At 69.0% G+C, this 57,671-nt stretch carries 53 protein-coding genes (1 of these 53 running past the window's edge); 30 read left to right on the forward strand and 23 right to left on the reverse strand.

From position 1 onward, the window contains the following. Positions 1–438 precede the first annotated feature (438 nt). Complete coding sequence (locus tag ACWEVN_RS00675; RefSeq protein WP_452049728.1) at positions 439–879, forward strand: hypothetical protein; 441 nt, start codon at positions 439–441, stop codon at positions 877–879. A 105-nt stretch (positions 880–984) separates the two neighbouring features. Here ACWEVN_RS00675 and ACWEVN_RS00680 read toward each other — a convergent pair whose 3' ends face one another. Beyond that, entirely contained in the window at positions 985–1,188 is a 204-nt protein-coding gene (locus ACWEVN_RS00680) for a cold-shock protein (RefSeq protein ID WP_003097368.1), read from the reverse strand. 457 nt (positions 1,189–1,645) lie between these two features. On the opposite strand from ACWEVN_RS00680, the gene ACWEVN_RS00685 reads away from it, so the two are divergent. The 5 genes from ACWEVN_RS00685 to ACWEVN_RS00705 all read left to right on the forward strand — a co-directional run bounded on the left by ACWEVN_RS00685 (position 1,646) and on the right by ACWEVN_RS00705 (position 4,631). After that, positions 1,646–2,857: a L,D-transpeptidase gene (locus tag ACWEVN_RS00685; RefSeq protein ID WP_449684828.1), complete on the forward strand. Its 1,212-nt coding sequence runs from the start codon at positions 1,646–1,648 to the stop codon at positions 2,855–2,857. A gap of 167 nt (positions 2,858–3,024) precedes the next feature. After that, on the forward strand, positions 3,025–3,336 hold the full coding sequence (locus ACWEVN_RS00690) for a hypothetical protein (RefSeq protein WP_449684829.1): 312 nt from the start codon (positions 3,025–3,027) through the stop codon (positions 3,334–3,336). A gap of 4 nt (positions 3,337–3,340) precedes the next feature. Further along, positions 3,341–3,895: a SigE family RNA polymerase sigma factor gene (locus ACWEVN_RS00695; protein WP_452049729.1), complete on the forward strand. Its 555-nt coding sequence runs from the start codon at positions 3,341–3,343 to the stop codon at positions 3,893–3,895. A 5-nt stretch (positions 3,896–3,900) separates the two neighbouring features. After that, positions 3,901–4,374, forward strand: a complete 474-nt coding sequence (locus ACWEVN_RS00700) for a hypothetical protein (protein WP_449684830.1) — start codon at positions 3,901–3,903, stop codon at positions 4,372–4,374. A 2-nt stretch (positions 4,375–4,376) separates the two neighbouring features. Then, positions 4,377–4,631 carry a hypothetical protein gene (locus ACWEVN_RS00705; RefSeq protein WP_449684831.1) on the forward strand — a complete coding sequence of 85 codons (255 nt, stop codon included), beginning with the start codon at positions 4,377–4,379 and terminating at the stop codon, positions 4,629–4,631. 64 nt (positions 4,632–4,695) lie between these two features. Here the strand turns inward: ACWEVN_RS00705 and ACWEVN_RS00710 are convergent, their stop codons facing one another. Beyond that, a complete protein-coding gene (locus ACWEVN_RS00710) occupies positions 4,696–6,030 on the reverse strand; it encodes an MFS transporter (protein ID WP_452049811.1) in 1,335 nt (444 codons plus the stop codon). A gap of 225 nt (positions 6,031–6,255) precedes the next feature. Between ACWEVN_RS00710 and ACWEVN_RS00715 the strand changes: the two genes are divergently transcribed. Further along, a complete protein-coding gene (locus ACWEVN_RS00715) occupies positions 6,256–6,849 on the forward strand; it encodes a PaaI family thioesterase (RefSeq protein WP_452049730.1) in 594 nt (197 codons plus the stop codon). 66 nt (positions 6,850–6,915) lie between these two features. Here ACWEVN_RS00715 and ACWEVN_RS00720 read toward each other — a convergent pair whose 3' ends face one another. The 11 genes from ACWEVN_RS00720 to ACWEVN_RS00770 form a co-directional block, all read right to left on the reverse strand. Next, positions 6,916–9,750 (reverse strand): tetratricopeptide repeat protein, encoded by a 2,835-nt coding sequence (locus tag ACWEVN_RS00720; protein ID WP_452049731.1) that lies wholly within the window; start codon positions 9,748–9,750, stop codon positions 6,916–6,918. 60 nt (positions 9,751–9,810) lie between these two features. Further along, on the reverse strand, positions 9,811–10,752 hold the full coding sequence (locus ACWEVN_RS00725) for a glutamate ABC transporter substrate-binding protein (RefSeq protein ID WP_449684857.1): 942 nt from the start codon (positions 10,750–10,752) through the stop codon (positions 9,811–9,813). A 29-nt stretch (positions 10,753–10,781) separates the two neighbouring features. Next, positions 10,782–12,191 (reverse strand): hypothetical protein, encoded by a 1,410-nt coding sequence (locus tag ACWEVN_RS00730; RefSeq protein WP_452049732.1) that lies wholly within the window; start codon positions 12,189–12,191, stop codon positions 10,782–10,784. A gap of 191 nt (positions 12,192–12,382) precedes the next feature. Next, positions 12,383–13,504 carry a sensor histidine kinase gene (locus ACWEVN_RS00735; protein WP_452049733.1) on the reverse strand — a complete coding sequence of 374 codons (1,122 nt, stop codon included), beginning with the start codon at positions 13,502–13,504 and terminating at the stop codon, positions 12,383–12,385. 29 nt (positions 13,505–13,533) lie between these two features. Continuing rightward, positions 13,534–14,796 (reverse strand): GAF domain-containing protein, encoded by a 1,263-nt coding sequence (locus tag ACWEVN_RS00740; RefSeq protein ID WP_452049734.1) that lies wholly within the window; start codon positions 14,794–14,796, stop codon positions 13,534–13,536. Between the two features lie 97 nt (positions 14,797–14,893). Beyond that, complete coding sequence (locus ACWEVN_RS00745; protein ID WP_452049735.1) at positions 14,894–15,634, reverse strand: thiamine pyrophosphate-dependent enzyme; 741 nt, start codon at positions 15,632–15,634, stop codon at positions 14,894–14,896. After that, positions 15,631–16,665 (reverse strand): ATP-NAD kinase family protein, encoded by a 1,035-nt coding sequence (locus ACWEVN_RS00750; protein ID WP_449684837.1) that lies wholly within the window; start codon positions 16,663–16,665, stop codon positions 15,631–15,633. The genes ACWEVN_RS00745 and ACWEVN_RS00750 overlap by 4 nt, the downstream gene beginning before the upstream one ends. Positions 16,666–16,886: 221 nt before the next feature. Then, positions 16,887–17,111 carry a heavy-metal-associated domain-containing protein gene (locus ACWEVN_RS00755; RefSeq protein ID WP_310968023.1) on the reverse strand — a complete coding sequence of 75 codons (225 nt, stop codon included), beginning with the start codon at positions 17,109–17,111 and terminating at the stop codon, positions 16,887–16,889. Positions 17,112–17,175: 64 nt separating this feature from the next. Continuing rightward, positions 17,176–17,379, reverse strand: a complete 204-nt coding sequence (locus ACWEVN_RS00760) for a cold-shock protein (protein WP_004563013.1) — start codon at positions 17,377–17,379, stop codon at positions 17,176–17,178. 206 nt (positions 17,380–17,585) lie between these two features. Next, positions 17,586–17,756 (reverse strand): hypothetical protein, encoded by a 171-nt coding sequence (locus tag ACWEVN_RS00765; protein ID WP_310968024.1) that lies wholly within the window; start codon positions 17,754–17,756, stop codon positions 17,586–17,588. 213 nt (positions 17,757–17,969) lie between these two features. Further along, positions 17,970–19,628 (reverse strand): thiamine pyrophosphate-binding protein, encoded by a 1,659-nt coding sequence (locus tag ACWEVN_RS00770; RefSeq protein WP_310968495.1) that lies wholly within the window; start codon positions 19,626–19,628, stop codon positions 17,970–17,972. A gap of 84 nt (positions 19,629–19,712) precedes the next feature. Here ACWEVN_RS00770 and ACWEVN_RS00775 point away from each other — a divergent pair, with 84 nt between their 5' ends. Beyond that, complete coding sequence (locus ACWEVN_RS00775; RefSeq protein WP_449676647.1) at positions 19,713–21,044, forward strand: hydroxyacid-oxoacid transhydrogenase; 1,332 nt, start codon at positions 19,713–19,715, stop codon at positions 21,042–21,044. After that, positions 21,038–21,451 (forward strand): acyl-CoA thioesterase, encoded by a 414-nt coding sequence (locus tag ACWEVN_RS00780; protein WP_452049736.1) that lies wholly within the window; start codon positions 21,038–21,040, stop codon positions 21,449–21,451. Before ACWEVN_RS00775 ends, ACWEVN_RS00780 begins: the two co-directional genes overlap by 7 nt. A gap of 698 nt (positions 21,452–22,149) precedes the next feature. Here ACWEVN_RS00780 and lanKC read toward each other — a convergent pair. Further along, entirely contained in the window at positions 22,150–24,714 is a 2,565-nt protein-coding gene (lanKC, locus tag ACWEVN_RS00785) for a class III lanthionine synthetase LanKC (RefSeq protein ID WP_452049737.1), read from the reverse strand. A 446-nt stretch (positions 24,715–25,160) separates the two neighbouring features. Here lanKC and ACWEVN_RS00790 point away from each other — a divergent pair, with 446 nt between their 5' ends. The 3 genes from ACWEVN_RS00790 (at position 25,161) to ACWEVN_RS00800 (ending at position 26,841) form a co-directional block, all read left to right on the forward strand. Continuing rightward, the gene (locus tag ACWEVN_RS00790) at positions 25,161–25,526 is read left to right on the forward strand and encodes a hypothetical protein (protein WP_449684842.1); all 366 of its coding nucleotides are present in this window, start codon (positions 25,161–25,163) and stop codon (positions 25,524–25,526) included. Positions 25,527–25,548: 22 nt separating this feature from the next. Beyond that, positions 25,549–25,920, forward strand: coding sequence for a hypothetical protein (locus ACWEVN_RS00795; protein WP_449684858.1), 372 nt, complete (start codon positions 25,549–25,551; stop codon positions 25,918–25,920). Positions 25,921–26,124: 204 nt separating this feature from the next. Beyond that, positions 26,125–26,841 (forward strand): S1 family peptidase, encoded by a 717-nt coding sequence (locus tag ACWEVN_RS00800; RefSeq protein WP_310968028.1) that lies wholly within the window; start codon positions 26,125–26,127, stop codon positions 26,839–26,841. Positions 26,842–26,904: 63 nt separating this feature from the next. Here ACWEVN_RS00800 and ACWEVN_RS00805 read toward each other — a convergent pair whose 3' ends face one another. From ACWEVN_RS00805 to ACWEVN_RS00815, 3 genes are all read right to left on the reverse strand, one after another. Then, complete coding sequence (locus ACWEVN_RS00805) at positions 26,905–28,206, reverse strand: alginate lyase family protein (protein WP_452049738.1); 1,302 nt, start codon at positions 28,204–28,206, stop codon at positions 26,905–26,907. Between the two features lie 94 nt (positions 28,207–28,300). After that, a complete protein-coding gene (locus tag ACWEVN_RS00810) occupies positions 28,301–28,810 on the reverse strand; it encodes a SixA phosphatase family protein (protein WP_452049739.1) in 510 nt (169 codons plus the stop codon). 71 nt (positions 28,811–28,881) lie between these two features. Continuing rightward, on the reverse strand, positions 28,882–31,287 hold the full coding sequence (locus ACWEVN_RS00815; protein ID WP_452049740.1) for a hypothetical protein: 2,406 nt from the start codon (positions 31,285–31,287) through the stop codon (positions 28,882–28,884). Here ACWEVN_RS00815 and ACWEVN_RS00820 point away from each other — a divergent pair. Then, positions 31,264–31,809 (forward strand): hypothetical protein, encoded by a 546-nt coding sequence (locus ACWEVN_RS00820; protein ID WP_452049741.1) that lies wholly within the window; start codon positions 31,264–31,266, stop codon positions 31,807–31,809. The genes ACWEVN_RS00815 and ACWEVN_RS00820 overlap by 24 nt on opposite strands. A 605-nt stretch (positions 31,810–32,414) precedes the next feature. Here ACWEVN_RS00820 and ACWEVN_RS00825 read toward each other — a convergent pair. Next, complete coding sequence (locus tag ACWEVN_RS00825) at positions 32,415–32,573, reverse strand: LPXTG cell wall anchor domain-containing protein (protein WP_452049742.1); 159 nt, start codon at positions 32,571–32,573, stop codon at positions 32,415–32,417. Positions 32,574–32,703: 130 nt separating this feature from the next. Between ACWEVN_RS00825 and ACWEVN_RS00830 the strand changes: the two genes are divergently transcribed. The 3 genes from ACWEVN_RS00830 to ACWEVN_RS00840 all read left to right on the forward strand — a co-directional run bounded on the left by ACWEVN_RS00830 (position 32,704) and on the right by ACWEVN_RS00840 (position 37,703). Next, complete coding sequence (locus ACWEVN_RS00830; RefSeq protein WP_452049743.1) at positions 32,704–34,062, forward strand: glycosyltransferase family 2 protein; 1,359 nt, start codon at positions 32,704–32,706, stop codon at positions 34,060–34,062. Positions 34,063–34,222: 160 nt separating this feature from the next. Continuing rightward, complete coding sequence (locus ACWEVN_RS00835) at positions 34,223–35,077, forward strand: hypothetical protein (protein ID WP_452049744.1); 855 nt, start codon at positions 34,223–34,225, stop codon at positions 35,075–35,077. Between the two features lie 1,447 nt (positions 35,078–36,524). After that, positions 36,525–37,703: a tyrosine-type recombinase/integrase gene (locus ACWEVN_RS00840; protein WP_452049745.1), complete on the forward strand. Its 1,179-nt coding sequence runs from the start codon at positions 36,525–36,527 to the stop codon at positions 37,701–37,703. 125 nt (positions 37,704–37,828) lie between these two features. On the opposite strand, the gene ACWEVN_RS00845 is transcribed toward ACWEVN_RS00840, so the two are convergent. Then, positions 37,829–38,047, reverse strand: coding sequence for a hypothetical protein (locus tag ACWEVN_RS00845; protein WP_452049746.1), 219 nt, complete (start codon positions 38,045–38,047; stop codon positions 37,829–37,831). A 211-nt stretch (positions 38,048–38,258) separates the two neighbouring features. Between ACWEVN_RS00845 and ACWEVN_RS00850 the strand changes: the two genes are divergently transcribed. From ACWEVN_RS00850 to ACWEVN_RS00860, 3 genes are read left to right on the forward strand one after another with little or no spacing between them, the layout of a single operon-like run. After that, on the forward strand, positions 38,259–39,143 hold the full coding sequence (locus ACWEVN_RS00850; protein WP_452049747.1) for a hypothetical protein: 885 nt from the start codon (positions 38,259–38,261) through the stop codon (positions 39,141–39,143). Further along, a complete protein-coding gene (locus tag ACWEVN_RS00855; protein ID WP_452049812.1) occupies positions 39,083–39,211 on the forward strand; it encodes a sigma factor-like helix-turn-helix DNA-binding protein in 129 nt (42 codons plus the stop codon). The genes ACWEVN_RS00850 and ACWEVN_RS00855 overlap by 61 nt, the downstream gene beginning before the upstream one ends. Continuing rightward, a complete protein-coding gene (locus tag ACWEVN_RS00860; protein WP_452049748.1) occupies positions 39,205–40,407 on the forward strand; it encodes a helix-turn-helix domain-containing protein in 1,203 nt (400 codons plus the stop codon). Before ACWEVN_RS00855 ends, ACWEVN_RS00860 begins: the two co-directional genes overlap by 7 nt. A gap of 317 nt (positions 40,408–40,724) precedes the next feature. Here the strand turns inward: ACWEVN_RS00860 and ACWEVN_RS00865 are convergent, their stop codons facing one another. Continuing rightward, on the reverse strand, positions 40,725–40,892 hold the full coding sequence (locus tag ACWEVN_RS00865) for a hypothetical protein (protein ID WP_452049749.1): 168 nt from the start codon (positions 40,890–40,892) through the stop codon (positions 40,725–40,727). Positions 40,893–40,988: 96 nt separating this feature from the next. Continuing rightward, a complete protein-coding gene (locus tag ACWEVN_RS00870) occupies positions 40,989–43,682 on the reverse strand; it encodes a tetratricopeptide repeat protein (protein WP_452049750.1) in 2,694 nt (897 codons plus the stop codon). Between the two features lie 107 nt (positions 43,683–43,789). Here ACWEVN_RS00870 and ACWEVN_RS00875 point away from each other — a divergent pair, with 107 nt between their 5' ends. The 8 genes from ACWEVN_RS00875 (at position 43,790) to ACWEVN_RS00910 (ending at position 53,144) form a co-directional block, all read left to right on the forward strand. Next, positions 43,790–44,398 (forward strand): hypothetical protein, encoded by a 609-nt coding sequence (locus tag ACWEVN_RS00875; RefSeq protein ID WP_452049751.1) that lies wholly within the window; start codon positions 43,790–43,792, stop codon positions 44,396–44,398. Positions 44,399–44,569: 171 nt separating this feature from the next. Continuing rightward, a complete protein-coding gene (locus ACWEVN_RS00880) occupies positions 44,570–45,016 on the forward strand; it encodes an SAV_915 family protein (protein ID WP_452049752.1) in 447 nt (148 codons plus the stop codon). Next, a complete protein-coding gene (locus tag ACWEVN_RS00885) occupies positions 45,009–45,356 on the forward strand; it encodes a hypothetical protein (protein WP_452049753.1) in 348 nt (115 codons plus the stop codon). The genes ACWEVN_RS00880 and ACWEVN_RS00885 overlap by 8 nt, the downstream gene beginning before the upstream one ends. Continuing rightward, on the forward strand, positions 45,353–46,483 hold the full coding sequence (locus tag ACWEVN_RS00890) for a WXG100 family type VII secretion target (protein WP_452049754.1): 1,131 nt from the start codon (positions 45,353–45,355) through the stop codon (positions 46,481–46,483). The genes ACWEVN_RS00885 and ACWEVN_RS00890 overlap by 4 nt, the downstream gene beginning before the upstream one ends. A 590-nt stretch (positions 46,484–47,073) precedes the next feature. Continuing rightward, a complete protein-coding gene (locus ACWEVN_RS00895; RefSeq protein WP_452049755.1) occupies positions 47,074–48,411 on the forward strand; it encodes a hypothetical protein in 1,338 nt (445 codons plus the stop codon). Continuing rightward, positions 48,305–49,081 carry a hypothetical protein gene (locus ACWEVN_RS00900; RefSeq protein ID WP_452049756.1) on the forward strand — a complete coding sequence of 259 codons (777 nt, stop codon included), beginning with the start codon at positions 48,305–48,307 and terminating at the stop codon, positions 49,079–49,081. Before ACWEVN_RS00895 ends, ACWEVN_RS00900 begins: the two co-directional genes overlap by 107 nt. 55 nt (positions 49,082–49,136) lie before the next feature. Beyond that, positions 49,137–51,161: a hypothetical protein gene (locus ACWEVN_RS00905; protein ID WP_452049757.1), complete on the forward strand. Its 2,025-nt coding sequence runs from the start codon at positions 49,137–49,139 to the stop codon at positions 51,159–51,161. 591 nt (positions 51,162–51,752) lie between these two features. Beyond that, positions 51,753–53,144 (forward strand): hypothetical protein, encoded by a 1,392-nt coding sequence (locus tag ACWEVN_RS00910; protein ID WP_452049758.1) that lies wholly within the window; start codon positions 51,753–51,755, stop codon positions 53,142–53,144. Between the two features lie 20 nt (positions 53,145–53,164). On the opposite strand, the gene ACWEVN_RS00915 is transcribed toward ACWEVN_RS00910, so the two are convergent. Continuing rightward, positions 53,165–53,419 (reverse strand): hypothetical protein, encoded by a 255-nt coding sequence (locus ACWEVN_RS00915; RefSeq protein WP_452049759.1) that lies wholly within the window; start codon positions 53,417–53,419, stop codon positions 53,165–53,167. Positions 53,420–53,469: 50 nt separating this feature from the next. Continuing rightward, the gene (locus ACWEVN_RS00920) at positions 53,470–53,772 is read right to left on the reverse strand and encodes an AbrB/MazE/SpoVT family DNA-binding domain-containing protein (RefSeq protein ID WP_452049760.1); all 303 of its coding nucleotides are present in this window, start codon (positions 53,770–53,772) and stop codon (positions 53,470–53,472) included. Between the two features lie 181 nt (positions 53,773–53,953). Here ACWEVN_RS00920 and ACWEVN_RS00925 point away from each other — a divergent pair, with 181 nt between their 5' ends. From ACWEVN_RS00925 to ACWEVN_RS00935, 3 genes are all read left to right on the forward strand, one after another. Beyond that, a complete protein-coding gene (locus ACWEVN_RS00925) occupies positions 53,954–55,189 on the forward strand; it encodes a hypothetical protein (RefSeq protein ID WP_452049761.1) in 1,236 nt (411 codons plus the stop codon). Between the two features lie 534 nt (positions 55,190–55,723). Beyond that, entirely contained in the window at positions 55,724–57,232 is a 1,509-nt protein-coding gene (locus ACWEVN_RS00930; protein ID WP_452049762.1) for a DUF3375 family protein, read from the forward strand. Next, positions 57,225–57,671 carry the 5' portion of a DUF4194 domain-containing protein gene (locus tag ACWEVN_RS00935; protein WP_452049763.1) on the forward strand. 279 nt of this gene lie beyond the right edge of the window, so the window shows 447 of its 726 coding nt (coding positions 1–447); its start codon is at positions 57,225–57,227; its stop codon lies off the right edge, out of view. Before ACWEVN_RS00930 ends, ACWEVN_RS00935 begins: the two co-directional genes overlap by 8 nt.

Here is a 57,671-nt window from a genome sequence, read left to right on the forward strand (position 1 = left end):
ACCCGGGGGGCCGAGCCCCCCGGACCCCCCACGGTGCGGCCTGTTGCCGACCCAGCGTGGTTGCGTTTTCGCCTCGGGCGCTGCGCGCCCTGGCGGGTCTGGCCGAGTCGGGTGGTGAGTCGGACCTTGTTTGCCTCGCGAAGCTGGCGCTTCGCTTGCTGGTGACCCCGCCTCTGATGACCCCGCCTCTGGCGACCCGCGGTCCCTGTCGGTGGCGTTGGCGGGTGCCCTCGTCATCTTTTTGCCCCGATCCGATGGCTCGCGACGCCTCGGCGGGGGTGTTTTGGGGTGATCGACTCGGTGGGTTATTTGGGGGTTGCTCTTTGTTGTGGGGGGTTGGGCTGAATGGGTGGGGGTTGGGCTGAATGGGGAATGTTTGTGGCGTGTTGTAGCTCACAGTGGTTTGTGTGGCGAGATCCAAACGTTATCGTGGCCCTCGTGCCTCTTCCCTCCCTTGGCCGCTTGAGCAGCCGCACGAACCTGAAAGCCGCCGCGCCTTCCGGGCGTCATCGTGGTGCCGCGAAGCCCGTGGACGACGGTGTTGTCGAGGACACTGAGCTCACGTCCTACCTGGCGGCACTGGCCCCCGACAACGACCTCGAGAGCACCGGATCCGGCAAGCGGTTCGGAGAAGCCCAGGTCATCCAGCTGCGGATGAGCCTCGTCGCCAACCAGCAGCTCAAGGACATCGCCGCCGAGCGGCAGATCTCCCCGCAGGCGCTGGCCCAGGAATGGATCCTGGAACGCCTCAACTGGGAGGGCCAGGCCTCCTCCCTGCACGACCAGCGGCAGCAGGCCGTCGGCGAGGTCAGCGACCTCACCGACGAGTTCCACTTCCCCGCCGACGCCTTCGACGCGCCGGCCGTGGCACGCCGCTGACGCGCCACCAGACCCCATGAGAAAGGGCCCCCGGCGGAAGCCGGGGGCCCTTCGCTCAGGCCTTGAAACGCGCAACGGGCCTGTGAGGCTTGTTCAGCCTCAGTTTCAGATCGCGCGGACCTTCTGGGCCTGCGGACCCTTCTGGCCCTGGCCGACCTCGAACTCCACTCGCTGGTTCTCCTCGAGGGTGCGGAAACCGCGGCCCTCGATCTCCGAGTAGTGAACGAACACGTCGCCTTCGCCGCCGTCCTGCGCGATGAAGCCGAAGCCCTTCTCCGCGTTGAACCACTTCACAGTGCCTTGCGCCACCGCTGTACTCCTCGTTACACAGATCCGCTTCGAATGCCACCGAAGCGGCACCCCGACCGTCCCGGGCGGTTCCAACGAGACGAGTCAAGAGCGGGTCGGCTCCATGGCTCGCGTCAGAAGTTCCGCGAGTGTGAAGCCACGAACACGCAAAACGACGGCCTGAGAGCAGACTACCGGGATCTGGCCAAAGTTGAACCCCGTGATCGAGGCGAAAACCGGCTCTGCACACCAAGGTCACCGGAACGTCGTAGGGCACCCACCCGGTTCCGTCGTACCCACCGGCTAGTCTGGCGCAGCACAGCGACACCGTGATCACCGGATACGGCTCGGAGTCGGCCGTGCCCCCTCCGTGAAAGCCCCTCCCGGCCATTGTGACGTTAGTCACGTCAAGGTTGCTCAACGTACTTGGTCCACGGGGCGTCTCGAAGGGGGGAAGCACCAAATGGGGCAAAGGGGAATGGGTGTGACGGTGAGGATCTCCACGCGGCGCCGGGGCGCTGCCGTGGCACTGGGCTTGGTCGCCGTGCTCACGCTGGGGGCGTGCAGCAGCGAGCCGACGGTCTCGGCGAGCGGTTCGTCGGGCGGGGGCCCGACCAGCTCGCCCGCCCCCACCGCGCAACCGGCCAAGCTGACGGTGACTCCGGCGGGCGGCGCCCAGGACGTCGCGCCCGGCGAACCGGTCGGCGTCCAGGTCACCGACGGCACGATCATGTCCGTCACGCTGACCAACCCGGACGGCAAGCAGGTCCAGGGCCAGACGTCGCCGGACAAGAAGACCTGGAACACCACCGAGCAGCTCGGCTACGGCAAGACCTACACCTGGACCGGCCAGGTGCAGGGTGCCGACGGCAAGAACGTCCCCATCGCCGGCGCGTTCACCACGGTCAAGCCGAAGCGGCAGATGGCGGCCAGCCTGAACGTCGGTGACGGCCAGACGTACGGCATCGCGATGCCGATCGCGCTGAACTTCCCGAGCCGCGTCACCGACAAGGCCTCCGTCGAGAAGGCGCTGTCGGTCGAGACCACGCCGAAGACCGAGGGCTCGTGGGCCTGGATGCCCGGCGACGCTTCGGTGCACTGGCGGCCGAAGGAGTACTTCAAGCCCAACACGCAGGTGAAGGTCAACGCCAAGATCTACGGCGTCAAGATCGGTGACGGCGTGTACGGCAAGCAGGACGTCTCGGCCAGCTTCGCCATCGGGCGGTCGCAGATCGTCAAGGGCAACACCACGCAGCACACGATGCAGGTGATCCGCGACGGCCAGCAGATCGCCGACTACCCGGTGAGCTACGGCCTCGACTCCGACCCGGGCCGCGTCACGCACAGCGGCGTGCACGTCGTCATGTCGAAGCACGCGACCTACTCGATGAGCAACCCCCGGTACAACTACACGGACGTCAACGTGCCGTGGGCGGTCCGGATCTCCAACAACGGCGAGTTCATCCACGGCCTCGCGGCGTCGGTCTGGGCCCAGGGCAAGAAGAACATCTCCCACGGCTGCCTGAACCTCTCGCCGGCGCGGGCCAAGGAGTACTTCGACGGCGCTCTCACCGGCGACCCGGTCGAGATCACCGGCAGCACGCAGACGCTGAGCGCGAAGGACGGCGACTACAGCGACTGGACCTACGACTGGGCGAGCTGGCAGAAGCTGTCGGCGCTCGCCCACTGAGCCGACGTCGAACACCGGGCGGCCGGGAAGTCCCCTGCGGGCTTCCCGGCCGTTCGCGTTTCCCCCGAGATTCCCGAAACCCGATGCAACCCCGGTGATCACCCGCCGCATGACTAAGGGCAGAGGCGCAGCGATCCCAGCCGCGCCCGCGAGAATGAGGAGCTGTCTTGCGTATCCGCATCGCCCTGACCCTCGGCGCGCTCGTGCTCGCCGGTGGCGCCCTGACCGGTGGCATCGCGCTGGCTTCGGAGGCGCAGGCGCCGGCCCCGACCCAGACCCAGGTGACCCGGCCGGGCGAGCCGACCGTGGCCCCCGCCCCGGAGCCCACCCGGACCCGCCCGCAGACGCCGAGCGCCGTTCCCGCACCGCGCGAGACGTCCCGGCCGGCCCGCACCGGACAGGCTCCGCGCGTCCCCCGCGCCGTCCCGGCCGGCCCCACCGGTGACCTGCACCTGCCGGCCGTGTGGGAGACCCGGTAACCAGGTGATCTCCCGCTCCCGTCCGTCGACCGGGCCGGGCTCGCCGTGGGACGGCGAGTTCGCCCGGTACTTCGGCGAGCGCGCGCACAGCCTGCGATCGACCGCCTTCCTGCTCTGCGGGGACTGGCACCAGGCCGAAGACCTCACGCAGGCCGCGCTGCTCAAGCTCTACCTCGCCTGGCCGAGGCTGTCGCGGCACGACACGCTGGACGCCTACGCGCGCAAGATCGTCCTGCGCACGTTCCTCGCCGAGCACCGGCGCAGCAGGTGGAAACGGGAGCGGCTCACCGACGCTCCGCCGGAACTACCGGCGGAGCCCGCCGCGAGCCCCCAGGACGAACTGGTCCGGCAGGGTCTGGCCGTGCTGGCCCCCAAGCAGCGCGCCGTGCTGGTGCTGCGGTACTTCGAGGACCTGAGCGTCGAGGAGACGGCGAAGGCGCTCGGCTGCAGCACCGGCACGGTGAAGAGCCAGGCCTCCCGCGGCCTGGCCACGCTGCGCAAGCGGCTCGGTCCGCATTACGGTGCGTTGACCTTCAGCGCACCCACGGAGGGGAGGTGACGAACATGGACCCCGAAGACGACGTCCGCGCGATCCTGACCGGCGCGGCCGGCGGCCCGCAGCCGCCGATGCGCCTCGAAGCCGCCGACGTGATCGAGCGCGGCGGCCGGGTCCGGCGACGGCGCAAGCGCTTCGCCGTCGTGGGCACTTCGGCCGCGACGGCGGTCGTCCTCGCGGTGGCCGGTTTCCTGGCCGGCCACCGGGTGGGGCCGCCGGAGCCGGTGCAGCCCGCCGGCCCCGGGTTGTCCACGATCGGCACCACTCCCCCGACGTCGGCCGAGGTGCCGGCGACGTCGATCGCGCCGGAGTCGCCGACGGCCGAGCCGGGCCAGACCCGGTCCCGCTCGTCGCGGACGTCGGTTCCGCAGGCGCCGTCCGCGGGCCCGCGGGAAACGTCCCGCCCAGGGCGGGTGCCCACGCCTTCCTCGACCCCGGACGCGACCAGGCCCGCGGCCCCGACGGCGACGACCACGCGTTAGCCGTGGTGCAGATCACCGCGCTTTTGTGGGTTTCCGGCGAAATATCCGGCGGGTTGGTGGCGATATGTCCGGTGGTGTTCCGCTCGGACACCGGACAACCTGCTCAGCCGGACGCCTCGCGCCGGCCCGAGAACCCGAGGAGGAAGCACATGGTGCTCGCCGCACTGATCGTCGAAACCGGAATTGCCGTCGTGGTCGCGGGGGCGCTCGCCGCCTGGTCCCGCAAGCGCTTCACTCCTCGCCACGACGCGAACTGACCCTCCGGCGCACGTGTGCCCCGCCCGGTGATCCGGGCGGGGCACACGGCTGTCCGGCGGCCGCTCAGCGCTGAGCGGCCGCGGAGGCCGGCTTGCCGCCGCTGTCCTCGGTGTCGATCTCGTCCATCGGCACCTGCGACGTCTCCGGGATCTTGATGATCGGGAGGATCGCGATCAACGCCGCCGCCATCAGGTAGTACGCCGGCCAGTCCTCGTTGCCGGTGCTCTTGATCAGCGCCGTCACGATCACGCCGCAGGTCCCGCCGAACAGCGACGTCGAGACGTTGTACCCGATCGCGAACGAGCCGTAGCGGACGCGCGTCGGGAACATCGCCGGGAACGTCGAACCGATCACCGCGAGCATGAACACCAGCAGGACCGCCACGATCAGGAACCCGACGAACAGCCACAGGATGCTGCCGGACTGCATGAGCTTCAGGCAGGGCCAGCTCAGCACCAGGAACCCGATGGCCGCGGTGAGCAGCAGCGGTTTCCGGCCGATCCGGTCGGACAGCGCGCCGAGCGGGATGATGATCGCCATCTGGATGACTTCGACCGCGATGATGATCAGCGTCGAGGTGTTGTCGTTGATCTTCAGCGTGTCGGTGAAGTACGTCGGCATCGTCGTCAGCAGCAGGTAGTCCGCGACGTTCAGCAGCAGGACGATGCCGATCAGGTTGAGGATCATCCGCCAATTGCGGACGAAGATCTCCTTGAGCGGTGCCTTCTTCGGCGCCTCGCCCGCAGCTTCCATCCGGCGGAACTCGGGGGTGTCCTCGAGCTTGTTCCGCAGGTAGAGCCCGATCAGGCCGAGCGGCAGTGCGACGAAGAACGGGATCCGCCAGCCCCACGCGTCGACCTGGTCGGCCGACAGGGACAGCGTCACCGAGAGCACGACGAGGTTGCCGAGCACGTAACCGGCCAGCGTGCCGAGTTCGAGGAAGCTGCCGAAGAAGCCGCGGCGCTTCGTCGGGGAGTATTCGGCGATGAACGTCGCCGCTCCGCCGTACTCGCCGCCGGTGGAGAAGCCCTGGATGATCCGCAGCAGCAGGATCGCGATCGGCGCCGCGATGCCCATGCTGTAGCTGCCGGCGTACGTCGGCAGGACGCCGACCAGGAACGTGCAGCCGGACATCAGCAGGATGGTGATGGCGAGGACCCGCTTGCGGCCGAGCTTGTCGCCGAGCGGCCCGAAGAACGCCCCGCCGAACGGCCGCACGATGAACCCGACGGCGAGCAGCGCCAGCGACTTCAGCACGGCGTTCCCCTCGCCGGGGAAGAACTGGGTGCCGATGCTCACCGCGATCGCGCCCGAGGTGAAGACGCCGTAGTCGTACCACTCGGTGGCGTTGCCCATGGCCGACGCCCACACGGCGCGCTTGACGGTTCTCTCGTCCACCGACGGTTTGCCCGTCGTTGCTGCTGGTTCGCTCATGCCGGCGACGACTCCTCCCGTGCAGTGCCCATTGGGCCGTTCGAGCTCATCAGCCCAGTCTTGACCGGCTCTCCCACCTCGGCAGTCTGAGCCGTGAATTGTCTACGGTGGGGAACTTTCCGGCTACTGAGAGAGGTGGGCGGCCGGGGCGCGCGCGAGGGGCGGTTACCCGCCGGTTAACGTCAGCGCATGAGTCGTGTTTCTCAACCCTGGCCGCCGGTGGCGGTGGAGCCCGCGGTGCCGCACCCGAAGGCGCCGGAACCGGGCACCGAGCTCGGCGTGCACTTCCGGGAGTGCTTCGGGTGCGGCGACGAGGCCGACGCCGGGCTGCAGCTGCGTTCGACCGTCGGCGAGGGCCAGGTGGTGCACTCGCGGTTCACCGTCACCAAGGCCCACCAGGGCGCGCCGGGGCTGGCTCACGGCGGGCTGCTGGCCTGCGCGTTCGACGAGGCGCTCGGCTCGACGGTCGGCAACCTGATGCGCCGCCCGGCGGTGACCGGCAAGCTCGAGACGGACTTCCGGCGGCCGGTGCCGGTTGGTTCGACGCTCTTCATCGAGACCCGGCTGGACGGCATCGCGGGCCGCAAGATCTACGTCAGCGCGGACGGCCGCCTCGACGCCGAGGACGGCCCGATCGCGGTCAGCGCGCGGGCGTTGTTCGTCGTCGTCGGCTTCGAGCACTTCAGCACCCACGGTGACTCGCAGGCGCTGGAGAAGCTGGCCGCGCAGCACGAGAAGAACCAGCGGGAGCGCGGCGCCCGCGACTGGGAGATCAACCCCTGAGCCTCTTCCGCTGCTGGTCGTGAGTGGTAAGGAGGGTTAGAACCCGCTTTACCACTCACGAGGGCGTCAGGTGAGGGTGCGGGGGCGGATCGCGTTGGCCCGGTCGACCAGCTGGATGCGCTCGTCGACCGTGCCCGCCAGCCGCGCCAGTGCCCGGTAGCACCGTTCGAGGCCGAACCGCAGCTCGCGTTCCTCGAGCTGGCACCCGAGCACCCGCGCGCCCGGCGTCGGCTTGCCCTGCTTGAGCCATTCGTGCGCGGCTTCGAGCACACCGGCGGACAGCTGCGTCCGGCGTTCGGCGTCCAGGCGGAGCCGCTCGAGCCGGGCCGACGCGTCGAGCAGGTCGTGCTCGGTGACCGGGGTCTCGCGGCCGTTGGCCTTGGTCGCGGTCGTCTTGATCTTGATGGCCGCGACCTGCGCGTCGACGTAGTGGGTGGAGGACGGCGGCACGGTTTCGAGCACCTCGACCGCACTCGCCCGCGCACCCTGTGCCAGGTACACGCGGGCGAGGCCGAAGGCGGCGCTGACGTAGGTGCGGTCGGTGCGCCAGACCAGCTCGTAGAACCGCGCGGCGGCGAAGTAGTCGCCGACGCCTTCGGCGCTGATACCCAGCGCGAGCTTCGGGGCGATCTCGCCCGGCAGGTCGTCGTACACCGCTTCGAACGCGACGTGCGCAACCCGCGAACGGCCGCCCGCGAGCTCGATCAGGCCGCGGTACCAGTCGATCCGCCAGTCGTGCGGGAAGCCGTTCTTGATGGCCAGGTACTGCGCGGCCTGCAGCTGCCGCTGGGCCTCCGCGAACTCGCCCAGCTCGATCCGGGCGCGCACGATCCGCAGCCGCACCTCGATCGACTCCCGCGGCGCGCCGGCCAGCGCCTCGATGGCGGCCCGCGGGTCGAGCGCGGTCGTGGTGGCGAGCACGCCCGCCGCCGGGTCGTCCGTGTCCACCTGCGGGATCGGCAGCCCGGCGACGACCTCGTCCGCGCCCGGCAGCGGCACGCTGGCGCCGGTTTCGGGCACCACCAGCTGCACGCCGAACGTGCGGCTCTCCGGGCCGAATACCGTGGACACGCCGGGCCGCGGCTTGCCGGTGCCGAGCGCCATGATCTCGCGCAGCACCCCGGTGAGCTGGTCGGACATCTCCTCGGCGGAGAGGAACCGCCGGTCCGGGTCGGAGTGCGTCGCCCGCCGCAGGAACCGGTGGTACGAACCGAACAGCGCGAACAGCGGGACGGCGTCCGGGCCGGGCAGGGTGGTCTTGAACTTGCTGGTGTAGCCGGTGAATTCGAAGCTGAGCACGGCGAGCGTGCGCCCGACGGTGAACAGGTCCGACGCCACCGACGCGCCCTGCGTGGGCAGTTCCGGTGCGCTGTAGCCGGTGGTGAAGAACAGCGGGCTCTCGTAGTCGTCGGTGCGGCGGACCGCGCCGAGGTCGATCAGCTTGAGCTGCTCGTTGGTCTGGATGACGTTGTCCGGCTTGAGGTCGCAGTAGAGCAGGCCCTGGCTGTGCAGGTAGCCGAGCGCGGGCAGGATTTCCAGCCCGTAGGCGATGACCTGGCCGATCGGCAGCGGCTCCGGACGGCGGCTTTCCCGGTGGTGCGCCAGCGCGAGCTGCCGCAGCGACTGGCCGCCGACGTACTCCATCACGATGTAGCCGGTGGTCGTCCCGCTGTGGGCGTCCGGGTGCTGCACGAAGTTGTGGATCTTGACGATGTTCGGGTGCTCGACCTCGGCGAGGAACCGCTGCTCGTTGGCCGCGGCCGCCATCGCCGTCGCGTCCCCGGTGTCGATCAGTCCTTTGAGGACGACCCAGCGGTCGCTGACGTTGTGGTCCTGCGCCAGGTAGATCCACCCGAGACCGCCGTAGGCGATGGCGCCGAGGACCTCGTACTGGCCGCCGACGAGCTCGTGCGGCTGCAGCTTCGGGAGGAACGAGAACGGCGCACCGCAGTTTTCGCACTTCCCTTCCGGCGAACCGGGTTTGCCGTCCTTGCCGCGGCCGACCTTCGCGTTGCAGCTACCGCAGAACCGCTTTTCCTCCGACACCACCGGATTCGTCAGCACCGCGGACGCGGGATCGCGCGCGGGAACCGGCGGCACCTCGACCAGCCCGGCCCCGAGCCGGCCGCGACGGGACCGCGACGTCCGCGACGACGTCCGCCGCGAAGTGCCGGGGAACGCGCCGGACCGGGAGTCCGAGCCGCTGCCGGTCCCCGTTCCGGTGCCCGTTCCCGTGCCGGTGCCGGTGTGCCGGCCTTCGCTGGTGCGCTCGGGCAGGACGCTTTCGGTGCCCGGATCGGGCAGCGGCGCCCCGGGCCCGGTGTCCGGCCGCGGCACCGGCGGCATGATGCTCTGAGTTTCCGGCGCCGGCGCGGCGAGAACGCTCGTCGGCTGCGGCGCATCAGGATCCGGGCGCACGCCCTGCGCCGACGGGACGACCGGCGCATCGAAATTCGGGCGCACGGCCTGCGTCGGCTGCGACGCGTCAGGATTCGGGCGCCCGGCCTGCGCCGGCGATTGCGGCGCGTCGGAGTTCGGGCGCATGGCTTGCGCCGAGGGCGCCACCGGCACGTTCGGCGCCACCGGCACGTTCGGCGGCTGCGGCGCCCCGGCGTCGGGGCGCAACGCCTGCGTCGGCGGCGCGACCGGGGCGATGCTGCCCGGCGGGCGGGTCGGATCTTCCGCGCCCGGGATCGGCGGGCGGGGCTGCCCGCGCGGCGGCGTCGGCGGGCGGCGCCCGGGTGCCTGTCCGGCCGGTTCGCCGTCGTCGAGGCGGCCCGAGATCGACGGCTCCGGCGTCTCCCACCGCACCGGTGGCGGCGGCTGCCAGCTCGGCGTGGCCACCTGCTGCGGCTCGTCGTCCGGCGCGGCGTGCCGAGGACGGCGCGGCTCCTCCGACACTGCTACCTCCCGGATCCCCTGCGACGTGCGGAGATCGATCCTAGTCGCGCTGAGTTACCTTCACTGCTGGTACTGGGGCGACGGCGGCGAAGCCGGGCCGAGCCGGGCTTCCACCCAGCGGCGGTAGCTGTCCTGCCACACGCCGTTTCCGCGGAGCTGGTCGAGCACCGCGTTGACGTAGCGGACCATGTCCTCGTGGTCCTTCGGCACGCCGATGCCGTAGTTCTCCTGGGTCAGCCGCTCGCCGCGGACCTCGAGCGTCGAGTCCTGGGCGGCCATCCCGGCGAGGATGGTGTCGTCGGTCGACACCGCTTCGACCTGGCCCTGCTGGAGCATCACCAGGCAGTCCGACCAGTTGTCCACCGAAACCGGCACCGGCTTGGCCGGGTCCGTCGCGATCTTCGCCAGCGACGTCGACTTCTTGGTCGCGCACACCCGCTTGCCGCTCAGGTCCGCCAGCTTCTGCGCCTTCGACTCCTTGGTGACCAGGATCTTCTGGCCCGCCACGTAGTACACCGAGGAGAACTCGACGTCCTTCTTGCGCGCGCAGGTGATGCTGTAGGTCCGGACCACGATGTCGACCTGGTGCTTCTTCAGGACCTCTTCACGCTGCGACGACGGGATCGCGCGGAACTGGACGTGGCCGTCGGCCGAGCCGAAGATCGCCTTCGCGACCGCGTTGACCATGTCGATGTCGAAGCCCTCGAGGTTGCCCGAGGTGGGGTTGCGGAAGCCGAACAGGTAAGTCGTCTGGTCGACGCCGGCGATCAGCTTGCCGCGCTTGCGGATGTCGGACATCGTCGAGTTGTCGGGGACGGTCGTGCTGGTCGGCGACAGGCTGGCCAGCGGGTTGCAGCTCGTGTCGGAGGTCCCGCCCGCCGTCGCGTCCGGGCCGCCGACGTGCGCGGGCTGCGGCCAGGCGGCGTTGCCGACCGGCGCCGGGTCGACCGGTTTCCCGGGGCTGCCGCAGGACGCCGCCAGCAGCGCGACGACCGCCAGCACACCCGCCCGGACCGTGTTCCCGCGCCTGTTCACCGGTACTCCCTCAGTCGCTCCCGGATCCCCATGGTGACACCCGCCGCGGCGACGATCGCCAGAACGGCCAAGCCGGGCGCGAGGAGCGTCAGTGCGCGGTCGCCGTTGTGGGTGTCGTCGACGAAGTCCTGCCGTCCGACGTCGATGGCCGCCTGGAGGCTGTCGTCGAGCCGCCGGAACGCCGGCGCGGAGCCACCTTTCGCGTCTTCCTGCACGGCGGAGTCGACGGCTTCCTGGTACGCCCCGGCGTCGTCCTGGGCGCGCACCTGCCGGTGCGCCTTCAGCCAGTCTGTCGCGGCCGCCGACGCGTCGGCGATCTTCGTGGCGCCGGCGCCGTCCTTGATCAGGCCGCGGGCTTCGCCGAGCAGACCACCTTGGCCGTCTTCGCCGACCAGCTGGACCGCCTTGGCGCTGAAGTCCTTCTCGTACGTGCCGCCGTCGCCGCGGGCGACCAGCGTCAGCGTTTCGTCTGCGCGGGCCTGCAGCGCGGCGATCCGCGCTCGGACGAGAACATCGACGCGGTGCGAACCGTCGTCCTGGCCGCTGCCGACCAGGCTGCCCTGCACGATCAGCGCGACCGCGCCCCACAGCAGCGACACCACGACGGCGGCCGTCGCGACGACGAGCCCGACGTTGAGCAGCCGGTTGGTGCGCCGGGTCAGGTAGACCTGGGCGACGATCAGCGCGGCCAGCAAGGCGACCACCAGGATCGTGGCGAGCCACGGGAATCCGGTGGCGCTGTCCTGCTCTTCGATGAGCCGCTCGGTGTCGACGCGGTAGAGGTCCTGGGCGGCAGGCAGGATCTTCGCCCGCATCAGCTCGGACGCCTCGCGCAGGTAGGACGCGCCGACCGGGTAGCCGAGCCGATTGTTCGCCCGGGCCGTCTCGACGAGCCCGGTGTAGACGGGCAGCTGCTGGTTCAGCATGTCGACCGGGGCGGCCGCGGCGGCGACGTCCGCGCTGTCGGACGCGGCCTTGGCGAGCGCGGCGCCGGCTTCGGCGATGTCCCGCTCGTAACGCTGGCGGAGTTCGGGCGGCTCGGTGCCGATGGAGAGGAACGCGCTCGCGGCGGTCGCGTCGGCGTCCGACAGCGAGCGGTAGACCTGCTGCGACGCGGCGGCCAGGGGCTCGCGGCGGTCGATGACGCCGCTGATCGTGTCGTCGCGGTCCTGCACCGACAGCGTCGCGACGAGCCCGGCGACCAGCGCCAGCAGCACCAGCCCGACGGCGATCACGGTGAGCCGGCCGGGCGTGGTCGCGGCCGACCGGATGACCGCGCGGACCCCCTGGCCCGGCAGGTCGAGCAGCCCGAGCAGGCCGCTGCGGCCCCCGGTGCGGTCGCGGTTGTCCGGTGGCGACGGCGGAGCTCCCGGCGCGGGCGCCGGGGCCGTCGCGGTGCTGGTCATCCCCGAATTCCTCCCCCTGCCATCCGGGGCATCGCCCCAGGCCGGGGGCTTCGCCTCCCGGAGCCCCCGAAAAAGATCGCTGTGAGCCGTACCCGCAGAAGGTAGCCGAGTCGCCGCGCGCGCAGCCACCGGCACCGCCCGCTGTCATCAGCACGTGATCTGGGCGGATGTGTTCCCGGGCACACCGGTGATCAGGTCCGGACTTCCGCCAGGACGCGCCAGTGGCCGTCGCCGGGGCCCGACGTCAGCGTTCCGCCGGCGAGGGCGAGCCGCTCACGCATGCCGGCCAAGCCGAAGCCTTCACCTGTCCGAGTGAACGCCGCGAGCGTGTTGCGGACGTCGAGCCGGACGACGCCGGGCGCGTGGCTCAGCCGCATCCGGATGTCCTCGCCGGGCGCGTGCTTGCCGGCGTTGGTCAAGGCTTCGCGTGCGACTCCGGCCAGGGCGACGACCGCCGCGGACGGGAGCGGCCGCGGTGCGCCGTCGGCGGCGAAGTCCACGGCGACGCCGTGGTCGCGGGCGTGCGCGGCGGCCACCGCGGCGAGGGTTTCGGTCAGCGGCGGGACATCCTGGCGCAACGCGGCGACGGCGTCGCGCGCCTCGGCCAGCCCGTTCGCAGCGAGACTCCGCGATCGCCGGACGGATCGCAATGCACCGTCTACATCGGACTTTTCGGCCAGCAGTGCTTCGGCGAGTTCGAGCTGCACACCCAGCGCGCCAAGGGAATGCGCGAGGACGTCGTGGAGTTCGCGGGCGATCCGGGCACGTTCGTCGAGCGCGGCGGCGCGGGCGTGCTCGGCTTGGGCGAGCCGCGTCTGCTCCAGCAGCGCCTGGCTCTGGGTCGCCTGCACTTCGTATTGGCGGCGGTTGAGGCCGAGCAGCACCAGCAGCAGCATCACGCCGGCGTCGGCGAGCGACTCGCCGAGGGAGTACCCGGCGAGCGCGTGCGACGTGACGGCCAGCGCGACGTCCAGGAGGCCGGCGGCGAGGATCGTGCCGACGCTGACCGAGGTGAGCGTCGCGAGCCGGCCGAGAGCGATGACGGACAGCAGGATGGCCGACGAGTCCCCCGCCCAGCCGACGATCGCCGCCGGCAGCGCGCTGGCGGCGGCGAGCAATGCGGCCGCTGTCTTCGGCCGTCGCCGTGTCTGCAGGACGAAGCCCAGCCAGCCCGCGGTCGCGACGCCGTACGCGGTCCAGATGCGCGGGTCGGTTTCGCGGGCGGTGAGGAGGGTGGCGGCGAAGAAGAGCGTGCCGAGCAGCTGCACCACCAGCCAGCTCGGCGCGATGGTGTCGGGCAGGCGTTTCGGCACGGCGTCCATGATCCCGCTTCGCCGGGAAGTCAGCCTCGGATGGCCGGGGCGAGCGAGTGCGGCAGCACGGCTTCGGGGTCCGGTGGCCGCCGCACCACGACCTCGACGTCGTCGGCGAAGCGGTACGGCTTCGCGCCGAGGATGCCGCCGAAGTGCCGTCGCAGCCGGGACATTTCGGCTCGGACGGTGACGGTCCGGCCGGCGTCGCCGAAGAGGTCGGCCGACAGCTCGGACGCCGATCGGCCGTCGCGGCGGCTCGCCAGCACATAGAGGACTTCGGCGTGGCGCGGGCTGAGCCGGTGCGTCCAGGTCCCGGCCGCGCTGGCCACGGTGAGCTCGGGCTCGCGCGGCGACCGGACGTCGAGCACGACGCGGGTGGGCGGCGCGGCGTCGTTCTCGGTCAGCCGGAGCAGCCAGCCGCCGGGGACCGGCTCGACCGAGCAGCCGCCGTACGCGGGCAGCCAGGCCCGTCCGGGCCCGAGGCCGGTGGGCAGCGCGACCCGGTCGACCGGCGCGAGCCCGGCGGCCGCGGCGACCCAGCCGTGTTCGTCGGCCACCATGGCGCGGCCGCCGACCTTCGCGAGGACAGGGACGGCGAAGCCCCTCAGTCTCTCCAGTTCGGTGCGGTGGGTGGTGCGCAGCTGGGCTTCCGCGAGCCGCGTGACGGCGTCGACCAGCGCCAACGTCGTCGCGTGGACGGTCGAGGCCGGCCCGGAGAGGTCGACGACGCCGAGCAGCCTGCCGTCGCGCGGGTCGTGCAGGGGCGCGGCCGCGCACGTCCAGGAGTGCTGAGCACGGACGTAATGTTCGGCCGAGTAGACCTGGATCGGGCCGCGCGCAACGAGCGCGGTGCCGATCGCGTTAGTGCCGACGGCTTCCTCCTGCCAGTCGACGCCTTCGACGAACCCGAGCCGGTCGGCGCGGCGGCGGACCGCGGCGCTGCCGTCCCGCCAGAGGACGGCGCCACCGGCGTCGGCGATCACCATGATGTGCGCGGCTTGCTCGGCGAGGCTGATCAGGCCGCCGCGCAGGATCGGCAGCGCGTCGGTCAGCCCGCTCGCACGGCGACGGGTCTCCAGCTGCTCGAAGCTCAGGACGGGCGCGGCGGCCCGGCTGTCGGGGTCCATGCCGAGCCGGCGCATCCGCTGCCAGGACGCGCCGATGACGGGGCGCAGTTTGCTGGGCAGCGCCTGGCCGTTCAGGGCCGCTTCGTGCACCTGCGCGAGGACACGGGCATGCCGCCGGGGATCCGCCCCGGCCGGCAACGCCGCCTCGAGGTCTCGCTGCCCCAACCGCCGCTCCTAGTGCTGTGCCTCCTCGGAGTCTGCCGTTTCGGCCGGATGATCGGTAGGTGGCGCACGTCGCGGTTTCCCCGGGTCGTTCGTGCGGTCAGTACGAGACGTAGACGTCGGTCTCCAGCTCGTCCGGGGCGGAGTTCGGGGCGGAGATCGAGGCTTGGATGAGCCGGGCGACCTCGGCGTCGATCGCGTCGAGGACCTGTTCGCGCAGCTCACCGCTGTCGGTGACGCGAGTACGGAACCGCTGGAGGCAGTCCCCGACGTGCCGGGGGAAGCCGGCCTCGATCAGCGTCGGGCCACCGCCGCCGCGGGCCCGGCCGACCGCTTCTCCGGCCGCTTCGTGCACGGCGAAGAAGTCGGATCCGTCGACGACGACCCCGGGCACACCGAGCCCGGCCACCCGATCGGCGTAACCGGTGTCCTCGGTGACGAAGATGGCGGGGAGGTGCCAGGCCGACGCGAGGTTCAGCGCCTCGAGCGTCGTGCCGGGGCCGTCTCCGAGGAAGGCGACGCCGACGCCGCCGAGGTCCTGCTGTTTCGCGGCGATCGCGGCACCGCAGATGAGCAGCGGGACGCCGCCTCGCGTGTTCGTCGTGAGCAGCCGGTCGTGCCGGATCTCGGCCAGAACGGCCCGGACGTCGACGCCCTTGGCGATGCGGTGCCCGTGCCGGCGGTGCGTGCCCGCGATGGCGTCACGGCTGTCGAGGTGGAGGCAGACGCCCGCGGCCAGGGCTTCCTCGCCGGCGTAGGGGTGCCCGCTCGCACGGACTTGCTCTTCGACGGCCCGGATGGTCCGCATCACGCGATACGCACCCTGGAGGGCGTCCGTCATCTCCGGCGCTCCTTCCCCGGTTCGGTGTCCGTGCGCAGGAGCCCTTTTCGCGCTGCCTCCGCCATCGCGGCCCGGACGTCGACGACCCAAGGCCCGTCCGGTTTGAGCTCCACGAACGCGCTCTCACCGGTTTTGAGTTCGAGTTCGCGTTCGCCGTCGAGAGCGATGACACCGCCCGCCGCAGCGAGCTCGACACGCACCCCGGGGCGGAGGAGCCCCCACCCGCGCACGCCGACCGGCCGCACGAGCCCGGGTGCGATCGGCGCGTGCACGACGTACGGCGTCTCCCCGACCGGCCCGAGCTGCAGCGCGACACCGTCCGGGCTCGACCGAGGGCTGGGACAGAGTTGGCCTGGAACGCTCGTGAGGCCGATTCCGTCCGGCTCGGCGAAGGTGCAGTACAGCTCGGTGAGTGAGGACGGGTCCCACAGCGCCCGCGCACCGATGTGCCTGCTCAGCGACACGCAGACGTCGACGAGCGCGATCTCCCTGCGGGCTTTGGTGACGACTTCGAGCACACTGACGCGATGGGTGACGAGGTCCGGGTCGATCTGCCCGGTGGCGATCAACCCCGCGGCCAGGCCGGCGACGGTCGCCTCCCGCACCTGCGGGAAGACGTTGTTGGTCCCGGTGGAGAGGGCGAGCAGCGGAACGTCTTCGCAAGCCTTGGCGGCAACCCGGGCGGTCCCGTCTCCGCCGAGGACGACGATGACCCCGGCACCGGCCTCGACCATGCGGCGCACGGCGTTCGTCGTGTCCGCGGCGGTGCCGGTGAGAGCGTCGTCCTCACAGAAATCGACCTTCGGCCAGGAGCCACCGCGCCCCAGGGCACGCAGGACCGCGGCGGAGATGCCGCCGAGGTCGGTCGAGACAAGGGCCCGGTCGAGCCCGGTGACAGCGAACGCCGCCAGCAGCCGCTGGACCATGTTCGCCTTCTCCGCGGTGGGGAACACCGACGCCTGCGCGACCAGCCGGCGGATGTCCCGCCCCGAAGCGGGGTTCGCGACGATCCCCGCCACCGTTTCACCCACCTGACCTCCCGTTCTGTCACCGGAGAACAGGAGACTCCGCGATCGGGCGGAGCGGAAGGGTTGCAGGGCGTTGCAGTGCTGGTGGTGCCGTCTTAGCGCGGGTACGCGGCCGAAGCGACGGAGATCACACTGCGCGTCTCACCCGGTGATCTTCAGTGGACAGTCCTACCCGGAGCGACGGGCGGGTAAGAACCAACCGCAGGTGGGTCCCCGGCAACGGGCTACCGGACCAGGTCGGCGACGCCTTCGTAGGTGAAGCCCGCCTCGCGGACAGCAGCCCGGACGTCGTCCTCGGCCAGCGCGGTTTCCGCTCGCACGAGCACTCGGCCGGCCGCGACGTCGACGTCCACTTCGGCCACTCCGGGCAGCGCCGCGATTTCTTCGGTCACCGACTGGGCGCAGTGGCCGCAGTTCATGCCGGAAACGGTGTAACCGTGCTCGATCATGGTGCGCAGCGTACGAAAAGGGCCGCCACCCCGAACGGGTGACGGCCCTTTCCCAAGATCAAAGTCAGATCACGGTGACCGACGTGGCCTGCGGGCCCTTCTGGCCCTGGCCGATCTCGAACTCGACGCGAGCGTTCTCCTCGAGGGTACGGAAGCCGTTACCCTGGATCTCGCTGTAGTGAACGAAGACGTCGCCGCCACCGTTGTCGGGGGTGATGAAGCCGAACCCCTTCTCGGAGTTGAACCACTTCACAGTGCCCTGAGTCATCAAAAATCTCCATGTGTAACACCAAAACAGGAAGCCACTTCGGCGACCCGGGTCAGCACCCGGACGGTTTGCTTCCTCGGCGAGGAGACACTACGCCCGCTGAATTCTGCGAGCGTGACTCATCACGAACACAAAAGTCGAGACCATAAGCAGTAAAGCACACCTTGACCAGGGCGGACAAGCAGTCTTCACCCGGGCGGGGTGAGCTATTCGCCACTCGCCGGGCGAAGCCCCTCGGTGGCGAACGGCGAGCGCCAGGCGGCGTCCCGATCGGCGGCGACCACGGCGTCGTCATGGGCCTCTGAGCTGGCGCTGAACAGCACCGGTACGACGCCGGAGGACTTCCGCGGTTCGGATGCGTGCTGGTGATCGGTCACGTCGAAACTCCCCTCGTTCCCTGCCCGCTTCGGCGCGGGTCATGACCGTGATGGTGCCATGCGGCACCGACAGAAACCGGTTGTCTCCCGCCGGGACCCGGCCGGGAAGGTTCAGCGGCGAACCACCACCGGAACACCGTCAGGCTACCCGAGCCAACGCCCTGCTACCACACGACATTCCCAGCTTTTCCGGAACGAAACAGAGCAAAACCGTTACTGGGCGGGAGGTTGCGGACGAGCCTGCCCGAGCAGAGCCGAGAGCCGCACGTCCGGGGTCACGACATCGGGGTCCGTCCGCACGTCGATGACGCACGGCCGCTGCCGCACCAGAGCGCTGGCGATGATCGGCTCGAGCTCTTCACGATCGTCCACGGTGTACCCGGCCGCGCCCAGCCCACGCGCCCACGAAGCGAAGTCGGTCAGCGGGATGGAGACCCCGGTGAGCCGGCCGTAGGTGCGTGCCTGATGCATGGCAAGCGCGCCGTGGACGCCGTTCTGGAAGACGACCACCATGACCGGCGCCCGGTACCGGACGGCCGTTTCGATCTCCTGGCCGGTCATGAGCGTCCCGGCGTCCCCGACCATGGCCACGACGGTCCGCCGCGGCTCGGCCAGTTTCGCCGCGACGGCGGCCGGAACGGCGTAGCCCATGGCGGCGTTGCTCGGACCGAGCTGGCTGCGCGGCGCGGTGAAGCACCAGTAGCGGTGCATGAACTGCGCGAAGTTGCCGGCGTCGCTGGTCACGATGGTGTCCTCGGGCGCGAGCTTCCGCAGCGCGCGGACGACGTCCACGGGGTGCACCCGCGTGTTCCCGCTGGTGTCGGGCGGGGTCATGAAGGTGTGGACGGCCGCGTTCGCCGCCGAGGCCCGCCGCGTCCGCGGCGACGCCACCTCCCGCAGCTCCCGCAGGAACGGTTCGACCTCGGAGTCGACGCGGAAGGTGAGTCCCCGCCGCTTCGGGCTGACGTCGATGCCGGTGCCGACCATGACCAGCGTTTGCTGCGCGGTCGGGTAGCGGTAGGCCTGAGTGGTCACCTCGTCGAGCTGGGTGCCGAGCGCGAGCACGAGGTCCGCGCGCTCGAGCGCGTCCAGCTGCCGCGCCGGGATGCCCAGCCCCAGGTGACCGGCGTACCGGGCGTGGTTTTCCGGGAAGGCGTCCTGCCGCCGGAAGGCGTTGTAGACGGGCAGCGCAAGCTCATCGGCGACGGCGATCAGCTCGTCCCGCGCCGACCGCGCCCGCCCGCCGACGATGACCACGGGATATTTCGCCTCGTCCACCAGCTGCGCCACGGCGTCAGCCGAACGGCCCAGCGTCCCGGACGCCGGCGGCCGCACCCGCGCCATCGGCTTCGCCGCGTCGTAGGGCATCCCCCAGATGTCGCAGGGCACACCGAGCACGACCGGCCCCGGCCGCCCTTCCTGCGACGTCGTCAGCGCGTGCGCGAGCAGTCCCGGCAGCCCGTCCGGGTCGGTCACCCGCAATGTCGACTTGGCGATCGACTCGAACATGGCCGTGAGGTCCGACGTCGGCAGCTCCCCCGACGACGACCACACCGGCTCGGTCGCCGGCGTCTCTAGCAGCACGACCATCGGCGTCTCGTCCTGGTACGCCGTCTGGACGCCGATGGCCAGGCTCGCCGCACTCGGCCCCCGGCTCGCGAGCAGCACAGCAGGACGTTCGGTGAGCTTCCCTTCGGCCTCCGCCATGAACGCCGCGCCTGCATCGTGGCGCGCCGAGACCAGCGTGATCTCCCGCTCCCGCTGCAGGGCGTCGAGCAGTTCCAGGAACGACTCACCGACCACCGCGTACACGCGGCGGACACGCGCCTCGGTCAGGATCCGCACGGCCGTCTGGGCGACGGTCGCTCCCAGTTGGTATCTAATGAGGAGAGCTTAGGCGGGCACCGTTCAGTGCAGTCAAGTGATCTTCACCGAAACCGGACAAGGATAGGCCGAATGTCCGCTTTGACCGACTGCAAGCCGATCAAGGGAGCGAGGACCACCGACTTGGCCGCAACCGAACATGAAACTGTTTTTACTTATGGCGCACCGGCGTTGAAGTACGGCACCGGCGCCAGCGACGAGATCGGCTACGACCTCACCCAGTACGGCGCCCACCGCGTGCTCGTGGTGACGGATCCGCAGGTGGCCGCGACAGGCTGGCCCCGCCGCATAGCCGACGGCATCGCGGGCTACGGCATCGAGACCGAGATCTTCGATGGCGTACACGTCGAACCCACCGATGTCAGCATGCAGAAGGCGGTTGACTTCGCCCGCGGAACGGGTCCGTACGACGCCTTCGTCGCCGTCGGCGGCGGGTCGGCCATCGACACCGCCAAGGCAGCCAACCTCCTGACGAGCAACGACGGCGACCTGATGGACTACGTCAACGCCCCCGTCGGCGGCGGCCGCGCACCGGCCCAGCCGCTCAAGCCGCTGGTCGCGGTCCCCACCACCACCGGTACGGGCTCGGAGAGCACCACGGTCTGCGTCCTGGACGTGCTGTCCCTGCGCGTCAAGAGCGGAATCAGCCACCTGCGGCTGCGCCCAACCCTGGCGGTCGTCGACCCGCGGCTCACGGTCAGCCAGCCACCCGGTGTGACGGCCGCCAGCGGCATGGACATCCTCTGCCACGCGGCAGAGAGTTACACCGCCAAGCCGTACACCGAGTTCGACCGCAAGCGCCCGGAGCAGCGCGTGCCGTACTGCGGCTCGAACCCGCTGGCCGACATGTTCGCCGAGCAGTCCCTCCGGCTGCTGTCGTGGGCCCTCCCGGCCGCCGTGCGCGACGGTTCCGACCTCAAGGCCCGCGAAGCCATGGCCTTGGCCGCGACGTTCGCCGGCCTCGGCTTCGGCAACGCCGGCGTGCACATCCCGCACGCGAACGCCTACCCGATCGCCGGCCAGGTCAGGGATTTCCACCCGGACGGGTACCCAGGCGAAGAACCCATGGTCCCGCACGGCATGGCTGTCTCGCTGACCGCGCCCGCCGCATTCCGCTTCACCTTCGACGCGGCCCCGGACCGCCACCTGCGGGTCGCACGCTTGCTGGCGCCCGACTTCGAGTGGCCCGGCGACTTCGCCGACCACCTGCCCGCGGTGCTGATCGACCTGATGCGCCAGATCGGCATCCCGGACGGCATCGGTGCCGTCGGCTACACAGAGTCCGATGTGGACTCCCTCGTCGAGGGAACGCTCAAGCAGCAGCGCCTGCTGGCCACCGCGCCACGCGAGGCATCCGCCGACGACCTGTCGGGCATCCTGCGCGAGTCGGTGTCGCTGTGGTGAGCGAGTACCCGCACTGGCAGACGGTTCCGTTGCGCTGGAAGGACAACGACGTCTACGGGCACGTGAACAACGTCGTCCACTACTCGCTGATGGACACCGTGATCAACACCTGGCTCATCGAGGAAGGAGGCCTCGACATCGAAGCCGGGTCGGTGATCGGGCTGTGCGTCGAGTCGCACTGCGGGTATCACGCATCGGTGTCCTTTCCTGGGTCATTGAGGGTCGGGTTGCGGGTCGCGCACCTCGGGAAGTCCAGCGTCCGCTACGAAATCGGCATATACGCAGCCGACGAATCCCTGGTCGCCGAAGGGCACTTCGTGCACGTCTTCGTGGACCGCGAGTCCCGCCGGCCGACGCCGGTCTCCGGTAAGCTGCGCGAGGCATTGGAGGCTCTGCAGCCTGGATGACACGCACCGCCGTTCGTTTCACCTCCTTTCGACGATGCTGGTTCCAGGCCGTATCTTCTTGCGCTTCCGATCATGCACGACGGCTCCGACAGAAACGGGCGATCGACCCGAGTTGTCCACAGGGCCACCGATCATCGGCGAGTTGTCCACAGATTCACCACGAGGGGTTCCGCACCCCCTCGACGGCGATAGGCTGGAAAGCGCATGAGATCGGTCCACAGTGGACGAGCTGTTTCCTCACCGGATCGGCTAGTAACACGGATGGCGACCTAGGCGTCGATCCGGTTGCGGCGGCAGAGTGGTGAGCCGACGGCTCGAAAGTGGTCCCGGACCCGTCGCCGGCAGGCGTCCCTGCGACGGTCACGGCACCCGAACACAGAAGTGGGCCAAAAGTGGTGGTCGCGCGTCCGCTTCCGGCAGACGCCCCGGGAGCGGACGCGCCACCGCCTTTGTGGCCAGGTGGAGACGACGGAGTTGTCGCCGGCAGGCGCCCCGCCGACGACTGAAATCCCCACCGCAACGGCCTGGTAGTGGTTGCGGTCCGCCGCCGGAAGGCGCCCCGCCGGCGGACCGCACCACGACCGCAGTCAGCCGCCTCCCGACACGGGGAGGCCGGCTGCCTGCACCGGCAGATCGCGACGTAGGCCAAGGACGGCGAGTGGCTCTGCGACCTGGCTCGGCGGTCGCGGCGGTTCCGCTCAGCGACCAGTACCCGAAGAGGGTGTGCCGCCCAAGAAGGGCAGCACCTCCTTGCCGTCAAAGAGCGAAGCAAGGGAAAGAAGGATCCCGGCCCCGCCGGTCTTGACATCCATCGAGAGGCGTAGCAACCGGTTGCCAGGGAACGCGAGGCCGCCCTTGTACGGCACCGCGTACCAACCCAGCCACGCCAGTTGCCGATCGATCGCGGCCGCGCGGCCCGGCAGCTCCGCGTCCGCGCTGGCAGCCAGGGCGACCGCCAACCCGCAACGGCCGTTGAGCAGGCCTGGGTGGACGACGAACTCGCCGAGGCACGCCTCGCGCAAGGCGGGAAGGCTGTCACGGGCCTCTGCGTCCGGCCGGTGCCGCGCCAACTGCTCGGCGACCACAAGGATCCCTGCGCTGCCGACGCCGAGGTGAGGCAGTGTCCGGGCGACGCCGTCTCGGACCTGCAGCGAGCCGTCGTCCGCCTCGATGCATTCCTCGAGGTCGCGGCATAGCGCCTGGTCGGCGAACGAGAGCCACGCCGACTCGCCGGTGCGCTCGAAGAGCCGGATGAACAGCAGTGCCGGCCCGGCCCAACCGGACAGCAGGCCGGCGCGAGCCGAGTTGCCGGGCGGCGCCGCAGTCTCAAGCGCCTCGGCCAGCCGGACGGCCGTTGCCAGCGCTTGGCGGCCGTACTCGTTGTCCTGGCGAACCGTCGCGAAGTGCAACATGGTCAGCCCGATGCCGGCCAGGCCGCTTTCCAGGGAGTGATCGCTCGTCTGCTCAACGAGCCGCGCGGACGACGCCAGCAGCTTGCCGGCTTGGTCGTGATAGCCGAAGTTCTCGAGCACGTAGGCGATGCCGGAGCTACCGTCGTAGAACCCGGGCCGGGTCGGCGGCTCACGACGGACTGCGTCGATCAGCCAGCGTTCGTGCTCGGGGAAGCGGCCGGCGCCGGCGACGTCGAGGGCGTGCAGCACGCCGGCGGCACCGACACCGAAGCACGCACCGCCGACGGAGAACTGTTCGATGTCGCCGGGGAACAGCCGGTCCTGGCGCGACGGGGTGGCGCTGGCCAGGATCGCCTCGGTGATCTGCTTGCGGACGAGCGGCCAGTCCGGTTTGTCGTGGTCGAGCTCGGTGTGGACCGGTGCCGGCTCCGCGGGGACGTCACGCGGGGCCAGCACCGCGACTGCGGCGTCGGCGTACCCCTCGGGTAGCGCGAACCGGTGTTCTACGAAGTCAGCGATCCGGCGCAGCTTCATCGGAGCGAACTCCGCCAGCGGCAACAGCGGCAGAAACAACCACAGCCGCAACGCTGCCAGCGCGTGCTCGTCGACCTCGAACCCAGTGCAGTCGACTGGAGCACGGAAGCCGGGTGTGCCCAGGGCCGGGCGATCATCGACTTCGGCGTCGAATGACGACCCGAAGTCGGTCAGGGAGATGCGGTGGTGGTCGTCCTCGTCGATCAGGATGTTCGCGGGATGCAGGTCGCCTACGACGATGCCGCGGGCGTGGACTTCCGCGATCGCCTTCTCCACTCGCGCGACGATGTCCAGCACGCGCCCCGCGTAGGCGGCCAGGTCGGTGGCTGTCGTGTTGCTCCTGGTCAGCGGGTAGTTGCGGGGCAGCCAGCTGGCCAACGAGATACCCGGCAGGTACTCCGTGGCCAGGTAGTGGCGCTCCGCGACGGCGAACTGCTCGACGACCCGCGGCACACCGGGGATGCCAGCGAGCCGGCCGAGCATCTCGTGCTCTCGTCGCAGCCGCTCGACGGCGTCGATGCGCGCCTCGTCGAGCCCCGCGTGCGGGCGGGCCTCCTTGAGGACGACCTGGTCGCCTCCCGCCTTCGGGTCGGCGAGGTAGGTGCCGCCGCTGTTCGAGACGTGCAGCGGCTTCACCATGCGGTAAGGGAATCGGGCCGCGGCACCTCCTTGGCGTGTTGGCATGCTGCTTCGCAAACAGGGCGGCAGCTTGACCCAGTCGGGCACAGAGAACGTCGCCTCGTGCTTCTCCGGAACCAGCCGGCCGTCCGGCTTGCGGACTGCCGGAACTCGGTTGCCGTTGTGTTCCACCCACTGGTCGGCGAATCCGCCGTAACGCACGTAGAGGGGACCGTCGCCGAACCGCAAGCCGCTCGGAATACCGGGGCCGTGCTCGCCCTCCAGCCGCGTTGACAGGTCGGTGAGGACGCGCTCCAGTTCGTTGTGGTCGACTGGATAAATGGTGGCCAGCTCGACGCCGCTGTCGCCGAGTGCGTATTTCGAATTCCGCGCGAGCAGAGTCAGCAGTGAGCGGAGATGCTTGTAGGCGACGGCGTGCTCGACACAGGACTCGTAGACGTGCGCGAGTAGCCGGCCGGCGTTGTCCAGGCCGGCGGAAACGTGGATCTGCCAGCCCTGAGCCGGAAGGATGTGGCCCGCCGGGTGCACCATGCGCCACACTCCACGGTCGGTGGTCACCCAACCGGTGTCCGGCGCCCGGAATATCGTGGTGAAATTCTCGGCCGGCGCGCCGTTTTCCTGCTGTTCGTCGTAGAACAACGGGTCGGCGAAGCAAAATGCTTCGTAGCGCAGGTCCATCCGAGATACCCCTCCGTGCGATCCCCTGGACACCACGGTCCCGGGACGAAGAATATTCCCCCATGCCGGGCAGCTCTGGGCCAATCCGCCAACCCGGCGGTTCAACTGGGCTATCCGAGGTAGGCAAAAAGGACGTCTACCAGCCGGTAGACGAACCCAGGGTGATTTTGTCCAGTCCGATCGCCACACGATAGTGGCGTAACGTGAAGATCTTTCCGGCGTTTCCGCAGGTCCATCGAAGGGCAGCTCCAAATCCTCCGCCGAATTGGCAGAATGCCATCAACGCCGCTTCGTGATTGATTTTCGCGATAGGGGCCGAACACGTCGGGAACACTTTGGCCACAGGAGCACCGCGGGTGGTCCACGCCACGCCCGCGACACCTCGGCAGCCGACCCCGCCGGTACCACGGAGTAAGTTGACGGCCGCGGACCAGAAGGAGGAACGGGTGATCTTCGGATTCGCCGTGGCGGTCGCCGTGGCTGCCACGGTCGTCGCGCTGTGGAGCTTCGTCCAGTCGGCTCGGAACCGGCTTCCGGACAACCCGCTCCTGATCGCGCTCGCGGTCCTCGAACTGCTGCTGGTCGTTCAGCTGGTGATCGGGATCGTGCTGCTCGCCAGTGGCGACCGGCCCGGCAGCCTGGCGACCTACCTGGCCTACCTGATCGGCTGCCTGGTCGTGCTGCCCGTGGGCGCCGCCTGGGCGCTGGCCGAGCGGAGCCGGTCGAGTACCGCCGTGCTCGGTATTGCCTGCTTGGCCGTCCCGGTGATGGTGCTGCGACTGAACGAGGTGTGGAGTGGAGCAACAGCGTAGGACGGCCAGCGGGCCCGGACGGGTGCTCGTCGCCGTGTACGCGATCTTCGCGCTGGCCGCGACGTCGCGGGCCGGCGTCCAGATCGGCACGAAGTTCCACGAAGCCCCGCTCGCCTACCTGCTGTCGGCGTTCGCCGCGGTCGTCTACATCGTCGCGACCATCGCGCTGGCCCGGCGCGGGGACGGCTGGTGGCGGGTGGCCCTCGTCGCCTGCTCCGTCGAACTGCTGGGCGTGCTGACCATCGGCACGCTGAGCCTCGTCGACGCCGCCGCCTTCCGGCACCCGACCGTCTGGTCCGTCTACGGCGAGGGTTACCTCTTCATCCCGCTGGTCCTGCCGATCGTCGGGCTGTACTGGCTGCGGAAGACCGCCCCGGTGAACGTCGCCGCCTGAAGCCGACCGAGGACCAAGGGCCAAGGACCCCATCCAAGCGCGGAACAGTACGGGTACTGCACGTAGCCCACTCCGGGAAATAAATACGGATTCGACCGAAACTTTCGTCGGTTCCGGACATTCGCCGGAAACTCGGACAATCTTCGAGTTCGGTCCCCACCGGCTTTCCCCACGCGGTTCTCCCCCGCGTGAAAAGGGGTGAGCGTGAAATTCGGCAAGTTCGTCCTGCTGGCCGCGAGCACCGCACTGGCCGTCGTCGGCCTCGGCGGTCCGGCGGCCGCCGACAGCACCCCGCAGGCTCAGCCGTCGATCATCGGCGGCAGCACCGCCACCAGCGGGCCCTGGGCGGCCCGGCTGTTCGTCAACGGCCAGCAGAACTGCACCGCGACGATCATCGCCCCGCAGTACATCCTCACCGCCAAGCACTGCGTCAGCAGCTCCGGCACCTACACGTTCCGCATCGGCAGCCTGGACCAGTCGAGCGGCGGGACGATGGCCACCGGCTCCACCATCACGCGCTACCCCGGCTCCGCCGACCTGGCGATCGTCCGGCTCACCACCTCGGTGAACGCCACCTACTCGCCGCTCGGCAGCGTCGGTGACGTCTCGGTCGGGCAGAACGTCTCGGTCTACGGCTGGGGCGCGACGAGCCAGTGCGGCTCCGAGATCAACTGCCAGTCGCGCTACCTCAAGGTCGCGACCGTGCGGGTGAACTCGATCGGCTGCAGCGACTACACCGGTGGCGTCGCCGTGTGCGCGAACCGCGTCAACGGCATCACCGCCGGCGGGGACTCCGGTGGCCCGATGTTCGCCTCCGGCCGTCAGGTCGGTGTCGCGTCGACCAGTGACCGGTCGAACAACACCGCCTACACGAACATCACGCGTTATCGCAGCTGGATTTCGCAGGTCGCCGGCGTCTGATTCCCGGCAGGAAAGGGCCCGGCCGCAAATGGCCGGGCCCTTTCCCGTCACGGCGTCACGACCTCACGACGTGGAAATGTCGTCGAGCTGTTCCGCGGCCGGCCGCACCGGGTAGAGGTCGCCGCCCGGCTCCACCGGCACCCGCGGCAACGCCGTGCGCGCGGCGCGATCGCCCGCGTCGGCCGCCGCGTGGAGGACGTCCAGTGCCGCGTACGGCCGGAAGTCCAGCTCGGGGTACGGCCACGCCTGCTGCCCCTGCGTCGCTCCCGGGATCAGGAAGTCGACCGCGCCGAACAGCGTCGCGCCGCTCGGTGCCGTGTAGTGCCACAGGTCGACGCCGACGTGCGTGCCGATCTGCGCGAGCCGCGTCAGCGCGACCAGGTTGAACGCCGAGTAGTGCCAGCTGCGGGTCCGGCTCGTCTCCTGCGGCTGCAGGCCGTCGGCCTGGATCTGAGGCGCGATCCGCTTCGGCCCGGCGTCCCGCGCGATGGACGCCGCCAGGTCCCGCTGTCCCGTGCCGAGGGCGAGGGCCGCGGCGAGCATGTCGTAGAAGCTGCCGTGGTTGTTCTGGGCCTTCGCCTCGTCGGTCCCGTTCTTGCTGGTGCGCAGCCAGTCCAGGAACTGCGTGTACCAGCCGGTCATGCCGGCCTGGTCGGTCTTCGTCCAGCCCGGCGCGCCGGTGGCCAGGATCGCGGTGGCGTCGACGACCTGGCTCAGCGTGTAGGAGAACTCGATGATGCCGATGCCGCGGCCGTCCACCTTGCACGGGATGCCCTGGGCGAAGTTCATGTTCGGGTTCATCTTCGTGGCCGCGTCGAGGAACCACGTACGCAGGTCGAGCGACGCGCGCTGGGCGTACCGCGCGTCGCCTGTGTAGTACCAGGCGAGCGCCAGCCGGTAGATCGCGGCGAACGCCTCGCCGCGGTAGGCGTGGTCGGTGATCTCGTCGACGATCGGGTTGCGCTGGCCGTCACGCTGCACGAACGGGCAGCCCCACGGGTTCTCCGCGGTCGGCTGCGTCGTCGGCCACCAGTACGGCGCCAGGCTGAGGTAGTCGTGCTTGTCCCCGCTGGGCGGGACCTGTTTCTTCGACGTCACGCTCCACGGCCCCGCCGTCAGGTCGGCCTTGGCCGCCGTCAGTAGGTTGTTCAGTGCCGTACGGGACGTCTTTTCGCCGACGAGCGCGGCGAACTTCGTGCGAAGCAGCTGCTGGCCGTCGAGGACGGCGGTCGCGGGTGCGCACACCGGCCCGATGACCGGGACGGTGCAGCCGGTGGGTCGCGACGCGGCCTCGGCCGGCGCGGCGAAAGAAGCGACGAGGCCGAGCGCAGCGAGCGCGGCCACGACGGTGTGGCGGAAAACCATGTCCGCTCCATTCACAAATATGAACAACAGACCTGTGAGTGAATGGAGCGTACGCATGTGAACGCGAACGAAGCAATGCCTGGTTCAGACCAAGTCAGCCGGCGAAGTCACGCGGCCGGAAGAAGGCGACGAGCCGGGCGGTGCGGAGCGCGTCCCAGGGATCCGTCGTCGCGAGCACGGCCGCGGCCCCGGTGGGGAACTTGGTCTGGATTGCCGACGTCTCTTCGCCGAGACCGGCCAGGTGCAGGGTCAGGTCGCTGACGCCGGGCTCGTGCGAAACGAGCGCGAGCCTGGTGACGGCGGCCGGCGTCCGGCGAACGGCGTTCAGGAACTCGGGGACGTCGGCGCCGTAGAGGTCGTCGTCGTACTCGACGGGTGGCGGCGCGGGCAGTTCGCCGCGCACGTGCCGCCAGGTTTCCCGCGTGCGACGCGCGGTGGAGCAGACGACCAGCTCGGGCACGTGCCCCTCCGCCGCGAGCCACCGGCCGAGCCGCGGCGCGTCACGGAGGCCGCGCGACGCCAGCGGCCGCTCGTGGTCGGGCAGGCCCTCCGACCAGTCCGACTTCGCGTGCCGGACCACGATGAGCCACCTGGTCGCGTCCATGCCCGCCACCCTAACGGCGAAGGGCCCTGGAGCGGATCGCTCCAGGGCCCTTCGCCACACCGAGCCGATCGCTACCGGAGCGGCAGGCCCAGCACCGAGATGCGCGGCTCCTTCACCGGCGACAGCAGGCCGCTGCCCGCCGCCCCGGACACCACCGGGACCACCGGCACGTCCGCCCGCGGCGCGCTGGGCACACCCGGCAGCGCGACGTGGGGCGACTTGACCTGCGGCAGCACACTGTCACCGAGCAACTCGGACACCCAGGACACCGAAGGCACCCCGGGCACCGAAGGGCTGTCGCTGCGAGCCTCGTGCCCGGCAGCCCCGGCGACCGCAGCGGGCAGGCCACCGAGGGTCTTGCCGGAGACCTCGCCGAGAGCACCGGTGGCCTTGCCGATGGCGTCGGCCGATCCGCTGCCGAGCAGGCCCATTGCACCGGCGACGCCATCAGCGCCGAGCCCCGGCGCATCGCTCCGCGCGGACACGTCGTCACGAGCCAGCGGCGACACCCCGCCGAGCGCACCCGTCAGGTCGAGTTCCACCGGGATGTGCGCGGCCTCGGTCCGGCCGACCACGACCTGGGTCGTGTCGGTGCCCGTGTTGAGCACCTCGGCCAGGATCGGGATCGTCACGTTCTTCACCTGCGGCACCACGCCCACCGGGATCTGGACCGCCGGCTTCGCCGTCGGCGTGCCGCTGACCTGGCTGTCCACCGTGCTGTCGACGTGGTTGTTCACCGTCGACAGGGCACCGACGCCCCAGCGGAACACCGCCGGGTCGGCCGCGACCGGCACGTCGAGCAGAGCACCGCTGAGCCCGCCGCTGCCGGCCGTGGTCTCGTCGCCGCCGTCGGTCGCCGTCACGTCGTTCTGGACGTCGTTCGTGGCGGACCCGATGGCGGAAGCGCCCAGGCCGTAAACCTGCGGCAGCGCCTGCGGGTCGGCCGAGAGGAGGTCGCCCGAGAGCGCACCGCTCGTGCCGTCGGTGACGATCGGGCCGCCGGAGACGAGGTCGTAGGCGTTCTCGGTGTGGTTGGCCGTGTTGGCCATCAGCGAGATCGACTGACCGGTCGCCTGGACCAGCGGCTGGATCGGCGCGGCGACGGCGTCACCGGCGATCGCACCGTCCACACCGGACGTGTACGTCGTGCCGCCGGCGTGCGAGCTGATGTCGTTGTCCGCGTCGGTGACCGCGCCACCGATACAGGACACCGCCCAGCTGCTGACCTGGCCCGCGCCGCCGATCGGCGCTTCGACGACGTTGCCGGCCACCGCGCCCTGGTCGCCGTCGGCGTAGTTCGGGCCGCCGGAGTCGAACGCCGTGACGTTGGTGCCGGTCGCCTCGGCCAGGCCGCCCCAGGTGGCCCCGATCGTGTTGACCTGCACCGGCAGCGAGCTCGCCTGGTCGACGATGTTGCCGGCGACGGCGCCGCCCTTGCCGGTCGCCGAGTCGGCGCCGCCCGCGTGGACGTGGGTGATGAAGTCGCCGTGGCTGGTCGGGTTGCCGCCCCACGCTCCGGCGATGTTCATCACCTGGGCGCCGATGGCTTCCGGCGCGGTGACGATGTTGCTGGAGACCACGCCGCCGTCGTCGTCGGTGTTGTTGTCCCCGCCCGAGGTGAGGCACTTGTGCTCGGTCATCGTCGAGGTCGGGATGCCACCCCACGCGTAGGCGCCGTTGAGCACCTCGACCGGCGTCGCCAGCGGCGCGTCGACGAGGTTGCCCGCCGCGAAGGCGTTGTTGCCCGAGGTGCCCTGGAAGCCGCCCGCGACGACGTTTTCGGCGTTGGAGCAGGACGACGTCGGGATGCCGCCCCACGCGCCGGCGTTGCAGATGACGTCGGCGTCGCCGGCCAGCGACGGGCCGACGATGTTGCCGCCGCCCACGGAGTCGTCGCCGTGGTCGTAGGTGTTGCCGCCGACCACGGAGTCGACCGTGGTGTAGCACTCGGCGGTGGAGATGCCGCCCCAGTCGGCCGCGGTGCCGCAGACCTGCGCCGGGAGCGTCGCCGGCGCATCGGCGACGGTGCCGCCGAGGATTGAGGCGGTGCCGTCGGTCGCCTGGCCACCGCCGGCGTGCGCGGTGTTCTCGTGCGTGCAGTGGGTGGACGTGATGCCGCCCCAAGCGCCGGTATTGCAGGAGGCCACGACGGGCTCCGCGACCTGCGGGTGCGCGATCGTCCTGCCGGCGACCGAGCCGGCGCCGCCGCTGTAGACGTCGCCGCCGGCCGTCGAGTCGACGGAGCTGGCGCCCATCGCGTCGGCCAGGCCGCCCCACGCGGCGGAGTTGTGGTTGCCGGTCGCCGGCAGCGCGACCGGCGCGTCGGCGACGGTGCCGTCGGTCGCGTCGCCGCCCCCGGCCTGCGCGGAGTAGTCGTTGGTGCAGGTGGTGCCGGTGATTCCGCCCCACGGACCGGTCGTGCAGTTGACCTCGACCGGGCCGGCCACCTCCGGGTGGACGACGCTGCCGCCCGCCACAGCGCGCCGGTGCCGTCGGTGACGAGCTCGCCGCCCGCGACCGAGCCGACGTTGTTCTCCGACGTCGCGAAGGCCTCGCCGCCCCACGCGCCGGCCGTGCCAAGCACGTTGACCGGCAGGGCCACCGGGGCGCCGGCGGCCGTGCCACCGCCGACGGACTTGACGCCGTCGGTGACCGTGCCACCGCCGGCGTTCGCGTCGAGGTTGTTCACGGAGTCGGCGTGCGTGAGCCCGCCCCAGGGGCCGGACGTGCCGTTGACCGCGACCGGAGCCGCCGCGCCCGGGGTGAGCGCGGTGCCGCCGACCAGCGAGCCGGCGCCGGCCGTGGTCGCATACGGCGTGCTCGCGGTTCGCAGCACGGATTCCGGGGTGCCGGCCTCCGCGACAACGGTGTTGACCGTGTTCGCGGTGGCCTTGCCACCCCAGGCGGCCGCGGTGCCGTCGACCTGGGCCGGCACCGCGAGCGGAACGCCGGCGACGGTGCCGGAGGCGACACTGTCCTGGCCGCTGGTGGTCAGCTGACTCGGCGAGTGGGCGCCCTGGGTCGTGGTGGTGTTGACGGTGCCGGTGCCGCCCCAGCCGGCGGCGGTGTTGTTGACCCCGATCGGCGCCGTCACCGGCGCCGTGACGATGTTGCCGGCGAGCGGCTTGCCCTCACCGGTCGTGGTGATCGGGCCGCCCTGCCGGTGGGTCTGCTGCGAGTCGTTGACGACGTGGGCGTCGCCGCCCGCGCCGACCGCCCAGCCGGTGACCTGGACCGGCGCCGACACGTCGGGCTTGACGACGTTGCTCAGCAGGGCACCGGCGAGCGGCTTGCTCGAGTCGTGGAGCACCGTGCCGGTGGTGATGTCGGCGTCGGTGTCCAGCGGGAGCGGCGTCTCGCCGGCGGGCGTGCCGAGGTTGATCTTGCGGATCTGGATCGGCACGGACGCGCCACCGTCCAGCGGCGACGGAGCGAGGTCGGGGTTGACCTGCTCCTCGGCGGACGCGATGCCGGTGCCCAGCATCATCAGGCCGCCGGCCAACATCGCGGACTGCAGCCCGCGCTTGGCCCAAGGGTGCATCAGTCGTTCTCCTGTTCGTGTTCTTCGCGGCTACCGCCGGGAGTTGAAAGGGGGGCGAAAACGTCAGTCACCGGCCTGCGCGCGGTGCCGGGCGGACCGGACGAGCACGACGCCCAAAACGAGGCTGACGACACCGAAGACAATCCACCACGTCAGATTCGCTCCGGTCGTCGCGAGCAGCCCGCCGCCCCCGACGACGCCGCCGATTCCAGGTCGATACACGATTTCTCTCCGATTTTTTCCATGACCGCGTCGCGCGCGACGCTCACCGACGCGCGCCGCCAGGAGCTGCGCATAGCAACCCGGTTATCGTGCCGTCGGCGCCCTGAATCTTCGGCCACGGAGCGACGTAATGGGCCTGTCGTTATTGCTGAGCTGCGCGCAGGCGTTCGCGATTGTCATGAGCGCGGCGTTCATCATCTACGTCTGCGCGATCATCGTGCCGTACCTGCGGCACCGGCCGACCTGGCCTGGCGATCCGACGCTGTTCCAGTGGCATTTCTTCGTGCCGTGCCGAGACGAAGAAGAAGTCATCGGCGATACGATCCGGTACCTGCGGACGCGGTTCCGGGCCACCCATGTGTGGGTGATCGACGACCATTCCGACGACCGGACCCTCGACATCGTCCGTCGGCTGCAGGATCCGCACCTGCACGTGGTCGCCCGCCGCCGTCCCCACGCGCGCACGGGCAAAAGCGATGCGCTCAACGCGGCTTACCGGGCCCTGCGCGCGTGGGTCGGCCGCCACGACGACGGCGCCAACACGATCGTCGTCGTGGTCGACGCGGACGGCAGGCCGGCGTGGAACTGCCTGTACGTCTGCACGGCGCCGCACCTCTTCGGCGACCCGTCGGTAGGCGCGGTGCAGATCGACGTCCGGATGGGCAACCGCGGCACGGCACCCGCGGCGGGCAACGGTTTGCGCAGCGGGTTCGGCCGCGCGCTGGTGCGCATGCAGGACCTGGAGTTCCGCACGGCGATCGCGGCGATCCAGATGTCCCGCGGCCACACGGGAACGATCGCGACGGGCGGCAACGGCCAGTTCACCAGGCTGTCCGCGCTCGATTCGATCGCCGGCTCCCAGCGCCGCCCGTGGCGCGGCTCGCTGCTCGAGGACTTCGAACTGGGCGTCCACCTGCTGACGGAGGGCTGGAAAACGGGCTTCAGCCTCGACACGCACGTCGACCAGGAGGGCCTGTACAGCATGCGGCGGTTCCTGGCGCAGCGAACCCGCTGGAGCCAGGGAACGATGCAGTGCGCGCGGTACGCCCGCCGGATCTGGAAGTCCCCGCACCTGACGACGTTCGGCGCGGCGGAGATGCTCTACTACCTGGCCCAGCCGTGGATGCAGCTGCTGGGCAGCGTGGTGTACCCGATTCCGTTGGTACTGCTGACGATTCACGCGGTCACCGAGCCGGCGGCGGTGTGGGCGTGGTTCATCGGCGGGGCGTGGAAGTACCTGCTGTTGTACGGCGTCGCGGGGTTGCTGCCGTTCCTGATCTGGGGGCCGGTCTACCGCAAGCACTGCGAGCCGCGATCGGGGCCGTGGCGCGGAATCGCTTACGGGCTCGGGTACGCATGTTACATCTACACGTTCTACATAACAGTGTGGCGGGCGGTGTTCCGGCTGATCCGAGGCCGCAACGGGCGGGCGAAGACGCGCCGCAACACCGAGCAGCCGAACCCCAAAGTGGTAGCACTGGACCGCTGAGCAGGGCCTTCGAGGCGTCCGAGGAACCGGCCGTCGCAGAGGCAACTCACCCGATAGGGTGACCCCTCACAAAGTTGATCTAGCGAAACCTGGGGTGGTTGACTTGAGGAAGATCTTCCGTCTGGCAACGATTGCGACCGGCGTAGTCGCCAGTGTCGCCATGGCGGCCGGGCCGGCCTCGGCGGTGACGTCTTCGGTGGACCTTCCCGAGGGGATGACCGCCAGCTACCTCGTCGTCGATCAGGAGACCGGCCAGGCCTACGGCTCCGACGAGCACAAGCAGTACCGCTCGGCCTCGCTGGTCAAGCTGTTCATCGCCCTCGACTACCTCGAATCCCACGGCCCGGACTACGAGATCCCGGCCGACGACCTGGCGCTGCTGGAGCCGATGCTGCGTTCCAGCAACGACGACGCCGCCAGCACGCTGTGGGTGCGCGACGGCTGGGACGAGATCGTCAAACGGATGGTCACCAAGATCGGCCTCACCGACACCGCACCGCCGGCCAGCCGCGGCAAGTGGGGGTACACGGCGATCAGCGCCGCGGACATCGCCAAGACGTACCAGTACATCCTGCACGACGCGGACCCGAAGTACGGCGACTTCATCATGGGCAACCTGGCGCAGTCGACCAAGTGCGGTTCGGACGGCTTCGACCAGTCGTTCGGCCTCCCGAGCGCGGTACCCGGCCCAAAGGCGGTCAAGCAGGGCTGGTCCGGTTTCGGCGCGGCGCCCGAGCCCGGTCAGGAGTGCACGGAACCCTCCGCCAACGCGCGGCGCGTGCTGAACTCCCCGGAGGTCAAGGCCGCCAAGGCGCTCGCGTCCAGCGGTGAAGGCACGCGGACGTTCGGCACCCAGGACATCGACCTGACCAGCCGCGCGATGCACACGAGCGGCACGGTGGACTGCAAGATCGTCGTGGTGCTGACCCTGGAGCCGACCACGCTGTCGTGGCAGGACTCCGCCGGCCGCATCACGAAGCTGACCCAGGACGTGTTCTTCCAGCCCACCCTCTGACGGCCCTCGAGGAGGCAGCTCCGCCGCGATCCTCGAGGTCGCGGCGGAGACGTCGATCGTGGTGGGCCGCCTGGGGCTCGAACCCAGAACCTACGGATTAAAAGTCTACGGGAAACCAATATCGGCGAGTGTCACCGAATGCCGACCTGTGCCAATAAATGCAGGTCAGCCGACATCTTCGCCACTTTTCAGTGTCGCAGAGTGTCGCCCAGTGCCAGGCTCTACTTCGGCAACGGAGCCCCATCGGAGACGCACTACCCACGATTCTGGGCCATTGCGGACCCACCGTCAATCAATCCAAAGGCGACATGTTGTACACCGCTGATCGCGAGCGACAGCACCCCAAGGGTCGCGTTGAAGGTCACAGCCGACAACTGTCCGACCACGCCCGCCAACCTCTCGCGACCCACCCTTACTCCCAGCCTCATTGACCGCCGCTTCGGCTGCAGGGTCATGAAGTGCTGCGCTTGCGAGCGCGAGCTTGCGAAGACAGGAGCGCCATCCGCACAAAATGCGCCCTCCGCAACGCCTCCGCCCGCCTCATCCGCTCGTCGTGCGGTAACACGCCGTCCGGATCGACCTGCCTCGTCCACCGGTCGTCGAAACCACGTCGAGCCGGCGCGGTTGCGGCGGTCCGGTCATCGCAATACGCCCATCGCGTGTAGCTGGCAACGCGTGCCGCCATGGATCGCTGCTCCGGCGTCACGACTTCTCCCGGCGGACCGGACCGACCTGGCCACGATCGGCCCGGACCGGTGGCAAGAGACGTCGAATCTCGGACATCACAGCATCGGAGAGCGGCGGCGCGGACCGCACCACACGAGCAATGAACTCTTCCCGAGTCTCGCCGGGCTGACAACTCAAGATCATCATCAAGTCTTGAACACGCAGCCAAGCCCGCGCCCGCCGAACACGGCAAGATCACTCAGAAGTGAACACACCCTCGAAATTGCCGCCGGGGGCATCGCCGCAGCCGCCACAGGCCGGCCCAGCTCGAAGGCCGTGACTGGAGATCGCATCTCGTTCCGATCGGGCAATCGACGCCGTCGCACGTCTGCCCCTTGTGGCTACCATGACGACGGCGACCGAGGTCGCTGCCACACTACCAATTTCGGCCCCCGATGCGCCGCCTTATAACGAATAGGCCGTCTTTTGTGGACGATCGCTGGATACCGGTTCACGATCAAGTCCGGTGGTGATTCGCCGTGATCACGGCAGCACTCCGCCATCGCGGCCCCCTGTGACGCAGCAGTGGTCACGGGTCTTCGTTACGAATGAGGTGCATGGACATGACATCAGGTGATGGATTGTTCAAACGATGCGGATGTCACGACCCCCTGACGGGCCGCAGGTTGGGAAACCAGTGCCCGCTACTGGACGTACGCGGTCATGGGAGCTGGTACTTCCGGCTGGAGATACCGCCAGGGAAAACGGTAGGCGACGGCAGTTGCGCCGCGGCGGATTCGCCTCACGGAAAGCCGCAGGCGCGGCACGGGACTTCCTGAGCAAACCCGCCACCCTGGACGGCACTCCAGGCTCGGCGACCACGGTGGCGCAGTGGCTGCGGTTGTGGCTGGAAAGCCGCGAGAACCTCGCGCCATCCACGATGCGCAGCTACGCCATGCACGTCCGCCGCCACCTGATACCGCACCTCGGCCGGGAACGGGTCGCCGAACTGACCCCGACCCGAGTGCAAGCGATGTTCACCTCGCTGATCCGCACCCACGCGGCCACCGGCCGGCCGTTGTCGCCCTCGACGCTGCAGCGCATCCAGGCCACCCTGCGCGCCGCACTCACCGCCGCGGTCCGCCGCGGCCTCCTGGCCTTCAACCCGGCCCGCCTCGTGGAACTCCCGTCCGGGCAGAGACCGCATCCGGTGGTGTGGACCCCGACCCGGATCGCGCTGTGGCAGGCCAGCGGGATCCGCCCAGCGGTTGCAGTCTGGACCGCCGCCCAGACCGCCGAGTTCCTCGCCTGGCTCCACCGCCACGAGCATCCCCTGTACGTCCTGTTCCACCTCGTCGCACTCCTCGGGCTACGGCGAGGCGAAGCAGCTGGCTTGCAGTGGGCCGACATGAACCTGCAAGGGAGAACGGTCACCGTGGCCCGCCAAGTCCGCCAGGTCGGCAAGCACCTCGAACTGGCCGCACCGAAAAGCGCATCCAGCAACCGGGTCATCGCCCTGGACCACACCACAGCCGCCCTGCTGCAGGGCCTGCGGATCGAGTGGCTCGCCAGCCGCCCCGGCACCAGCGAACCGGTCGGGTACCTCTTCCCCGACCACTACGGCGCCCCGCTGCGGCCGGACTTCCTGACCGTCACCTTCCGTCGGCTCAACACCGCGTCACGGCTCCCGCCGGTACGGCTGCACGACCTCCGCCACGGCGCCGCCAGCCTCTCCCTGGCCGCGGGCAACGACCTGCGCACCGTCCAAGCCCTGCTCGGACACTCCAGCATCACCCTGACCGCCGACACCTACGCCACCGTGCTGCCCGATCTCGCCCACCACGCCGCCGAAGCCACCGCCCGCCTCCTCCAAGACGCCACCGAAACCCAGTCCGGACGGCGGCGTCCTGTCCGGCGCAGCCGCAACAGTCGCTCGACAGGAATCCTGCGTCACCGATGACGGGAGCAAGCTATCTAGGGCCAGCCCGCACTCGTCGCGGCTGCTGAGGAGTTCGCCGACCATGGCCTCCACGACGGTCAGCAGCGACATCGGCGAGGGTGGTGAGACACACGGCCACCGAGCCCCTAGTGCCGGGCAATCAGCCAGTGGAAGAACTTCACACCGGCGATGAACGCGCCGGCACCGATCAGAGCGGCCTCGAAACCGGAATGCCCGGCGAGCGCGGTGAGCACGGCGGCCCCGACACCGGCGAGGACGGCCAGCAGGAACACCAAGGCGGTACGGATAGGCAGCAGTGCATCATTCGGGTCATCGTCGCGACCGGTCATCATGTTCTCCGCCAAGGTCTACGTTCCCCGGGGCCAGCCCGGCTTCTCCGGGCTGGTAGGCCGAAACCAGCGGACCAGGTAACGAAAGATTCAATATGACCGACGTCACATGGAACTGGTCTATTTTCCGTTACCACGACGGCCGGTCCTGACATACGAGGGTTACGTACACGACGCTTGGGGACCGGGGCATCCGACAGTTCCGGGCAAGCAGAGGGAGACGGATGTGAGCGAGCGGGCCGCAGAGCAGCCGCCGCGTCCAGCTACGCACCTACAACCGGAAAACCGGAGCTCGCAGCGCGTCGGCGCCGATGAGTCCGCGTCCTTGCCGTCGCTCGCCGATGACCAGGATGTCCTTCTGACGTCGCTGCCGTCGATCGAACAGGCGATCCATCACAGCGCTGCGCTCCCGCAGAAAGAGGACGAGGAGGAACGGCGCGCCGCTGAGAACGTGCTCCGGCTCGAGGCCGACCGGCGCCTCGTCGAGCAGCTACGGGCCGACGGATTCACCGGAATGCAGTTCGACTTGTTCCAGTACACGCTGGCCGCCTACGGCATCCCGGTGATCCGCTCCTGGATCAGCCGAAGATTGATCTACAGTCTGTGCGCCAGCCACGGCCGCAGCATTCAGGTCCCCGACGAAGTCCGCGAGTACCTGGCTGGCCGCGACGGCGAGGACGATCGGGTCGAGCTCGCGGAGGAGACCGTCGCGATGGCTCTGAAGATGTTCAAGGAACGCGCCCTCGCGGGCAGCGAGTGGTCCCCAGAGAAGGGCGCCGCGCTGGCGACCTACTTCATCGGGGCCTGCCTGCTGACCTTCCCGAATGTCTTCCGCACCTGGTACCGCGAGTACGAGCACTGGAAGCAAACCTGCCCCTACGGTCTGGCGGCGTCTGCCGGCGACGCTGTTCTGGATCGGCGCCGATCCCTGGATCCGCAGTACGACGACGACCCGGCCGATGTCGCGATCGGCCGCGCTCTGGTTCTTGAGCACCTGCACGGGCTGAAAGATCACCCCCCGAGACCGCCCGGGTTGTTATCGCGGTGGCCCTGCAGGGCAAGAGCTACGCCGAGGTCGCGGCTGAACTCGGCGTCAGCGCTGATGCCGTGAAACAGCGGTTGTACCGGTACCGCGCTGAGCTTCAGCGCCGCAAGGCGAACCGAGGGAAGTCATGCTGAGCTATGCGGCTGCGCACCACAAGACGATCATGGCCGTCGACATCGCCAGCTACAACGACCCCAAGCGCACGACAGCCCACCGGCTGGTCGTCCACGACGGGTTCTGGACGCTCATGCGCACGGCGTTCGCCGAGGCGGGCATCCCGTGGGACACGCTCTTCGTGGAGAATACCGGCGACGGTGCGATGATCCAGCTCCCCTCGGAGGTGCCGAAGGCCGACTTGGTGGCCCAGCTACCCGACCGGATGCTCGCGGAGCTGCGCCGGTACAACGCGGTGCACGCGGAGGAGGCGAACGTCCGCCTGCGGGTGGCCCTCCACGCCGGCGAGGTCTACCAGGGCAGCCACGGCACCGTCGGCCCCGCGACGAGTTTCGCGTTCCGCCTCCTGGAAGCGCCCACGGCGAAGGAAGCGCTGAAGGAATCGGGTGCCGCGCTGGCGCTGATCGTTTCCGACACGTTCTACCAGGACGCAGTCCGAGCGGACCCCGCCGCCGGCGCGGGCTCGTACCACCGGATTCCGGTGTCGGTCAAGGAAACCAGCACGGTCGCGTGGCTGCGCCTCATGGGTGTTTCGGAAGTCCGCCGCGTGGCGGCTCCCGAACCGGCACCCGACGAGCTCCGCGGTGACCAGTTCCAGGCGATGCTCGCCTACTTCGCGCATCTGCAGTTGCTGGCCCCGAGCGCCGAACGCGAGCAAGCGGTGCAGGAACTGGCTGACCTCGTGATCCAGCACGACGGCCGCACAGTGGCCACCGTCGAAGTCGAAGCGGCCCGGTCGCGGCTGGTCGCCTTCCATAACCAGCTGGAGGCGACGACCCTCGGCACCCCTGAGGCACGTGAACTGCGACGGCAGACCACGCCTGGGCAAGTCGCCATGGCGGTCAGTCGCAGCGAGCAGCACCTGGCCCCATCCCCTGTTGCTCATCGGCAGGCTCGTAAGGAGTTCGCCGAGGCACTTCGTCGCCTCCGCGAGCAAACGGGTCTGTCCATTCGGGCGCTGGAAGCACGCAGTGGCGTCCCGAAGTCCACCATCGCTGATTGCCTGGACGGACGGCACATGCCGACTCATGACGCCCTCGCAGGATTGCTGCTGGCTCTCAATATCACGGACCGTGACGAGATCCAGACGTGGCAGCAACGCCGGGATGCACTGGCCGCACGATTCGAACGGCAGCCACGCATCCCGCGAAGGTGAGCGGCCCTGTCACCTTGAAGTTGGTGACCGAAACCGCCGCCCTGGTACTGGCGCTGCTTGGCGCGCTCGCCTGGTACCTGCTGGGCTAACCCTCAGACGACGCCGGTGCCAGCTGGCCCACCTCCCGCCCACGCGGTACTGGGCTGAAGGGCACCAGCAGGACCGACGCCGACGGCTACTGGGTTGGTGCCCGATCCGTAGAGGTCGCGGCGATGAAGCCACCCGTGGCCAGGACCGTGTACCGGGGACAGACCTTGCGTTCCTCGAGCTTCGAAACATTGTTCCCGAGCGGTTCGGTGCCCACGCGCAGGTACAGGTCATTGCTGACCGAGTAGCGAGGCGGCGTCGGACTGTCGAATTCCAGTTTCGGCGGAATCGATGGCGCGAGAGGCCGCAATGAACTGCGCCGCAGCAGCCGCCAACGGCACAACGAACTCCGGCCGAGCCAGCCGTGGACGATTAGGCAGGATGTCGTAGTGATCCACGTCTCGCAGCCTTGGTCTTTCGACGTACGTGCTGGTCGCCTGTCGATCCAGTGCCTGGCCGTTGTCCGGCCCGCGAGCGCCAGGGCGGTGCGTGCGTCACATTCCGACTCGGGGAACGGGCGGTTCTGGAACCTGCATGACGGCGATGAGGTTCTCGCCTGCCTTGCGGTCGGCGTCCACGGCGGCCGGCGCACGGTCCGGGATGCGGGCGAGTCCGAAGTGAGCGCGAGCTTGTTCGTCGAGACAGCGGATAGCGCGGGCGTGGTCAAGGGCGCATTCGAATCGGGCAGCTGCTTGCGGAAAGTCGCCGGTGGCGTAGGCGATCTCTGCGAGACCGTTTTCGGCAAGGGCGAGTTCGAGGTTGCTTCCGATGCTGGATGCCAGCTCGTGTGCGCGGCGCATATGGTCCAGGGCGCGCTCTGGCTCGCCGAGGGCGAGGCAGGTCATGCCGAGGTCGTGGTGGGTGTGGGACTCGCCGCGGACGTGACCCGACTCTTCACGCATGGTGAGAGCTTGGGATAGGTATCTCAATCCGGTCACGGGGTCGCCGGCTTTGGTGTGAGCGATGCCGAGGTTTTCCAGGAGGATGGTCTCGGCCAGCTGGTCGGGATAATCCGCGAGGATGGCCAGGGCGGCGCGGTACTGGTCGATGCCCTCGGTGACGTGGTTGCGACGGACGTAGATGATGCCGATGTCGCTGCGGGCTTTCGCCATGGCGCGCGGATCGTCGGTTTCTGCGGCTAGGTCGAGAACTCGGTGGTAGCAGGCAAGGGCTTGGTTGAGCTGACCAAGCAGGTCGTGGGTGACGCCGAGGTTGCCGAAGCTGATCAGGGCGTCGCGGTCCGAGCCCAGTTTCACTGCCATGTCGGCTGCCCGCGAATGGTGGTTCTGGGCTTCGTGCACGTGGCCTTGGGCTCGATGCGCGAGGCCGAGCTTGTTGAGCGTGGCAATGTGGCCGAGGGCGTCGCGCGTGGCGGTGTAGTGGCTCAGCGCCTGCTGGTGCAGCGTGATCGCGAGGTCGGTTTGCCCGAGCTGACGATGGGCTTGGCCGAGCTGGTTGAGTGACTGGGCGTGGTCGGCGGTGTGTGCGCAGCCGACGTAGGCCGGCTGCGCCGCCGACAGCAGGGTGGCGATGTCGCGGTAGCGGGCCTGCTGGACCAACGTCGGCACGACGGCTGCGGCGAGCTGGTGCGCGGCGCAGTGCAGGCCTTCGGTGACGGCAGCGCTGCGGACGAGCCTGATGATGTTCGCCAGTTCCGCCCGGAGCCACCCAGTGCCATACCGCGGGTCGATCGTGTCGCCGGCCCCTGCGTGCTCGCCGGACGCACTCGACGTCGCGGCCGCTGCGGCCTGGAGGTAGTGGGCAACGACTCGCTGCATGGCCTGCCGGCGTGCGGTGGGCGACACGTCGTCGATGGCACGCAGCACCGCGAAACCGCGGACGAGGTCGTGTGGCTCGTGGCGTCCCGGAACCAGCGAGTTGAGGAAGTACGCCTCGGACAGTTCTGCCAGCGCCGCTCGGGTGGAGTCGACCGGCTGGCCGGTCAGCGCGGCGGCCGTCTCGTCGTCGAGGTCGTGACCAGGATGATGACCGAGCAGGCAGATCAGGGTTTGCGCCGTTGCACCCAAGGACTGGTAGGACAGGGTCAGCGGGGCGACGATACTGGCTTCGATTTCGCCCGGACCGGTCACGGAGCCGGCATCGTCGCCGGCTGCTGCGGCGTTCGGGAACAGGGTCCTGAGGCGTTCCAGGTGTTCCTCGGCCGTCCAGTCGGCGTGGCTTTCGGCGTGGAAGAGGACGCTGACCAGCGACATGGGCACGTCGTGCAGGAGACCGGCGATCTGACGCAGTGTAGCGGGATCGGCGTCGGCGAGCGGCTGTACCGAGCGCAGCAGCCGGAGCGTGTCGGCGCGCTCGAGGCCGCCGATGTCGAGCCGGATCGTCTCGGCGAGCTCGCTGAGGCGGTTCCGGCTGGTGATCACCGTGAGACAGCCAGGTCCGTGGGCGACCAGGGGGCCGACCTGGGCGGCGTTCTTGGCGTTGTCCAGGACGATCAGCAAGCGGTGGTTCTGGCACATCCGGCGGAAGAGGGTCGTCTTGCCGTCGAGGTCGAGCGGGATCTTGTCGGCTCGGACGCCGACCATCCGCAGGATCTGGTCGAGGACGGCGCCGGGAGCGACGGGACGCAGCGACGGGTCAGGATCGACACCGCGAAGGTTGACGAACAGTTTCTTGTCGAACGCCCGCCGGTGAGACATTTCATGAGCCAGATGTATCGCGAGGGCCGTTTTCCCCATCCCGGCAAGCCCAGTCAAGGCAATTAGCCGAGGGGGGTCACCATCATCCGGGTGTAGTCGTTCCACCATGTGGCTCACCTCGTTGCCGCGTCCGGTGAATCGCGGGAGTCGTTCGGGAAGCGCGGGCTCGACGACGACGGTGTTCTCGGCGTCCTGCAGGCCGTGAAGGTAGCGCCACTGCTGCAGCCAGGCGTCCTGAAACCCGGTGTCTTTGTACAACTCCGCGACGATCGCGGCCGCGACGTCGTCTTTCAGGTTCTTCCGGTCCGGTTTCAGGGCGTCGTGCACGGTCGCTCTCGGCAAGCCGGTGCGTTGCGCCAGGTCGCGTATGGTGACACCACACCGTTCGCGAAATTCTTTCATTTGTGCGATCAGGTCCGCCGGACTCCGCGCTTCCCGAGGATCGCGCGGGTTCGGGTTACTGGTGACGGAGGGGGAAATCACGGCCTCCTCGTGCCGGCGCTGCAGGCAAGGGTCGAACTCGATACGCATGAGCGGCGTCCGGGGTTGTCCGGGAATTCGTTTTTCCTGACGTCTTCCGCCGATGCTCCTGACCAGCCGGCCCGGACAGGCGAGCCGGCGGGCCTGAGAGGAAGACCATGATCACTCACACAACTGAGCAGACCAGCGCCGGCGGAGTCCGGCGCTGGTGGTTGCTCGCCGCGGCGGCGCTCGCTGCCCTGGCCACCGTACTGGCTACCGCAGCGACGGGCCCCGCCACGGTGCGCGGTTCGGCAGCCCCGGTCGGCACCGCGATCCAGCCCGTGCAGTTGCAGCTGACCCCGGCCGAGCTGGCCGCCTGGCAGGCCCGGACGGCCACGCCTGCGGGTCGCGCCGAGGTCGTCACGCTGATGCGGGAGGCGTTCGCGGGCGTCGCGACTGTGGGTACCGGTCCCCGGGAGCTGACCGGCGCCACGCAGGTCACGGGGCACGTCGCGGCCGCCGCCTACACGTCCGGCATCAGGCCCGCGGTGGCCACGGGGATCACCGGTGACCACTTCTGGATCATCGTGTCCTACGCCGATGTGGTCAACGGCGCGATCTGGGGCGCCGTGCGCGCGTGCCAGACCCGCCTGCCCGGCTGGCTGTGCACCAGTGCAGGCAACCTGCTGGCCAGCTGGGCCCAAGGTTGGGGCTCGGCCGCCAACCACGGCCTGTGGGCGGAGATCTACTGGGCCCCGCCGCACGTCAACGCCGGCCGCTGGTAGCGGCCACGGGTGGGGCCGGCCATGCGTCCGGCCCCACCCTCTCCGAAGTCACGTATCAGGGTTCCGTAGATCAGTTCAGTCGTCAAAGACGGAACAGTTGTCCAGCAAGACAAAGAACCGGCCGAGCCTCCTCGTCAACGTGACTCGCGCGTAACCTTAAATCTTTCCCAGGTGCGCGTCGCGGCCACCATGGAAGCTGTTAGCTTTTCGGGCACGGTGGCGATCACTCGTCCGAGATCTGATCGGAGACGGCACATGCGAACGTCAGGATCGTCGTTCTGGAACGACGATGTCCCGGAGCTATTCGATCCCAATTCCGTGGGACGCCCCGAACAAGAACGGCTCCGGCTGGAAATCGGGCCGACCTTCCTGCCTGGGCAGCACCAGAATGGCGTGACGGCCGCCGAGACGTACTCCACGCCGGACGGCCGCACCGTTGTGCTGGCCTACTCGTCCGTGCACAAACTGGTCGATTGCCTGGGCGGCGCCCAGAGCTGGATCGCGGTCGACGCCGCTGTGAGCCCCGCACGCCTACAGCTGATGTGCGGAGCGGACCTGATCATCTGGGACAGTCCCGTGCCGGAATCGCTACAGGTAGCCGAGGAGCACCATGACTGAGGGCTTTCGTGTCGACGTCCAGGAACTTCACGTGCTGGCCACTCGCCTGCACGGCAGCGGCGACCTGCTCAACGACCGGCGCAACGGCGTCCCGTCCGAACCCGCCGACGCCGGCGCCTCCAGCGACGTTCTCGCCGGCGCGCTGATCTCGCTGCTCAACGAGGTCGGCACGCAGCTCGGCGAGCTCGACCAGCTGATTACCAACCTCGGCCACGCACGCGACTGGTACGCCGAGGCAGACCGCAACGCCCGGGCCGACGTGCTCCGCCCGTTCCGCCTCCCGGACGCGATGCTGCCCGCCTACGGCCCGCTTAGCCAGGAAGGACCCGCCAGCCGGTGAAGCCTCCAGCACCGATTCCCGCTCTCCCGGTTCCCGCCGGAGGCGCACACACCATCGCGGTCCGGGTCGACGGCGATCCCGTCGCCCTGCAGGCCACCACAGCATGGCTGACCGGCATCGCCGGAGCCGCAGGCGCGCTGGCCGACGACATGGCCACCACGGTGACCGCGTCGCAGCACATCTGGACCGGCCCGGCCGCCGACACCTTCCGTGATCGGGTCCGCCGCGGTCGCGACCACGCCGACGGCCTGCGCCACGCCTTGTCCGCGATCGTCTCGGCGGTCGACACGTTCGCCGAGGAGATCCGTGCGGTCAAGCTGCAGATGGCCGCGGCCAAGGAGCTGGCTCGCAGCGTCGGCTGCCGGGTCACCGCCGACTCCATCCAGTTCCCGCTGCCGCTGCTCAACCCCGCGCAAGGCGGCACCAGCGGCGAGGTGACGGCGATGGTAGGGCTGGCTCGCCGCCGCGAGAGCGCAGCGCACACAGCGTTGCGGGCGGCGCTCGCCCGGCACAAGTCGTTCCTCGAAAGCCTGACCAGCAGCCCGACACGTGCGGTGAGCGTGTCCCGCAGCCTGTTCATGGAGGCCAGCAAGGCCAAGGCCTATACCGAGACGGCTCTGACCCACGCGAAGGCACTGTCGAGTGCGGCGTTCATCGCGGAGAACGCCGACGGCGGCCTGCGTCAAGCGGCACAGGCCGAACTGTTCGGAGGAGCCTCGGCAGGCATGTTCGACCAGGCCGTCCGCGGCAGCCGCTCCGCCCTGGGCTACGGCGCACCCAACTGGGTGACCCCGCCGGCGGGCGACTTCGCGAAGAAGCTCGTCGGCCCGGCGCTCAAGCCGTTGACCGTGTCGAGCGGCATGCTCGCCGGAGCAGGTGTCGGCCTGGACATCATGTCCGGTACCCCGGCAGACAAGGCGGTCGTCAAAGGAGGGGCGAGCTTCGCGGCCGGCGCCGCCACCTCGGCGGCCCTGGAGGCCGGCGGCCTGATCCTGCTCGGGGCCTCCCCGCCCGGCCTCGTCCTGATCGCCGCGAGCGTGATCGTCAGCGCAGGCGTCGGCTACAGCATCGACCAAGCCTGGCGGCCAACACCTCCCGACGCAAACGCGCACGGCGGCGGCTGGTGACCGCAACACCACCGGACCTGTCCTGATCGACAGCGGCGGCCCATCGCGGGACCGGGGTGCGTGATCGCGACACGCCTCGGCACCGACCAGCAGGTCACCTCCCGGCCGTCATGATCGCCGATATCCGGGACGGCCTGAACGCCTGGTCACGCAACTATTCCATCGTGCTCGATGACGGCGAGGAACCACACGGCTCGCGATTCATCGCAACGTCGGGCACCGGCGACGGAACTCTTCACCGAGTCCCACAACTGGCAGGTTCCCGGTCGTAGCACGCTGGCGAGCGACAAACGCGTTGCGCGCATTGCCGATCTCCCTTCGCACGCCCAGGGAACCTGGGCGAATTCCTGTTGCAGCCACCGGTGCCGGCTCGTGAGGGGGGACCAAGGGGACGATCCAACGGACAGTGTCAACCAGCGCTGCGCTCTGCTGAACGTGTGAACATCGACCCAGGAAGGTGGTCGGCGCTGCGAGAGTCAGTGCCGCCGATGACGCAGCGGGACGACAATCTGCGCTCGTCATAAACTGACGCCGGTCAGGGTGATCGGTCGTTGGAGGGGTGTGGCGTGCCATACGGCGTTTGGCTGGAGATGACCGCACCTGAGCCGATAACTGACGCGGCGGCCGCGGCACAACTGCCAGAGCTGATCGTCGAACTGCTGTCGACCGGCTGGGACGTACCCGCCGTGCCGTGGCTTGACGACGAAGACGAAGACGAAGAGCCTGACATTGCCGACGGCGACAGCACCGAGGACCAACATGACGCTGGCCCCGGGCTGCTCGACATGCGCGTGCTGGGCTACCGCGACGGCGCCATGATCGGTCTCGCCCTCGACACCGACATCCTCGAAGTCGCCACAACGATCGGTGCGAGCCTCGGCCGGCACCTCGCCGACGCAGCACCTGCGCTCTTGGGCTGGACCACCGAATCCCTCCGCGCCGTCAAACTGACCGCCCCGGACGCCGACGGTGACTGGCTACCGTCGCTGCGCGAGGACGGCCCGCGGTTCTCTGTCGCGGAGCACCTGCGCCACGACCTGCTCGAGATGGCCGCCCAGTTCCTGATCGCCGGCGCCGTGCGCGACCTGCACGACCCGACCGGCGAAAGCCGCTACACCCCCGAAGCCGTCGACGCCGCCGACCTCGTCGCCGGTGCCGTCACCCAACACCCCTGGGGCCGCGAAGTCGCCGGCGAGCTCGGCACACTGCTGATCGCCGCCGGCCGCCACGAGGCTGCGTCGGGCACCCGGCGGCCGCTGACCGGCCACGGCGGCGGCGATTCCGCCTTGGCGCAGCAGCTGCTGGATACGGTGCGCTCCGAAATCGACCAGCCGGCCATCGACCGCGACGACGACCGGATGCGCGGCCACGTCCTCGTCGAGAACTTCATGGAACACCACGACCTGCAATGGAACCGCCGTACCGGCGACCTCGACGAAGATACTGCCGAACGACGCAGCCGGGACCAGCTGCGGGCACTGCTGTGGGCGGGACTGCGCGTCCTGGCGACCCTGACCCACGACCTCACCGACAACGCCCCCTCGCCGTGGCTCTGGCTCGCTGACCTGGAATGCGACGACCTCAGCTCCGCCGTCGGCATGTTCGCCGAACTCGACGACGAACGCCTCACTGTCGCCGCCGACGACGATGATGAGGAGCTCGCCACTGCAGCCGAGGCACATGTTCTTGTCCGCGCCGCGCTGCTGCATCCCGATCTGCTCGACGACGGGGCCTCCGACGAGGTCTGGTCGGCGTTGTCCAACACCGAGGTCACTGTCGGGCCACTGCACCACGTTATTCACGACGCCCTGATTATCTTGGGTGCCGACGCTGTCGCGAAGGCATCCGGCACAACGAAGCAGAGCAAAGCCGCGGGCCTCCTGCTGCCCCCCGCTGCGGGCCATCGAAGCCCTCCACGACGACGATGACGGTGATCCTGACGGAGACCCGTACAACGATCTCCACGCCGCACTCGAACAACTGCTCCCCAGGTCAGGCAACACCAGCCGCCGTATCCGCCAGGCCCGCGAACTCCTGTCACTGATCACGGCCGCAGCAACAGCCACCCCCGACACACCGGCCCGGGTCGCCCGCGAGCTGTTCCTCGACCTCGCCACCACAGCCTGCGTCCTGCTCTCCACCGACGACGACAACCGGACCGTACGACGCCTGCGCACCTACATCCTCACCGCCGCAGCAGCCCTCGACCCCGCCATCGCCGGCAGCTTCGCCGCCGACCTACCCGCCCTGCGCAGCACCGACCCCCGCGACGAACCCGCCCTCCGCCACGAGATCACCACCTGGTGGAACCGCGCCGTCCAGGCCCTCCAGCGTCAGCCCGAACTTCTCCACGAGCAGCCGCCGTGCCCCGAACCAGGTGTCGCGCTCCTGAAGTCCACAACGGCGGGCGGAGCATCTGACACACTCGATGGGCTGCCCACCGCCCACGCCGCCATCGCCGTCGCCCAGGCCGTCTCAGCGATCGGCCTCGCACTTGGGGATCCCGAATTTCCTTCTGCTATCTTCCGGCAACTTCCGACCAGAGTCAGTACTTTTGACAAAAATAACCAACAGGAGGCTTTATTGTGCCACTTTTAGAAATCTGCTAAGAATCGACTCTCGGACGTTCAACGAGGTCGCGATCGGAGCACAAATGACGGTCAGCAGGCAAGGGTTCGATGAGTTTTGTGAAACACTTGCATTCTCACCTCTTCCAGGCAATGACCAGGAGGCTTTCGGTGTTCCAAAACGGAGAACGACCGACTTCTTCGTGCCACCAGTTCTCCTAGAGAAACTTTCGAACCCGACCGCTGCCGTGACCCTGATATCGGCCCGCGGTGCAGCAGGCAAGAGCACCACGGCGACCGAGACCGCAACACGCTTGGGCGCACCGCTATGGAAGCTCGAGAAGGATCAAGCCGTCGGCGGCACCTCGTTCGAGTACATGCTGGTCAAGTACCTGGGGAGCCACGACGTCACCAGCCGACTGCCAACCAGTCCCCCAGCCCTGGTCGTCGTCGACTCGCTCGACGAGGCACGTTCCCGCGTTTCGGGCAAGTCCTGGGAAGAGTTCGTGTCTTCGCTCGCAACCTGGGCGAAGAAGGGGCTTCGGTTTGTGCTCCTCGGTCGCGAGCGGACGATCGAGGACGTCTGGGTGATGCTGGAAGAGGGCGGCGTCGAGGTGGCCTGGTGGGAGATCTCCCACTTCGCCCCCCAGCAATGTGTCGACTACATCGACCAGGTTGTGGCAAAGCGTGACTCCGATGCGGACCGGACGAGCGCCGAGTACCGCGGCGCCCGCGACGCGCTGATCCACGCCCTCCGCGCGTCTGCGGCGGGCCGCTATGGTGAAGAGTTCGTCGGCTACGCACCCGTCCTCGACGCGGCCGCGGCGATGCTGATCGGCAAGCCGAACCTGCTGGCGATCCGGCAGCGGTTCGAACAGCAACTCCAGGAGACCAGCGATCTGGTCGACCTGCTGGAAACAATTCTCGCCCGATTGCTCGAGCGCGACCAGACGAAGCTCGAGCCCCTTGCCCGTACGCTGAAGCTGGAACCGGGTCAGGCCTACCGACCCGAGGAGCAGATACTCTGGCTCTGTCATTTCCTGGAGGAGGGAGACGTACCGAGCCTGCCGTACTTGACGAGCGCGGAAGCCCGGCAAGAATACATCCGCAAGGTCACCGAGTTCTCGGGTGATCATCCGTTCCGCACCGAACACGGCTGGGCGAGCCCGATCTTCGAGGCGTACGTCGCGTCGAAAGTCTTCGACGCGGGTTGCCTTTCTCCGTCCCGCCTCGTGGAGATCGGTCACCAATCCGGTTTCCTGTTCGACTTCATGAATCGACACGATTCGCTCGTCCTGACCGAAGCGCAGTTCGCAGCGCTGCACGCTTCACTCATCGCGTCCGAATGGAGCGAGTCGGCAGCGAGCGCCGGTTTGGCGCAAGCAGCCGGTGACGACCACTACACCGGCTCGTTGTCCACCAGCGCCGCGAGCCGGTTGACCGAATTCGCCTTGCTCCCCGAGCAGGCGCGAACACTGCGGCTCCTCGGACCGCTGTCGGAACTCTCCGTCCACAGCCGCGGCACGGTTGTGCTGCAAGGAACCGAAATCGGTCCCGATCTCTTCGTCCACGCAGCCGAGATCGTCGTCGAAGCCGAATCCCTCGACTTCGCGCGACGCCCGGCAGGCAACACCGACGACGAACCGTCGGTTGTGCTGGAAGCCACCGACCGGCTCGAGCTGCACGCGGGTTCGGAGCACCTCCCGCGAGCCAGCGAACTGGAACTTCGGGTGCCGGGCGGATTCAAGCTGGCGTACCCGTGGTACGAGTACCGAGCCGAGCTACCCGAAAAGGAGGAGCTGGACCAGAAGGTGATCCGCTTCCTCAACAAGATCATGAGCTTGACCCGCAACCACGGCCACGACGGCGAACGAGGAGTGTTCATCAAGAAGCTCGAAGGTCGCCAGCCGTTTCCGCCGGAGCAGTTCAACCGCGCCCTCGGCGTACTCGTCAGCGAAGGAGTGGTCCACATCGAGGGGAACATGGTCTTCCTCCGCGCCAACTGGGAACCCTACCGCTACAGCGGAAAAGCACTCCCCGGGCAACAGCAGCTCGACGATGTCCGCCAGGTCTGGGGGCCCGTGCTGAAGCGCGTTCAAGAAGCCTTGTAAGGCGCGATCGGCTCGGCGGGCCGGCTCGGCATCGAATCGTGCTCCGTGTAACGGATCAGGACGGCTCGCGACTGCGGGCATGTTGCTGAGCCCGACGCGGATCGGAACAGGATCTGGACAAGGCTGTGGCCGTCTTGGGAGTCGAGCCGGCCGAAGTGTGGTCGACCGGTTCGCGAAGACGGCGCGCTCCGCGGAAGACGTCCGGCGAATCCAGACTGTCGACGGGTGCCGGGGCTCTTAGCGGTGCGTCTGCCGTCGGGGTGGTTCGGTACTCGTGCAGCGCGTGACCAGCAGTTCGGGGAACTGGCGGCAACACTTGCGGGCTCGCGAGCGCGGCGCGGTCAGCCGACGGGGTACTGGTGCCGACGTCAGGCCCCGCACCGGCGAGCACACAAACTCATCCGGCAGTTGGAGGCCATCGGCTACACCGTGCGCGCCAGGCCCCCGCCAGCGGCGGCCTGAGCCCTGCTACGCCGAGCGCCTTCGGCCTGCCTGGTCACCATCGTTTCTCCTCAGGCAAGACGTAACCCACATCCGGGATACGACACGAAACCGAAGCTGGAACGTGCAGGGCTCGTTACTGTGGGCTTCGTGGCGGTCCGGCGGATGCATGTCGACTTCTTCACACAGGCCGAACTCGGCCGCGGTGGGCTCGAGGAACTGGGACACAACCTATGGCCGTCGGCCTGCCAGACCTGCGGCCAACCGCTCGAGCGAGAAGACCCTGCACTCGTTGTGGTCGAGTTCGTCGAGGTCACCGCGTCGCTGCATCATCGGGCGTGCCAGCGCCCGCGGTGGACTCGTACCCCGCTTCCTACGGGAACCCGGTACAACTCGACGTCGGCACGGCTGGTGGGCGTCCCCTTCGGCGACCCCGGCCGCGACCCGTTTGTGCCAACCATCCTGGTAAATCCGTCGCACGAGATGGTGGGCCTGGCTGCTGATGCCAAGGGTCGCTACCGCTGCACCACGGTCGGCGAATGGAAGATGCTCGGGCTGCAGCGCCCCGGGGGACAGATTCCGCACGGATCGCGATCGGAGATGGCTTTGTGGCTGCGGGAAGACGCCGTGATCGTCAGGTGCGGTTCACGGCTGTGGTTCATCCCGATCTCGCACCCCGGCGATCCCCGGATCGAGGAAATCCGGAGGAGCGGTGAGGCAGTGCTGGCGATCTCGACCGGGATGGAGCCGGCGAGCATGTCCAACCCAGATCAGATCAGGCGGGTGTTGAGTACCGGAGACGTCGCTTTGGCCCGGGTGCGGCTTGACTCATCGACCGCTCCGCCGCCGATCGAAGGACACGCTGTGATGCTCGAGTCCCACACCGATGAGGACAACGAGCTCAGCTGGCTGCCAAAACACGCTCCCTACGTCGGCCCCACCTACGATCCCGCCATCGGGCTCTTCGACATGGGCGTCAGCATGGACGGACCAAGTCACTGGCGGTTGAATACGCCCGGCGCGGGCGCGGCGAACGGCATCGTCACCGGACCGGCTGGCATGGGCAAAACCAATCTCCTCCGCATGGTCGGTGTTGAAGCCGTCGCCTCTGGCCTGTTCGATCTCGCCGTCGCCGACCCCCTCGACCGCAACGGTCTCCGAGCCACGTTCAGTTCCGCGGCCAACTCAGCGGCCGGAACCATTGACGACACGATCAGTCTCCTGCAGCACGTGGCGGAGCAGATCAGGAAGCGGCCAGCGACGGGACCGGCCCTGGATCCCACACCGCGATCGCCGGGACTGATCGTCCTGCTCGACGATGCCCACCTGGTGCTGGACGAACCGTCGGCTGCCGCGGCTGCCGAAACGATCGCCGTTGACGGTCCCCGGATCGCTGTCGGGCTGGTCGTGGCCACCGAGTCCGCGGGGCTCGCAGGTTTCGGTCACCGGGAGCGGTTACTGCGAGCGCTGTGCCGCGACAACTGCTTCGCTCTGTCGAAGCCCCACTTCGAGGCCCTGGCCCCGTACCGCTCCCGTCGGTGACTCGGTTGCAGGCAGGCGGTTCATGGCTGTTTGAAGATGTCGTGGGTGCCGATCCTGCGCCACACGATGTACGGATCGCCTCGCACGATCTCGTCCCCGTACTGGAAGGTCGCACGTCCGTTGGGTGCCCAGGTCATTTCGAACACACCCCGCGCCGCGACAACGCCCTTGACCCGCAGCCCTGGCCGGAACTTGCCGGCACGGAGGTCGGGCACGAACTCCTCGTGCAGCACCCGTTTGAACCGCTCGACCTGGGCTCGGTCGAGCTTCTTCAAGTCTCGGACGAACTGCTGCGTCTTGGACCAGCGAGGCATCGGCGAGCGGCTCAGTCGATATCGGCGAACAGGTCGTCGATCGAGTCGAACACCGGCAGGTCACCTGCGGCGATCTCCTCGCTGGCGCGGCGTTCGCCCTCCTGCCACTCCTCGGTCCAGAACCACTTCTGATCTGTAGGTATCACGGTCATGCCACGCAGCACGACTCCGCCGTCAGCCTGCACGGTGAACTCCACCTCGTCGCCCTCGGACAGGTGCAACGCGTCGCGCACCTCGGCCGGCAAGGTGAGCTGGTTCTTCTTTCGCAGCTGCGCACGGGAGACAACGACATCGTCGTCGTCACGCTCCGTCACTGCAACCACCTCGCGCTTCCCAACGGCATCTGTCCGCTACGCAGTCCATCATGCGCCGAGCTGTCGGAAAATCCAACAGTGAGAAATACACACCACAGGCAAGGGGCTTCCTTAATTCTCGTAACGAGGTGCATGCTCAGAGTAAGCTTCTCCTGGTCCGACGCCATAACGGGGGTTGAGCATGGGAAAGGGCAAGCGCAGCCGGGCGCGGCGCGCCTCATCGGCCGCGTCTACTCTGCCGGACGAGTTTCCGTTCGCCGTCGACACCGAGACCGCGCGACGCCTCGGCCAAGACGGGCTCAACGACCTCGCGCGCAATCTGTGGGCCAAAGACTGCCAGACCTGCGGATGGCCGCTCGGTGACGATGCCCCGGCGCTGGTCGTCGAGGACATGCTGGCGATGGTCTACGCCCACCTGCACCACCCACGGTGCCGTCCAGCGCAGTGGAGCCGACAGCCGGGCTTAGGGATGGGCGGGGGCGACCTGGTGTCCTATGACGTGTTGACGTTCCTGATGCAGGGCCAACGGCGTGACAAGGACGGCACCGCGATCCGCGACGACCGTCCGGTTTTCTTCGTCAATCCCAGCCTGGAAGCGGTCATGCTGGTCCGCCGCGATGGCCGGTGGATCGTCAACACGACTGAGCCGTACCGCCAGCTCGGCTTCGGGACTCCGTTCGACGATTTCGTCGTCGACCGCCCGGTCGAGGACGTCGTCGCCCGGCTCGACAGTAGCGACGTCGCCATCGTCTTCGAGGACATGCCAGTCCGCTGGGAGTGCTCCGGCGACGTCCCGTGGCGCGAAGCGGTCCGCGATCTCGGCGGCGTCACGGTGGCCATCACCAGCGCCGCGGTGCCCAGCTCGCCTCGGACCGTTGCCGAGTTCATCGACTTGCTGCGAACCGGCCAGGTGATCATGGGCTGGGTGCCGCTGGAAGGTATCGAACGGCCATTACCCGAGCAAATCGAGTTGCCCGAAGCGGTGGGCACTTACCTCCTGCATTACGGCCCGGGCGAGGCCAGCGTCGGGGAGCTGCTGGCCACAGCCGGCCCCGAGGTCATCACCCGCGAACAGGCTCAACACTGGGCCGCCGAACTGCTCGCCGCCCGCCTTGACGGTCCCGACATCCCCGGACGGTTGATGTGGGAGCCAGGAAAAGACCCCGCCACATGGCGTGCCCTGGATCCGCTCTCCGTCCAGTGGCACGACATCCGGTTCACCACCGACGGCTGGCAGCTGATCCAGCTGTTCTCTCAAATGCGCGGCACCACGTTCTCCGACGAACGCGAGGCCACCACCTGGGGCACCCGCGCCGCGAAAAATCTCGGACGTGTTCGCGTGATCGGCTGGCAACCCGCCGAGGGCACTGGCCACCCCGACTACACCACCATGATCGGCGCCGGACGACCTCGCTGAGCAAATTGACCGCGCTATCGCGACGTCGATGGCCCTGCCGTCCGGCTTCGCGTAGTCAAGAGGCACTGTCACGGTCGCAGATTCGGAGCGTCCGTCATCCGACGGCCAGCGGTTCGTGACATCCCGGCAGAGGCGCCGCTGCGGCGCGTCCGCGGCGGCGATACCTAGTGCACGTAGGAGCCGTAGCAGTCCGGCGAGTCTCGCAGAGACCTTGCCTGCCGGCGCGCGGCCGCCTAACCAGTCGCTTCGCTGTCGCATCGGTGATCGAATCGAGAGTCACGGCGCCGATGATCGCCGGTGGATGGCCTCACCCGCATCGGTCAGAATGCAGGTTCGGATCGACCCGATGGCTGATCCGCGGCTGTCGCCGTGTTGCACATTCACCTCCCACACCACGAGATCGTAACGATTGCCTACGCCGGGAAACGCTTGTCCTGGAACTGGCGACCACCGAAGAAAGCGGAAGCACCAAACTGTCGGTGGTCGGGGTTACCGTCTCGGGGAGGTTCGGGTTCCGCGGCACGGGGAGGGTATGTGAGCGAGGTCGTCGGCGAACACGCCCGGGTGCGAGATGCCCTTGAACGGCCCACCCTTCGGCTGCTGGACGGCAAGTGGGCGGCGTTGCGGGTGGCGGTTTTCCGGTGCTCCTTCTCCCGTGATCGTCGTTCGGTGCAAGCCGATCGGCTGCACGTGCAGGTCGACACTCTGCTCGACGAATTGCAGGGGAACGGCGTCGATGTGCCACCGAACACGACTGGACGATCGTTGTGCAACTCGTGGGTGAACGACCAGTGGTTGTTCCGAGACAACGCCCAGGACGGAAGCCTGGAATATTCGCTGACTTCGTTCGCGTTGGAGGCGATCGACCTCGTACAGAGCATGTCCCGGGATCGAGTGCTCGTATCCGAGTCGCGGTTGACGACAATCCTCGACACGGTCCGACGATGGGCGCTCGAAGCCGCACCGGACGCCGATGCACGCATCGAGCGGTTGAACGTGCAGATCCACGAACTGGAAGCCGAGCGTGACCGACTCGAAGCAGGGGGTGACGTGGCCGCCGCGTCCGACGACCGGATGCTGGACGGCTACACGAACCTCATCGACCTGATCGGGCAACTGCCTTCGGATTTCAAGCGCGTCGAGGAGTCGGTGCTCGACATGCACCGCAAGATCCTCAGGGACTTTCGTGACGAGGACCGCGCCGTCGCCGAGGTGCTCGACGAATACCTGCGCGACCAAGACGAGCTGGTGAAGGCGACTCCGGAAGGGCGGGCGTTCGATGGAGCCTTCGTGCTACTGCGCGATGACGCGCTCCTGCTCGAGCTGCGGGAGAACGTCCAAGTGATCCTCGCGCACCCCGCGGCGGCCGTTCTCGAGACCCGGGACCTGAGCGAGATCCGTGGTGCTGAGGCGGTGATCCGGCAGGGAACCAAGGATGTGCTCGCGCAGCGCCGGCGGCTCACCGCGACGCTAAAGGAGCACATCGTGAACCACGACGCCCTCCAGGAACGTGAGCTGGGGCGGGTACTGCGCGGCATCGACCGCGAACTGTCGACGTGGATGGAGACGGCCGGGCCTCGGGCGACGGTCCCGGTCGGGCTCCTGCCACCGACCGCGAAGGTCGGTCACTTTCGCGAGCGCTTGTGGGATCCGGCCTCGGCGGCGCCACCCCCGCCGTTGGAAGACGTCGAGGAGGACGCCCCGGAACCGCCGACCGTCGAGGAGCTGCGTATGCGAGGCGGTCCGTCCTTGGAAGAACTGCGGCTCGCCCTGGTCGACGCGTTCGCGACCGGCGATATGGGGACCGTCGGCCAGATGTTCAACGAGCTGCCGGCGCGCCTGCGCCGGCCGGTCGAGGTGCTCGGGCTCCTGCACGTCGTGAACGGGGTCGGTGCTCTTCGGGACGACGCCGGCCCAGAAGTCTTCGAAGCGATCCGCCCGGACGGGAACCGGCGGAACTTCGTGGTGCCTGCCATCACGCTCACCCCGGACGAGGCGGCGACACTCGATGGCTGGTCGCTCGAAGGAGCCGGCGATGAGTGACGAACCGGCTGGCTCTTCCGGCGCTGAGTTCGACGACGACACCGGCTTCATCGACGAACCCGGTGACGCCACCGAGCCCGAAGAAGGCGAGTCGACGTTCGCGCTTTTCGAGGGAGATACGGGCGGGCTCTCACTCGCTCAGCGCCGCGCCTTGGTGATCCTGCTCAAGAACCGATTCATTTCGGCCGCGCAGCACCCCGCGGAATGGCGGGTCATCCGCGAGGATCCCGCGCCGATCAAAGCCCGCCTGAACGACCTGTTCCTGGACCTCCACCTGGACCGGCACTTCGAGGTCGCGTTCAAGCGGCAGGCGGTCGCGGAAGGCGGTGCGAAGGAGTTCCCGACGCTCCTGCACGACACGGCGTACACGCGGGAAGAGACGATCATGCTGGTCTTCCTCCGGCATCGGTTCCAAAGTGAGCAGGCTGCTGGGCATGAC

It is taken from the genome of Amycolatopsis sp. NPDC003861 (genome assembly GCF_053605405.1).

Coding starts and splice junctions, on each gene's coding strand:
- ACWEVN_RS00685 (WP_449684828.1), top strand. CDS start 1,646: ATGGGTGTGACGGTGAGGATCTCCACGCGGCGCCGGGGCGCTGCCGTG.
- ACWEVN_RS00700 (WP_449684830.1), top strand. CDS start 3,901: ATGGACCCCGAAGACGACGTCCGCGCGATCCTGACCGGCGCGGCCGGC.
- ACWEVN_RS00715 (WP_452049730.1), top strand. CDS start 6,256: ATGAGTCGTGTTTCTCAACCCTGGCCGCCGGTGGCGGTGGAGCCCGCG.
- ACWEVN_RS00730 (WP_452049732.1), bottom strand. CDS start 12,191: ATGACCAGCACCGCGACGGCCCCGGCGCCCGCGCCGGGAGCTCCGCCG.
- ACWEVN_RS00745 (WP_452049735.1), bottom strand. CDS start 15,634: ATGACGGACGCCCTCCAGGGTGCGTATCGCGTGATGCGGACCATCCGG.
- ACWEVN_RS00755 (WP_310968023.1), bottom strand. CDS start 17,111: ATGATCGAGCACGGTTACACCGTTTCCGGCATGAACTGCGGCCACTGC.
- ACWEVN_RS00760 (WP_004563013.1), bottom strand. CDS start 17,379: ATGACTCAGGGCACTGTGAAGTGGTTCAACTCCGAGAAGGGGTTCGGC.
- ACWEVN_RS00775 (WP_449676647.1), top strand. CDS start 19,713: ATGTCCGCTTTGACCGACTGCAAGCCGATCAAGGGAGCGAGGACCACC.
- lanKC (WP_452049737.1), bottom strand. CDS start 24,714: ATGGACCTGCGCTACGAAGCATTTTGCTTCGCCGACCCGTTGTTCTAC.
- ACWEVN_RS00805 (WP_452049738.1), bottom strand. CDS start 28,206: ATGGTTTTCCGCCACACCGTCGTGGCCGCGCTCGCTGCGCTCGGCCTC.
- ACWEVN_RS00810 (WP_452049739.1), bottom strand. CDS start 28,810: ATGGACGCGACCAGGTGGCTCATCGTGGTCCGGCACGCGAAGTCGGAC.
- ACWEVN_RS00830 (WP_452049743.1), top strand. CDS start 32,704: ATGGGCCTGTCGTTATTGCTGAGCTGCGCGCAGGCGTTCGCGATTGTC.
- ACWEVN_RS00835 (WP_452049744.1), top strand. CDS start 34,223: ATGGCGGCCGGGCCGGCCTCGGCGGTGACGTCTTCGGTGGACCTTCCC.
- ACWEVN_RS00860 (WP_452049748.1), top strand. CDS start 39,205: ATGCTGAGCTATGCGGCTGCGCACCACAAGACGATCATGGCCGTCGAC.
- ACWEVN_RS00870 (WP_452049750.1), bottom strand. CDS start 43,682: ATGCGTATCGAGTTCGACCCTTGCCTGCAGCGCCGGCACGAGGAGGCC.
- ACWEVN_RS00875 (WP_452049751.1), top strand. CDS start 43,790: ATGATCACTCACACAACTGAGCAGACCAGCGCCGGCGGAGTCCGGCGC.
- ACWEVN_RS00885 (WP_452049753.1), top strand. CDS start 45,009: ATGACTGAGGGCTTTCGTGTCGACGTCCAGGAACTTCACGTGCTGGCC.
- ACWEVN_RS00895 (WP_452049755.1), top strand. CDS start 47,074: ATGACCGCACCTGAGCCGATAACTGACGCGGCGGCCGCGGCACAACTG.
- ACWEVN_RS00905 (WP_452049757.1), top strand. CDS start 49,137: ATGACGGTCAGCAGGCAAGGGTTCGATGAGTTTTGTGAAACACTTGCA.
- ACWEVN_RS00925 (WP_452049761.1), top strand. CDS start 53,954: ATGGGAAAGGGCAAGCGCAGCCGGGCGCGGCGCGCCTCATCGGCCGCG.